The organism is Lacisediminihabitans sp. (genome assembly GCF_036569425.1).
Lineage (GTDB): Bacteria > Actinomycetota > Actinomycetes > Actinomycetales > Microbacteriaceae > Lacisediminihabitans.
Window position 1 is genome coordinate 1 of the sequence record NZ_DATCQQ010000015.1, and the last position, 53,985, is coordinate 53,985.

Below are 53,985 nucleotides of genomic sequence, written 5' to 3' on the forward strand. Positions count from 1 at the left end.
CCCATCAGGGTGTGCGCCTTTTGCGTGAACTGACAGCGATCAAGATGAGCCCTGCGCCAGATAACGGTGCTGAGATATGCAGTGCTCCACCAAACGCCTGCCGCTATTTTCCACCCCATGGGTACACGGCAATTACAAACGCATTTCGGTCATCCGCGTACAGGGTAGCGCCGGCCTTGAGTTGCACAATCGTCACTACGCCATTGATCTGAACTTTGAAAAGCTGACCTTGCCCCGCACAATTCGAGAGGGAACTAAGGTGTCCCGGCGAGGGACGAACAAGTGGCGAGAAGCTTCCGCACGCAGCGTTGGCAGCTTGCGGGGGTGCGACCTGAGTGAGGCCGACTCCCCCAAGTATTGCAAGTCCGGTCGCTACAGCTAAATACACTCGTCGGTGAATCGGTCTAATCTGCGCAACCATAGTCCTAGCTTCCTTTTGTTAATTCCTCGAATTTCTAACGTAGCTGGACCCTATGGCCCACAACGCTGGCCCGCAAGTAGGAATACATGTGAATAGAAATGCTGAACCCTCCGAAGCGAAGCGTGGGCATGTCGGACAAATGTCGACCACGGTCTGAACTAAGTTCGCGGTCGCTCGCGAGTAACACGTTCTTCCCGGGCGGAGGAGATGATAATTGGTTCTTCCAAGGCGAACTCAGCGACCCGGGCGTTCAGTCGTGGTTCAACATGATGGGCGGTCTCTCAGTGTCGAATTGGTCCTGTTGAAGCGTCAGTCGGGCGAATTCGTCCTGTTGAAAATGACCCGCGGCAGAAGCAGGTCAGCCGAATAGAGCGGCCCCCACGTAGCTGCCCTGCGTGGCCCCCGGCGGCACCGCGAAGATACCGGATCCGACGTGGCGGAGGACGAGTGCGTGGAGGTAACGCCCGAGTTCGTGCGCATCCGCAAGGTGGAGCTCGACGCGAGCGCCCGCCAGCGCAAGACCTCGCGCCTCAAGAAGCAGAACGCGTAACCCGGAACCCTGACTGTCGGAGTTCTTCGTGCGGCCCTAAGCTTGGCCGCATGAAGAGCTCCGTCAGGCGTTTAACCGTCCCCCTGGCCATCGGCCTCGCCGTGCTCGCCGGTCCGGCGATGCTGACCGGGTGTTCGATCCAGAACCTCGTTCACAATGCCACGGGGGGCAAGGTTGACCTCGGCGGCAAGGAGATCCCCAAGGACTTCCCGTCCGAGGTGCCGATCGCCAAGGGCGAGGTGCTCTATGGGCTCTCCGTCGGCGACAGCGACGGCAAGGTGTGGAACCTCACCATCACGGTCGCCGGCGCCTCGTCATTCGATGACATCGCCAAGCAGCTTACCGACGCCGGCTTCACATCGGATGGCGCGGTGCAGGGCAGCACGGCCGACGGCGGCACCGGTGTCTTCGCGAGCGACAAGTTCGGGGTGATCGCCGCGGTGACCAAGGACGGCAAGAACGGTTGGGTCGCCAACTACACGGTGTCGACGGTCAAGGGCAAGTAGCTCAGTCCTATCGGTTGAGCGGCGACGCCAGGCGAAGTCTGTCGCATGGAGGCGTGGAGCGCCGTCGCCATCGCCGCCCCGACGGCGTAGCGGAGGCGCCCGCCCGCGGTCCGGTCCGGTGCTGCATCCTGCTGCCGCATCCCGTCCCCGCCCCGAAAACGCAGGAGATTCGGTCCGAAATGGGGCATTTGGTGCCGATTACAGCGATTTTGGGAAGAAACTCCTGCGTTTTCGGGGCGGGCCGGGCGGCGGATGCGGCAGCACGCGAGCCGGAGCGCGTACGTGCTTTTCGCCAGTCTGGTCGCTACGACACGTTCGACACCATGACCGCCAGATGACATCCCGGACGCCAACTACACGGTGTCGACGGTCAAGGGCAAGTAGCTCAGTCTCCGAAGAGGGTCTGCCCGACGTAGCCGCCGCTGCCCGCGCCGGGCGGCACGGCGAAGATGCCGGAGCCCACGTGGCGGATGTACTCGTTCATCTGGTCGTTCTTCGCGAGGCGGAGTTGGATGGGCACGAATTGGGTGCGCGGATCCCGCTGGAAGGCGATGAAGAACAGGCCGGCGTTGAGTCGACCGAGGTCGTCGTTGCCGTCGACGAAGTTGTAGCCGCGGCGAAGCAGAACCGCGCCGTCGTTCTGTTTCGGGTGGGACACGCGCACGTGGGCCCCCGCGTCGATCGCGGCTGCGCCGTCCGCCTTCTTCGCGAAGTCCGGCTCGGTGAACTCCGATCCGCCGCTCAACGGTGCGCCCTCACCCTTTGACCGGCCGATCACGCGCTCCTGCTCGCGCAGGGCCGTGCGGTCCCAGGTCTCGATCGTCATCCGGATCTTGCGGGACACGAGGTACGAGCCGCCGGTCATCCAGGCGGCGGAATCGCCGCTCGGAACCCACACGTGGTCGGTGACCTGGGCGGTGTCCTCCGCCTTGACGTTAGCCGTGCCGTCCTTGAAGCCGAAGAGGTTGCGCGGGGTCACCTGGGCCCGCGTCGTCGACGAGGTGCGCCCGAAGCCGAGCTGCGACCAACGGATGGATGCCCGCCCGAACGCGATCCTCGAGAGGTTGCGGATGGCGTGCACCGCCACCTGCGGATCGTCGCTGCAGGCCTGGATGCAGAGGTCACCACCCACGAGTTCGTCGATCAGGGCGTCGCCAGGGAAGTGCGGGAGGTCGATCAGGGCTGCCGGGCGCCTGTCCGCGAGGCCGAATCGGTGGTCAAAGAGGGTCGGACCGAAACCGAACGTGATCGTGAGACCGGCCGGGGGCAGGTCAAGTGCCTCTCCCGTGTCGTCGGGCGGTGCGTCGTACGGGCCGTCGATCGCCCCGTCGCCAACCGGCTTTCCCGCGGTCATCCGTGCGGCAGCGGCCGACCAGTCCTTCAGGAGCGACACCAGCTCCGCACGGGAGATGTCTGACACGTCGTAGGCGGCGAAGTGCAGGCGGTCCTGAGCGGCCGTCGTAACGCCCGCCTGGTGCTCTCCATAGAAGGGGTAGGTCGTCGCGGGCGCCGACCCGGTCACTCCGGCGGGGATCACGAAGCGGTCGATGGCGAACCCCGCGCCCGCACCGACCACGCCGGCCCCCGCGAGGCCGAGCAGGCCGCGCCGGGACAGTCCGCTGTTCCCTGTCATCCGCCGATCTCCGCCGATCAACCGACGACGACGGAGGTGAGGCGCGAGAGCGGCTCGCTCAGCGCGTTGACGCCGTCGGCCAGGGCCTTCACCTGCGCTTTCGTGAGCTCGTCGTATGGCGTGAAGCCCGTCGAGAGGGAGCCGTAGGCGGCGAGCTGCTTTTCGAGCGAGTCGAACTGCCCGTCGATGCGCTTCGCGAGGGAGGCGTTCTTCGCCACGACGATGTCCCGAACTCCCTCGTATGCCACGCGGGCGCCCTCGAGGTTGGCCTGGAAGTCCGAGAGGTCGGTGTGCGACCAGATCTCCTCCTCGCCGGTGATCTTGCCGTTCGCCACCTCGTCGAGCAGGCCGATGGCTCCGTTGCTGATCGCGTCCGCGGTGAGGGTGTAGCCGGAGGCATTGACGGCGGACCAGAGCTCGGCCGTGTCCGTCTCGAGCTTCCCGGCGAAGGTCGCACGCTCGCCGGCGGTGAGGGCGGTGTACGGCGTGCCGTCGTTGTCTGCGGCCGCCGGCGGCCAGAGGTCCTTCTCGATGCGGTGCCAGCCGGTCCAGGTGTCGCCCTCGGCGACATCGGCCTCGCGGAAGTCGATCTCCGGGTCGAGGTCGCCGAACGACTCGGCGACCGGTTCGATGCGCTCGTAATACGCACGAGTGGAGGCGTAGAGCGAGCGCGCCGTGGCGTCGTCCCCCGCACGGTACGCGTCGAGGAATGCGGTGGTGGCCGGCACGAGTCGAGACACCTGGTCCCGCACGTATGACACGTACTCGGCCGCCGCGGCCTGCGCCCTGGTCTTCTCCTCGCCGGTGCGCTGGACGCTCGCGGAGGAGGAGGTCACGGTGAACTCGGCCTTGCCGACGCCCCCACCGTTCATGCCGGGCTTGCAGCTGGTGAAGTACTTTCCGGGCTCGAGCTTGACGGTGAGCGTGCGCGGAGCGCCCGGTGCCACGTTCTCCACCTCGCCCACGATGCGCTTGCCGTCTGCGGCGAGCAGGTAGAACTCGGTGGCCTTGTCGGCCGAGTTGGTGACCGTGAATTCGACGGTGCCGCTCGGCGCCGTCGACTTCGACACGACGCAGGTCGTCGCGGTGCTCTCGACGGCGATCGACGTCGCGCCGCCGGTGGTCGCGGTGTTCGGGACACAGGCAGAGAGCGCAAGCAGTGCCGCCGCTCCCGTCGCGATGGTGAGGGTCACGCGGCCGAAACGGGGACTGCGGGAAATCATCGAACTCCTTCGGTGGCGAGCTGGGCGCTGCCGGGGGTTGCGGTGGAGCCGGGCCGGACTCGGCGGTTCGACAGGATGAAGACCGCGAGCACCGGCATGATGTAGAGCACCCAGACGATCGCCTCGAGCCAGGTGGTGGCCGGGGAGAAGTTGACGGTGCCCTTGAGGAGCGTGCCGTACCAGCTGCTCGGCGGAATCGCCGCGCTCACGTCGAACGCGAGGGAGTTGAGCCCGGGCAGGATGCCGGCCTCCTGCAGGTCGTGCACCCCGTAGGAGAGCACCCCGGCCGCCACCACGATGAGGAAGAGGCCGGTGTACGTGAAGAACCTGGCGAGGTTGATTCGCACGACGCCGCGGTAGATGAGGTAGCCGAGCACGATGGCCAGCGCGATGCCCAGCGCGGCCCCGACGAGGGGGAGGGTGGTGGCCCCCGTGGCCTGAACGGCGGCCCAGATGAACAGCGCGGTCTCGATCCCCTCGCGTCCCACGGCGAGAAACGCGACGAGCACGAGTCCCCAGCCGGCGCCGGCGAGGTGCCTGTCGACATCTGCCTTGAGATGTCCGCTCAGGCTTCTCGCCGTCTTGAGCATCCAGAAGATCATCCACGTGACGAAACCGGTGGCGATGATGGACAGGACACCGCCGATGGTCTCCTGCGCCTCGAAGCTCAGCCCGTAGGCACCGAAGGTGAGGACGGCGCCGATGACGAGCGAGAACAGCACCGCGAGCCCCACGCCGAGCCAGATTCGGGGCAGCACGTCGTGGCGCCGGATTTTGATGACGTAGGCGATGAGGATGCCGACCACGAGGGCCGCCTCGAGGCCTTCACGCAGGCCGATCAGGAAGTTTGCGAGCACTGGTTCGTTTCTGAGAGTCGGTCGGGGCAAGGTTGGTAAGGCTTACCTTACTCGAATGACTCTAGAGGTTGCGGCCTATCCTGTGCAATGTGCAGCAAAACCTCAGCGAGTCGGTGCAGGAGCGCGTGCTCTTCGTGCACGCGCATCCCGACGACGAAACCATCTCCACCGGCGGCACGATCGCGACCCTCGTGAATCGGGGTGCGGCGGTCACCGTCGTCACCTGCACGCGCGGCGAGCGGGGGGAAGTGATCCCGCCCGACCTGCGCCACCTCGAGGGGGCGCCGGCGGAACTCGCGGCGCACCGTTCGGCGGAGCTCGCCGCCGCCCTCGCCGTGCTCGGTGTCACCGATCACCGCTACCTCGGCGCCGCCGGCGCGCGCTGGGTCGACCTGCCTCCCCGGGTCTATACCGATTCGGGCATGCGCTGGGGCGCCGATGGTGCGGAGGCGGCCGAGACGATCGACGACGACTCGCTCTGCGCCGCGCCGTTCGGCGAGGTCGCGGCGGACCTCGCGACCGTGATCGACGCGGTGCAGCCGACCGCGGTGGTCAGCTACGACGCTCGCGGCGGCTACGGGCATCCCGACCACGTGCGCGCCCACGAGGCGGCCCGTCGGGCCGCCGAGGTGATGGGGGTGCCGTTCTTCGCGATCCAGCCCGATGGGTCGCCGGCGCCCGCGACCGTGCGCGTCGACGTGAGCGACGCGCTCACCCAGAAGGCGGATGCCCTGCGCGCCCACCGCACGCAGGTCACGGTGGAGGGCGACCGGTACTCGCTCTCGAGCGGACCGAGCCGTCCGATCGCCGCCGAGGAGTCCTACGCGATCGTGCGCCCCGACCGGTCGGGCACCGTCGCCTGGAAGGACCAGGGCTTCGGCATCCACCTCTTCGCCTGGATCATCGCCCTCATCGTCGGCGCTGCGGTGGGCGGCATCTCCACGGTCAACCACCAGGCCACGGTCTCGGTGGGCGGCCTCACCATCGGCATCGGCATCATCGCCACCCTGATGATCACCGCCGCCCTTCTCGTGGGGCTGCGGCTCGTGTTCGGCGGTCGCCTCGTCTCCGGAATCGCGGCGTTCGGCCAGCTCGCGGTGATCGGTGCGCTCTCCCTCACCGGCAGTGGCGGCTCCATCCTCGTGCCCGCGAATGCGGCGGGCTACCTGCTCACCTACGGCCCAGCCGTCATCGCCCTCGTGGTGCTCGCCTGGCCGTCGGTCGGCACCTTCCGCCGCGATAAGATTGCAGTCAGGCTCGAACCGAAGGGAACGCCCTCACCGTGACATACGTCATAGCCCTCCCGTGCGTGGATGTGAAAGACCGTGCGTGCATCGACGAGTGTCCGGTCGACTGCATCTACGAGGGCGACCGGATGCTGTACATCCACCCGGACGAGTGCGTCGACTGCGGCGCGTGCGAACCCGTGTGCCCCGTCGAGGCCATCTACTACGAAGACGACGTGCCTGAGCAGTGGGCCGAGTACTACACGGCGAACGTCGAGTTCTTCGACGAGGTCGGCTCGCCGGGCGGCGCGGCCAAGGTCGGCGTGATCCACAAGGACCACCCGATCGTCTCCGCCCTTCCGCCCCAGGCCGTCGGGGTCTGAGTGCCGCTCCGGCTTCCCGACTACCCCTGGGACTCGCTCGAACCGTTCGCCGAGAGGGCGCGCGCGCATCCCGGCGGCATCGTCGACCTCTCGGTGGGGTCGCCAGTAGACCCGACGCCCGCGATCATCCGCGAGTCGCTCGCCGTCGCGACCGACGCACACGCCTACCCGCTCACGGCGGGAACACCGGCGCTGCGCGAGGCGATCGTCGAGTGGTTCGCCCGTCGCCGCGGCGTCGACGACCTCACGGTGGCGAACGTGCTGCCGACCATCGGTTCGAAGGAGTTCATCGCCGGACTGCCGCTCTGGCTCGGGCTCGGCGAGGGCGACGTCGTCGTGCAGCCGAACCTGGCCTACCCGACCTATGCGGTCGGGGCCGCCCTCGCCGGCGCGACGGTCTTGTCGAGCGACTACCCGGCGGAGTGGCCGGAGAACACCAGGCTCATCTGGGTGAACAGCCCGGGCAACCCCAACGGGCGCGTGCTCGGCGTCGAGGAGCTCGCGGCGGCCGTCGCCCGGGCGCGGGAGCTCGGCGCGGTCATCGCGAGCGACGAGTGCTACGCCGAACTCGGCTGGGACGACGAATTCGCCGAGCGCGCGACACCGAGCATCCTCGACCCTGCCGTGATCCACGGCGACCGCAGTTCGGTGCTGTGCGTCTACTCGCTGAGCAAGCAGTCCAACCTGGCCGGCTACCGTGCCGGATTCGTTGCCGGCTGCAGCCGCATCCTCGGCGAGCTCCTCGCGGTGCGCAAGCACCTCGGCACGGTTCCCCCCGCGCCAATCCAGGCGGCCATGATCACGGCCCTCGGGGACGACCGGAATGTGCGCGAACAGAAGGACCGGTACCGGGTGCGTCGGGCGAGGCTCTCCGCCGCGCTCGAGGCCGCCGGGTACCAGATCGACGACAGCCGTGGTGGCCTCTACCTCTGGGCGACCAGGGGCGACGACGCGTGGCAGACGGTGGCCGACCTCGCCGACCTCGGCATCCTCGTGGTGCCGGGTACCTTCTACGGGGAGGCGGATGCCGTGCACGTTCGCGTCGCGCTCACCGCCACCGACGAGGCGATCGGCACGGCCGTCGAACGTTTGGCTGCCCTCTCCAAGTAGCGGTTCCCTCCAAGTAAAAGGCGCATTCCTTGGTGGATGCGACGGTCGACCTCCCGGCCAATTAGGCTGTATGCGTGAACGACGCTGCCAACGACAACGCCGCTAAGGCAACCCTGCACTTTCCGGGGGGAACCGCGGATTTTCCCATACTGAGAAGCGTTGATGGCGCGTCGAGCATCGACATCTCGTCCTTCACCAGGCAGACCGGGTACACGGCCCTCGACCAGGGCTTCGTGAACACCGCCGCCACGAAGAGCGCGATCACGTACATCGACGGCGACCAGGGCATCCTGCGCTATCGCGGCTACGGCATCGAAGACATCGCCGCCAATTCGACCTATCTCGAGGTGGCCTGGCTGCTCATCTACGGCAACCTGCCGTCGCCGTCGGAGCTCGAGGCCTTCGAGGAGCGGGTCAGGCGCCACACCCTCCTGCACGAGGACCTGCGTCGCTTCTTCGACGCGCTTCCGCACAACGCGCATCCGATGTCCGTGCTCTCGAGCGCCGTGTCTGCTCTGTCCATGTACTACGAGGACTCGCTGAGCGTGCACGATCCGGAGCAGGTCGAGCTCTCCACCATCCGGCTGCTCGCCAAGTTGCCGGTGATCGCGGCGTACGCGCACAAGAAGAGCCTCGGCCAGGCCTTCCTCTACCCGGACAACTCGCTGAGCTTCACCGACAACTTCCTCAAGCTCAACTTCGGCAACATGGCCGAGCCGTACGAGGTCAACCCCGTCGTCTCCCGGGCGCTCGAGCGGCTGCTGATCCTGCACGAAGACCACGAGCAGAACGCGTCGACATCTACGGTGCGACTCGTCGGATCCACCGAGGTCAACATGTTCGCCTCCATCTCGGCCGGGATCAATGCGCTGTACGGCCCGCTGCATGGCGGGGCGAACGAGGCGGTTCTCAAGATGCTCGGCGAGATCAAGGCGAGCGGCGAGAGCGTGGAGAAGTTCGTCGAGCGGGTCAAGAACAAGGAAGACGGCGTCCGCCTGATGGGCTTCGGCCATCGCGTGTACAAGAACTTCGACCCGCGCGCCAAGCTCGTGAAGGAGAGCGCGGACGAGGTACTCAAGGCCCTCGGCGTGCAGGATGACCTGCTCGACATCGCGAAGGAACTCGAGGCCGTCGCGCTCGCCGATGACTATTTCATCGAACGCAAGCTCTACCCCAACGTGGACTTCTACACCGGCGTGATCTACAAGGCGATGGGATTCCCGCCGCGTATGTTCACGGTGCTCTTCGCGATCGGGCGGCTGCCCGGGTGGATCGCGCACTGGCGCGAGATGAACGAGGATCCGGCCACCAAGATCGGCCGCCCGCAGCAGCTATACACCGGCGCGCCGGCGCGCAATTGGCCCGCGCGCTAGGACGGCTCTGCGCGCTGCGGCCACCGCGCTGCCGTGCCGCGACCGGGGCCATTGCGCGCAACCGGGGCCGACGTGCTGGCCCCGATTGCCCGAATTGGCCCTGGTTGAGCGGGCGTGGTGCGTGTGCGGCGGCGGAGGGAGGCGTAACCCCCGCCGCGAGGTGCTGCCAAGTGCCGCGAGGTGCTGCCAAGTGCCGCGAGGCGCGACCGGCCGGGCTAGGTGTGCAGCGCCGAGTTGAGCTCGATGCCGTTGCCGGAGCGGGCAAGAACCTCGACCGCCCCGGTGACCGAGTTGCGGCGGAAGAGGAGGCCGGCCACGCCGGAGAGCTCCGCCGCCTTCACGACGCGTGGTTCGGCATCCGCGCCGCCGAGCAGCGCGACCTTCGTGCCGGCGGTCACGTAGAGCCCGGCCTCGACCACCGAGTCGTCGCCGATGGAGATGCCGATGCCCGAGTTGGCGCCGAGAAGCGCCCGTTCGCCGACCTCGACCCGCCGCGTGCCGCCGCCGGACAGGGTGCCCATGATGGATGCGCCGCCGCCGATGTCCGACCCGTCGCCGATCACGACGCCCTGCGACACGCGTCCCTCGATCATGGAGGTGCCGAGCGTGCCGGCGTTGAAGTTGACGAAGCCCTCGTGCATGACGGTCGTGCCGGGGGAGAGGTGCGCTCCGAGCCGCACGCGGGAGGCGTCGGCGATGCGCACGCGGGCGGGGGAGACGTAGTCCAGCAGCCGGGGGAACTTGTCGATGCCCGTCGCGGCGATGCCCTGACGCTGCAGCATCGGCCGCAACCGGTCGAAGTCGTGCGGATGCACCGGCCCGGCATTGGTCCACACGACGATCGGCAGCTGCCCGAAGATGCCGTCGAGGTTGATCGTGTTCGGTCGCACGAGCAGGTGGCTGAGCAGGTGCAGCCGGAGGTACGCATCCGGGGTGGATGCCGGGGCCGCGTCGAGATCGATCTGCACCGTGACGAAGTCCACCCGCACGTTGCGGCGATCGTCGGCCCCGGTGAGAGCCTCGAGGTCGGCGGGGGCGATGTATGGGTCGCGCCCGGCCGGGAGCTCGCCGAGCGTGGGGGAGGGGAACCAGGTGTCGAGCACCGTTCCGTCGCCGGCGATGGTCGCGAGTCCGTAGCCCCAGGCTGCTCGTTGAGTCATGGTCCAAGGTTAGCGATCCGACTGCGGATAAACTGACGCGCATGCCTGATGCCTATCCGACGCCCGCGCTCGACCTCGCCGCACCCTCGATCGACATCACGCGGCAACTGTGCGATATCGAATCCGTGTCCGGAAACGAGGCATCGATCGCCGACGCGATCGTGGCATCCCTCTCCGGGCTTGACCACCTCGAGGTGACCAGGGACGGCGACGCCATCGTCGCCCGCACCACACTGGGGCGGGACAAGCGGGTGGTGATCGCCGGCCACATCGACACGGTTCCCGTGAACCACAACCTGCCGACGCGCTTCGAGACGTTCGATGGGGTCGACTATCTCTGGGGGCGTGGCACCGTCGACATGAAGGCCGGTGTGGCCGTGCAGCTCAAGCTCGCCGTGGAACTCGTTGACCCCACCGTGGACATCACCTGGATCTGGTACGACCACGAGGAGGTCTCCGCCGACCTCAACGGCCTCGGTCGGCTCGCCGACCATCGCCCGGACCTGCTCGCGGGCGACTTCGCGATCCTCGGCGAGCCCACCAACTCCACGGTGGAGGGCGGCTGCAACGGCAACCTCCGCGTCGAGCTGCGCACGTTTGGCACCCGCGCGCACTCCGCCCGGGCGTGGGTCGGCCACAACGCCATCCACGACGCGACGTCGATCCTCGACGTGCTCGCCGCCTACGAGCCGCGTGAGGTCGAGGTGGATGGCCTGGTCTATCGCGAGGGCCTCAACGCCGTCGGCATCTCCGGCGGGGTGGCCGGCAACGTCATCCCGGACGAGTGCATGGTGCACGTGAACTACCGGTTCGCGCCGAGCCGCTCGGGCGCGGAGGCCGTCGACCACCTGCGCGAGCTCTTCCCCGGAATCGACCTCACCGTGGTGGACCTCGCGGAGGGGGCACGCCCCGGGCTCGACGCACCGCTCGCGAAGGACTTCCTCGCCGCGGTCGGCGGCACGGCCACCCCCAAGTACGGCTGGACGGATGTCGCCCGCTTCTCGGCCATCGGCATTCCGGCCGTCAACTACGGGCCGGGCGACCCCATCAAGGCGCACGCGGATGACGAGCGCGTCGCACTCGAGCAGATCACGGAGTGCGAACGGGGACTGCGGGCGTGGCTCACCGCCTGATACCGGCGCTGCCCATCCCGGTCGTCGTGAGATACCGCCTCACGCCGTGGTGGGTGCGTGTGCTCGCGGTCTGGCTCTTCTCCCGCGTGGTCACGACCGTGCTGATGCTGCTCTTCGCGAGCTGGCAGGAGAAGAACCCGTGGACGGGACCCCGCCCGGGCCTCCTCGCCTTCTCGCAGCTCTGGGACAGCGTCTGGTACCACATCGTGGCGGTGAGCGGCTATCCGAGCGTGCTGCCGCGCGGCGCCGATGGCCACGTGACCGAGAACGCGTGGGCCTTCCTTCCGGCCTACCCCGCGGTCTCCCGCCTCGTGATGACCGTCACCGGACTGCCGTGGGAGCCCGTGTCGGTATTCCTGTCCGTCGCGTTCTCCCTCGGCGCAGCGCTGATGGCCTACAAGCTCTTCCGGCTCGTTCTGCCAGCCGAGACCTCGCTCTTCGCGGTGACGCTCTTCTGCTTCGCCCCGCTGTCGCCCATCTTCCAGGTGGCATACGCGGAATCCATGCACGTCTTCCTGCTCGCCCTCGCCCTGTATCTGCTGTTGCGGCGTCACTACGGGCTGCTCTTTCCCGTGGTCGCCGCCATGGCCCTCACCCGGCCGAGCGGGCTCGCCTTCGCCCTTGCGCTCGGCCTGCACATCGTGCACCGCTTCGTCACGCGGGCGCGTGATCCGTTCCCGCTCGCGGACGGCATCATGGCCTCCTCCCTCGCTCTCTTCAGCCTCGTCATGGGAATCGCCTGGCCGCTCGTGGCGTGGGCGGTGACCGGCTCCGCCTCCGCCTACACCGATACCGAGCTGGCCTGGCGGGTGCCGTACATCGGCTACACCGAGCTCATGCCCTTCGCCGCCTGGATCCAGGGCGCGCAATTTTGGGGAGCGCAATGGGGGATCGGCCTCTTTGCCGTGCCGCTGTTGTTCCTCGCGGTGGGTTTCTTCGTGGTCTTCCTGTTCATCCCGCCCGTGCGCCGGCTCGGCGTCGACCTGCGATTCTGGTCGGCGGGCTATGCGGTGTACCTGCTCGCCGTGTTCTTCCCGCAGTCGAGCACCTTCCGGCTGCTGGTGCCACTGTTCCCGCTGCTCGGGGCGGTGGCCCAGCCGCGATCCCCGGTCTATCGCGTGGCGATCGTCGCCCTCTGCGTCGCCGGGCAGGTCGGCTGGTTGTACGCCTGCTGGTGGGTCAACGGCTACGACTGGACCCCGCCGTAAAGTGACACGGGGTGCGGTGAAAATGGCTCGTTTTCGTGGTTAGCGCCGGTGTACGGGATAATGGAAGTCATTCCACGAAAGGGGATCACTCATGGCAGCCATGAAGCCGAGGACCGGAGACGGGCCAATGGAGGCTGTTAAGGAGGGTCGTCTCATCATCGTGCGCGTGCCGCTCGAAGGTGGGGGGCGCCTAGTCGTTTCAGTCAACGACGCCGAGGCCAGGGAACTCCACGACGCTCTCGCGGGAGTCGTCGCCGCGGCCAGTAGTTAGTTCGGTTCCACAGGGGACATCGTCGCCGCAGCCACAGGCTGCGGCGACGTCTGCTGTCCGCGGCGTGCCCTAGGCGAGTTTGGTGACCTGGAGCAGCCCGTCGCCCACCGCGGAGAGCGCGCTGATCACCGCGTCCGACTCGGCGATGATCGCCAGCAGCGACCGGTAGCCGGTGACGGTGTCGTCACGCTGGGCCGGATCGGCGACTCGGCCGCGCCAGAGCGCGTGGGCCACGAGCACGGTGCCGCCGGCACGCACGAGCCGCAGGCCGTGTTCGACGTACTGGATGACGTGCTGCGGGTCGGCGTCGACCAGGACGATGTCGTATGACTGTTCGTTCATCCTGGGCAGCACGTCGAGGGCCCGGCCGGCGATCATGCGGATGCGGTTGGCCGAGACGCCGGCGTCGATGAAGGACTTGCGGGCCGACTGCTGGTAGTCGAGTTCGAAGTCGATCGAGGTGAGGGTGGCCTGCGGAGCGCCGGCGAAGAGCCAGAGCCCGCTCACGCCCACCCCGGTGCCGATCTCGATGATGCGGGTCGCGGCGGTCGCCGCCGCGACGACCGCGATCTGGGCGCCCATCGCCGGGCTGACCGGGTCGATTCCCAGCTCGATCGAGTTGAGGCGTGCCTGCGCGATCGCCGGGCTCTCGACGACGATCTCCTCGGCGAATTTCCAGCTCGACTCTTTGTCTGCCACGTGCACTCCTTATTCCACCCCAGCGTAGGCGAGGCTCGCGCCGCCGAGGGTTAGCCCGCTCAGCGCGTCAGACTTCGCAACACGCAGCCCTCGCCGGGGTTAGGCTGAACGGGTGTTCGGCCTCACCTTCGACAAGCTGCTCGTGATCGGCGTGATCGCCGTCTTCGTGCTGGGTCCTGAGCGCCTGCCGCACTATGCATCGCAGCTCGCCAGACTGGTGCGCAACCTGCGCCAGATGGCCGACGGTGCGAAGGACCGCTTACGGGACGAGATGGGCCCGGAGTTCGACGACGTCGACTGGAAGAAACTCGACCCGCGACAGTACGACCCGCGCCGCATCATCCGCGAGGCCCTCATCGATGACGATCCGAAACCGGTGTCGGTCGTGCGGCCGGCCGGCGAGTCCGCCTACGTCAAGCGCCAACGACTGGCCGCGGAAGGCGAAGCCACCCCCTTCGACAACGAAGCGACCTGAGGCAGGAGATGACCGATCTCGATGGCGCCGTGGTGCTCGTGGTGGGCGCCGGCGGTGGGATCGGGTCTCGCGTCTCGGCCTTCATCGCCTGAGCGGGCGGCCTCACCTGCCGGGATGCTGGGCGAGGACTACCCGGGCCTCGGTGCGCAACGCTTCGACGACGAGCCGCACCGACGGGCGCTCGGCGCGGTCGGGGCGCAGGAGGGCCGAGATCTGGCGCACCGCGCGCACCCCGGAGAGCGGGCGCGTCACGAGTCCGTTTTCGTGGTCCCGCGTGGTGAACCGCGGCAGGATCGCGATGCCGTGGCCGGCCGCGACGATCGCCTCCACGATTCCGTTGTCGAGGAAGCGCTGACCGATGGTCGCCGGCACGCCCGTGACGGCCTCGAGCTGGCGCAGGATGCGGTCGTAAGGGAACCCGAGCGGCGTGCCGATCCAGGTCTCGCCCATGAGGTCCCGCGCGGAGAGGCTCGCCTTCTCGGCGAGCGGGTGTCCCTCGGGGAGGGCGATGTCGAGTGGTTCCTCCATGAGCTTGACCACGGTGAGACCGCGCTCGCGCCAGGCGGGCAGCATGCCGGGCGAGTCGGCGAGCACGATGTCGAAGTCGGGGGTGAGGTCGGCGAAGTCCGGATGCAGCGGGTCCTGGTCGGTCGCGATGAGCACGAGTCCCGGGATCCGGGCCACGGCGGTGAGCAGGCCGGGCAGTAGCATCTGGCCACCGGTGGGAAAGGTGGTGAGGGTCACCTCGCCCCGGGGAGCCTGTTTGAAGTCCTCCCAGAGGGCGTCCGCGCGCTCGAGCGCGATCGCGACGTCCGTGGCCGTCTGGGCCAGCATCCGCCCGGCCCCGGTGAGCACGATGCCGCGCCCGCTGCGCTCGGTGAGCGGGATTCCCGCCTCCCGTTCGAGCACCTTGAGCTGCTGGGACACCGCGGAAACCGTGCGGTTCGTGGCCCGGGCGACGGCCGTGATACTGCCGCGCTCCGCGAGTTCGCGGAGCAGTTCCAGTCGGCGCACATCCATTAAGCCAGACTACACAATCATGCAAGAACTATTTGATTGTGCTACAGCTTCGACGGGTGTGGAATGAGATCAATCACAACTAGCCCATCCGGGGCAGGTTTCAGCACACCGAGGTCATCATGTCCAGCGTCATCGTTCCAGCAGTCATCGCCGTCGCCGCCGTGTGGGGCCTCGCGGCCAGCATCGTGGTGACCGCCCGTGACGGCTACCGCCGGCTCCCCACCCGCCGCTAGGCAGTACCGCTAACGAAGGCTCAGGCCGAGCTTTCGGCCGGCCAGACCGCGGCCACGCGTGGCCAGCCGGTCGGCAACCGAGGCGATGGCCAGAGACGCGGCATCCGTCGGATTCGACCGCACGATCGGCACGCCGGCATCCCCGCCCTCGCGCAGCGCGACGCTGATCGGGATGGAGGCGAGCACCGTGACCGGGTCGTCCTGGCCACGGGAGAGCCTCGCCGCGACCTCGACGCCGCCTCCGCTGCCGAAGAGGTCCAGGATCGAGCCGTCCGGCTGGGCGAGCCCGGCCATATTCTCGATGACGCCGATCACCCGCTGGCCGGTCTGCCGCGCCACGATCGCGCTGCGCTCAGCCACCTCGGCGGCAGCCGGCTGCGGCGTGGTCACGACGATGACCTCCGCCTGCGGCAACAGCTGGCCGAGCGAGATCGCGACGTCCCCCGTGCCGGGTGGCAGGTCGAGCAGCAGCACGTCGAGGTCCCCGAAGTAGACGTCGGTGAGGAATTGCTGCATGGTTCGGTGCAGCATGGGTCCGCGCCAGGAGACGGCCCTGGCCGACTCTGACGGCTCGAGGAACATGCCGATCGAGATGACCTTCACGCCGCAGCCGATCGGGGGCAGGATCATCTCGCCCACCCTGGTCGGCCGGGCGCCCTCGAGGCCGAGAATTCCCGGGATCGAGAAGCCGAACACGTCCGCATCGACGATGCCCACGGTGAGACCGCGGTCGACGAGCGCGACGGCGAGATTCGCGGTGATGGATGACTTGCCCACCCCGCCCTTGCCGCTCGTGATCGCGTAGATGCGGGTGAGCGAGTCCGGCCCGAACTGCGCCACGCGCGTGCGCCCGCCTCGGAGCTTCTCGGTGAGGGCCGTGCGCTGCTCGCGCGACATGACGGAGACCTCGACGGTGACGGAAGCGACGCCGGCAACCGAGGCCGCTGCCTCGCGCACGTCCCGCTCGATCGTGTCGGCGGCCGGGCATCCGACGATCGTCAGCCTGAGGCCGACTGTCGCGTCGCCGTCCGGGGAAACCGACACCGCCCCGATCATGTCCAGTTCGGTGATGGGCTTGCGGATTTCGGGGTCGATCACGCGGCCGAGAGCCGACCGGATACCGGACTGAAGCTGCTCGCTCGTCACGCGGCGCCCTCGGGGTTCCTGTCGCGCTCGAGGCTGCGTTGGTCTTCCAGCTCGGCCAGCAGGGCGCGCAGTTCCGCGCGGATGAAGTCCTTGCTCGCGAGTTCGCGCACGGCGAGCCGCAGGGCGACCACCTCGCGGGCGAGGTACTCGGTGTCGGCCAGGTTACGCTCGGCCCGCTGCCGGTCCTGCTCGAACTGCACCCGGTCGCGGTCGTCCTGCCGGTTCTGCGCGAGCAGGATCAGCGGAGCGGCGTACGAGGCCTGCAGCGACAGGATCAGGGTCAGCAGCGTGTAGTTGAGCGAGCGGGGGTCGAATTGGGCGGCGGGCGGAGCGTAGGTGTTGTAGGCGACCCAGACCACCACGAACACGGTCATGCCGACAAGGAAGCCCGTCGTGCCCATCGCCCGCGCGAAGCCCTCGCTGAACCGTCCGACGCGGTCGCGTCCGCCTAGGCGGGGGACGAACGACGTGCGAAGACCCTTGGGCGAGTCGAGTCCTGAGTCAGTGCGACGTGCCATTGAGGTGCCTCCTTCCGGATGAGACGACTACGGGGATGGTGCTGGTGTCTGAAGACACGGCGGGGGAGGGGTCGTCGTCGTGACTTCGCCAGTCGTCGGGCAGAAGGTAGTCGAGAACATCGTCAATGGTCACCACCCCGACCAGTCGGTGGTTGCCGTCGACAACCGGAAGTGACACGAGGTTGTAGCTCGCGAGCGTGCGCGCGACCTCGGCGGCCGACGCACTCGCCCGCACGGGCTCGAGCTTCTGGTCGAGCAGCGTGCCGAGACGTTCCATGGGCGGGTAGCGCAGCATCCGCTGGAAGTGCACCATTCCGAGGAAGCGTCCGGTGGGTGGCTCGTACGGCGGCAGGGTCACGCAGACCGCAGCGCCGAGGGCAGGCGCGAGCTCGTGGCGGCGGATGAGGGCGAGGCCCTCGGCCACCGTCGTGTCGGCGGAGACGATGATCGGCTCCGTCGTCATGAGGCCGCCGGCGGTGTCAGGGGCGTAGAGCAGCAGCATCCGCACGTCGTCCGCCTCCTCGGGCTGCATGAGGTCGAGGAGGGCCTCTCCGCGCTCGTCGGAGAGCTGCGCGATGAGGTCGGCCGCGTCATCCGGCTGCATCTGGTCGAGCACGTCGGCGGCCCGGTCGTCGTCGAGGTGGCCGAGGATGTCGACCTGTTCGCTCTCCGGCATCTCCTCGAGCACGTCGGCGAGGCGCTCGTCGCTCATCTCCTCGGCGACCTCGAGCATCCGCTGCTCCGGCAGGTCGAGGAGGGCGTTCGCGAGGTCGGCGGGCAGCAGGTCCTCGTAGGTGGCGAGCAACTGGGTGGCGGACTGGGCCTCCCCGGTCGACCGCTCGCGCACCTCCGACCACTTGGCGAAGATCGTGACCCCCTTCGCGAAGGGGGAGGCGCTCGTCTTGGGTCGGCGAAGGAACAGTTCGCTCACCGCCCACTCGCCCTGGCCGCTCTCCTCGATCGCGACGTCTTCGATCGTGGCCGTTCCCGACCGGTCCACGAGCTCCATCTGGCGGCCGAGCACCTCGGCGATCACCCGCACCTCGCCACCGCGCTGCTCGAAGCGGCGCAGGTTGATGAGGCCGGTCGTGATGATCTGGCCGGAACCGATGCTCGTGACGCGACCGATCGAGAGGAAGACGCGACGCTTGCCCGGCACCTCCACGATGAGGCCGACGACGCGCGGCGGCTCCTTCTGGCGGTAGACGACGAGCACGTCCCGTACACGCCCCACCTTGTCTCCCGCGGGGTCGAAAACGGAGCACCCGGCCAAACGGGCGACGAAGACTCTCGCGGCGCTCACAGGTCTAACTTAGACCTTCGCAACTGTGGGAGAGGATAATGAGGCCATGACCAACCAAAGCCCCCTCACCTCTCGCGGCCGCCTCGTACCGACGCTCCCCAAGGGGGACGTGCTCGGAACCTACGACACGTACTTCGAGGCGCAGGCAGCCGTCGACCGTCTGGCCAGGGCCGACTTCGAGGTGAAGAAGGTGGCGATCGTGGGGAGCGACCTCAAGACCGTCGAGCGCGTGACCGGCAAACTCACCTGGGGCAAGGCCGCCGGCGCCGGCGCGGCGAGCGGCGCGTGGTTCGGACTCTTCTTCGGCGTGCTGCTCACCTTCACGGCGACCACCGCCGTGTTCCAGTACGTGTTCGCCGCGGTGATCATCGGGGCGGGATTCGGCGCGTTGTTCGGCATCGTCACCTACGCGATCAACCGTCGGACCAGGGACTTCACGTCCACCCACCAGGTGCTCGCGAGCAAGTACGAAATCATCATCGACCCGTCCCTCACCATCAAGGCGCAGGACGTGCTGTCGCGGCCAGACACGCACTAGTCATGCTTCCCGCGCCCGGGAGTCGGGCGCGCCGGCGGCCGCAGGGTCAGCGCAGCCACGCCTCCACGTCATCCGCGGTGCGGGGGATGCCGATCGACAGGTTCTCGGCGCCGGACGGCGTCACGAGGATGTTGTCCTCGACGCGCACGCCGATGCCCCGGAACTCCTCCGGCACGGTCAGGTCGTCCGGCTGGAAGTACAGGCCGGGTTCGATCGTGAAGACCATTCCGGCCTCGAGGACGCCGTCGAGGTAGAGGTCGCGCCTGGCCTGGGCGCAGTCGTGCACGTCGATCCCGAGGTGGTGGCTCGTGCCGTGCACCATGTAGCGCCGGTGGAACTGGTTCTCCGGCTTCACCGACTCCTCCGCGCTCACCGGAAGCAGGCCCCACTCGGCGGTGCGCCGGGCGATGACCTCCATCGCCGTCGCGTGGATCTCGCGGAACCGGATGCCCGGCCTCACGATCGCGAAGGCCGCATCCGCCGCCTCGAGCACCGCCTCGTACACGCGGCGCTGCGTGGGCCCGAAGACACCGTTGATCGGAAGGGTCCTGGTGATGTCAGCCGTGTAGTAGCTGTCGAGTTCGATTCCGGCGTCCATGAGGATGAGGTCGCCCGGCACGACGGGGCCATCGTTGCGGGTCCAGTGCAGGATGCACGCGTGCGGCCCGCTCGCGGCGATGGTGTCGTAGCCGACGGCATTGCCCTCGGCGCGGGCGCGCCGGTTGAATGTGCCCTCGACGAGGCGCTCGCCCCGCGGGTGGGCGACGATCGCCGGCCGGTCGGCGATCACGTCGTCGAATCCGGCTCGGGTGGCGGCAACGGCTTTGCGCATCTGGTCGATCTCGTAGGCGTCCTTGACGAGCCGCAGCTCAGACAGGTCGCGGGCGAGATCGGCGTCGGCATCCGTTTCGAGCGCCTCGGATTCCGCCACGAGCAGGCGACGACCGTCCACCTGGTCGGTGAGATCACGATCGCCGTCGCGCACGATGACCGTGCTCGCGTCGACGGCGTCGAGCACCCGGTCGAGCTCATCGAGGGATGCCGTGGCAAGGCCGAGGTCGCTCGCGACGTGGGCGAGCGAGGGCCGGGGGCCGGTCCAGAATTCGCCGATGTCCGGGTTGGCGTAGAACTCGTCCGAGTCGCGCCCGGCGGCCTTGCGAAAGTACAGGGTGGCGTCGTGGCCGCTCGCCGTCGGCTCAAGCACGAGCACACTGCCGGGAACGGAGTCCCTGCCCCAGCCGGTGAGGTGCGCGAACGCGGAGTGGGCGCGGTACGCGTAGTCGGTGTCGTTCGACCGCACCTTCGCCGCCCCGGCGGGGATGATGAGGCACTTGCCGGGGTACAGGCCGGAGATCGCGGCCCGGCGTGCAGCGGCGTAAGCCGCCTGTTCGCGGGCGGGCGGCGTCGGTTCGGACCTCTCCGCCCACTTGCTCGAGATGTAGTCCTTGAACGTGCTCGAAACCGGCACGGTCGAGCGGTTTGTCGTTGCGCGGGGAGCCTCGGCCCTGTCGTCAGCCATGACCCCATTCTCTCTCGGGTCAGCCGACGGCGTGCAACTGCACCACGATCGGCCGGTGATCGCTTCCCTTGCCGTCCAGGTCCGTCACCACCCGCATGCCGGTCACCCTCCAGTTCGCCGTGGCCATGACATGGTCGATCGGGGCGCCGGCCAGGGCGGGAATCGAGGTCGGCCAGGTGCCCACCGCGCCGTTGCCGCTCTGCACGCCGGCGTCCGCGCAGCCGCCGAGTGTCTTTCCCCGCTCGTCGACGAAACCGGCGAGGTGATCGATCGTGGCGTTGAAGTCGCCGGCCATGATCACGTTCTTCGAGTCGCACGCACCGCTCAGCCAGCGGAGGTCGCTGCGCCAATTTCGCATCTCGCCCTCTACCGGCGCGATGGGGTGCACAGCGATGATCGTCGGGCCGCGGCCGTCGTTCGGCAGGATCACCACCGTCGGTACCGTCGAGGTCGAGCCGGCGGTCTTGTCGAGGTGGTACTCGCCGAGGTCTTCGCTCACGAGAACGGAGGTGGACCGCGACTCGTAGTTACGGTCGAACGTGATGGTGTGCACCGACATCGGCCGCCCGCCGGCTTTGAGGAGCGCCGCCACGGCATCCGTCGTTGACTTCGTCGTCTCCGGCAGGCTCACGATGTCCGCGTCGGAGTCGAGCGCGAGTTTCGCGATCGTGGCGGCGCCGGGGGAGCCGCCGAGGGTGTTCCACGACACAACGGTGAGGTCGGACTTCGACTTCGCGGCGAATGTCTCATTGCCGAAGCCGCGGGAGCCGAGCACGGCCACGGTGACGAGCACGAACACGCTGAGGAGCAGAACCACGGAGGCGCCGAGCCGCCGAAACGGCCGGTTGAGGGCGGCGGCCACGCCGACCACGACCATCGTGCCGACGGCCGCGACGACCATCGCCCCGCGGAACGAGATCAACTGGGCCAGCCCGGTGGTGCGCTGGAGGCCGAAGAGCTGCGGCCAGGCGGCGATGAGCAGCACGACGGCGAGCACCAGGAGCAGCGCGGCTGCGAGGACTCGACGAAACATGGACTTTCACCCTAACCGCTGGCGCCGGCCGCCCCGGCCGCCCCGGCCGCCTGCCGTGCGCGGCACTGGCCTAGAGTTGCAGAATGTCCGGTCTGATCGACCTGCACACCCACAGCAGCGTCTCCGACGGCACGGAGACCCCAGCCCAGCTGGTGCGGGCGGCGATCGCGGCGGGTCTCGACACCGTGGCGATCACCGACCACGACTCGACGGCGGGCTGGCAGGCGGCGTGCGCGGCCGCCGCGGGCACCGGCCTCACCGTGATCCCCGGCATGGAACTCAGCACGCGGCACGGCTGGCGCAGTGTGCACCTGCTGGCCTACCTCTTCAATCCCCTCGATGGCGGGATCATCGTCGAGACCGGGCGAATCAGGGACGCACGGCTCACGCGCGCCGAGAGCATCGTGCAACGGCTCTCGGCAGACTACGACCTGGAGTGGGAGGACGTGCTCGCTCAGACCACCGAAGGCGCGACCGTCGGCCGCCCGCACATCGCGGACGCTCTGGTGGCGAAGGGCCACGTGCCCAACCGCAGCGCCGCGTTCGAGAGCATCCTGCACCCGCGAAGCGGCTACTTCGAGCCGCACTACGCGCCGGACCCGCTCGACGCGGTGCGCCTCGTGGTCGCGGCCGGCGGCGTGCCGGTGCTCGCGCACCCCGGGACCCGAGGGCGGGAGAACGTGATTCCAGAAGACAAGATCGCCATCCTCGTCGAGGCCGGGCTGTTCGGGCTGGAGATCCACCACCGGGAGAACACCGAGAGTGGCAAGCAGCGGCTCTTCGAACTCGCCGAGGAGTTCGACCTCGCCATCACCGGTTCGAGCGACTATCACGGCGAGGGCAAGCCGAATCGCCTCGGCGAGAACACGACGACGCGAGAGGTGCTCGACCGCATCGTCGCGGCGGGCACCGGAACGACGCCCTATCGGGGCTGAGACCCGAACGAACGACAATAGAGTTGCAGGATGCCCGGACCGATCGACCTGCACACCCACAGCAGCGTCTCCGACGGCACCGAGACCCCCACGGAACTTGTCGACGCGGCCGTTGCCGCCGGCCTCGGAACGGTCGCGATCACCGACCACGATTCGACGGCCGGCTGGCGGGAGGCGTTTGCCGCGGCATCCGGAACCGGCCTGACGGTGATTCCGGGCATGGAGCTGAGCACGAACTACGGCCCGGCGAGCGTGCACATGCTCGCCTACCTGTTCGATCCGGATGACGCGAGCATCCTCCGGGAGACCGCGCGCATCCGCGACGGTCGGGCCCACCGCGCCGAGCGCATCGTCGAGCGCATCGCCGTCGACTATGACATCACCTGGGCCGACGTGCTGGCACAGTCGGTGGACGGCGGCACCCTCGGCAGGCCGCACATCGCCGATGCGCTCGTGGCGAAGGGGCACGTCACCACCCGCAGCGCCGCGTTCGAGAGCATCCTGCACTGGCAGAGCGGCTACTACGAGAAGTACTACGCGCCGTCGCCGCTCGACGGCGTGCGCCTGATCATCGCGGCCGGCGGGGTGCCGGTGCTGGCGCATCCGGCCACCCACGGTCGTTATCGCGTGATCGAGGAGCGGGCGATCGCCGAACTGGTGGACGCCGGCCTGTTCGGTCTCGAGATCCACCATCGGGACAACACCGACGACGGCAAGGAACGCCTGTTCGAGCTCGCCGCGAAATACGACCTCGTCGTCACCGGTTCGAGCGACTACCACGGCGAGGGCAAGCCCAACCGGCTCGCCGAGAACACGACAGAGCCGGAGGCGCTGGCGCGCATCGTGGCGTCGGGAACCGGGTCGGCTCCGTACCTGGGTTAGGCGGCGGGCGGCGGCGTGTTGCCGGTTCCTCCGCGGCGCGACCGGGTGCGCCGGCGACGCGTCGGCGACGTGCCGTCGTGCGTTCCGCCGCCCTCGGCGCTCTCGCGCACGACGTCGGTCGAGCCCTCGGCGCGTTCGCGCGGCGGGCGTCCGCCCGAGCCCGTGGCCGGGCGTGCCCCGCCGGAACGTCCACCGCGGTCGGCACCGCGGCCGCGGTCTCCTCCGCCATCGCGGCCACCGCCGGAACGGCCTCCACGGTCGCCGTCGGTCGGGCGCGGCTCGCGGGGACGCACGGGGCCCGCCGAGGCGAGTCGCCCCTTGGTGCCCTCCGGGATGTCGAGGTCGGTAAAGAGGTGCGGCGACGACGAGTAGGTCTCGACCGGCTCCGGCTGGCCCATGTCGAGCGCCTTGTTGATGGCCGCCCACTTGTGCATGTCGTCCCAGTCCACGAAGGTGACGGCGATGCCGGTCTTGCCCGCGCGGCCGGTGCGGCCGGCGCGGTGCAGGTAGGTGTCGTCGTCGTCCGGGATGGTGTGGTTGATCACGTGGGTCACGTCGTTCACGTCGATGCCGCGGGCCGCGACATCCGTGGCGATGAGGATGTCTTTCTTGCCCGCCTTGAAGGCGGCCATGGCCCGCTCGCGCTGCTCCTGGTTGAGGTCGCCGTGCACGGCGGCGGCGTTGAAGCCGCGGTCGTTGAGCTCCTCGACCAGTTTGGCCGCCGCACGCTTGGTGCGGGTGAAGACGACGGTCTTGCCCCGGCCCTCGGCCTGCAGGATGCGGGCGATGACCTCGTCCTTGTCCATCGAGTGGGCGCGGTAGACGACGTGCTTGATGTTGGCCTGGGTGCGGCCCTCATCCGGATCCGTCGCGCGAATGTGGATGGGCCGGTTCATGAAGCGACGCGCGAGCGCGACGATCGGGCCGGGCATCGTCGCGGAGAACAGCATGGTGTGCCGGGTGGGGGAGGTCTGGGCGAAGAGCTTCTCGATGTCCGAGAGGAAGCCGAGGTCGAGCATCTTGTCTGCCTCGTCGAGCACCATGACCTTGACGTCCTTGAGCGACAGCATGCGCTGGCTCGCGAGGTCGAGGAGGCGACCGGGCGTGCCGACGACCACCTGCGCGCCGGCCTTGAGCTGCTCGACCTGGCCCTCGTATGCCTTGCCGCCGTAGATGGCGGCGACCTGGGTGCCGCGATTGGATGCCGCGAGCACGAGGTCTTCGGCAACCTGCACGCACAGCTCGCGGGTCGGAACGACGACGAGAGCCTTGACGCCGGGCTCGGGGTTGAGGCCGAGGGACTGGAGGAGGGGGAGACCGAAGCCGAGCGTCTTGCCCGTTCCGGTCTTGGCCTGACCGATGATGTCCTGGCCGGCGAGTCCCATCGGGATCGTCTGCACCTGGATCGGGAAGGGTTCGATGATGCCCTTGGTGGCAAGAGCGTCGACCATGTCCTGGTCGATACCGAGCGTTGTGAAAGTAATGGGATCTGAGAAAGTTGTAATGAGTGATGCCCTGTTCTAAAGCGGCTACGCCCGCTTTGACCTGGGGCGTGCGGAGCCTCCACCAGAAATGGGAGGCATTACCACTAGTTTAGCCGCCATTCACCGGTTAGCCGGATTCCCCGGCCCCGGCGGCCTGTCGGGCGCCGCGCCGATAGGCTATGCGCGTGGTCAAACTGTTCGGTCGTCGCTTGAGACGCAACGACGCCGCCCGCCCGGGCACGCGTCGCTCGTCGAGCGACTCCGTCAACCGGGTGGACCTCGAGGAGCTGACTCCCGACCTCATTTCCTACCTCGGCCAGGCCGCGTACCTCCAACTCGTGATCTTCGAAACGCTCAGCCTCGCCGTGGCCACCGCGCCCTCGATCGCCTCGAAGGAGGCGATGAGCCGGGTCGCCGGGCTCTCGCTCGCCAAACACCACGGGCTCACGGCCGAGATCGTGCGCCAGGGCGCCCAGCCCGGCCCGACGATGCAGCCGTACGTGGCGGCCATCGACAACTACGTGCGCGTCACCGCCGGCGCCGACTGGTACGAGACGCTCGTCACGAGTTACATCACCGCCGGGCTGCTCAACGACTTCGCCCGCCAGCTCGCCGGCGGACTGCCCGCCGACGCCTCGGAGCGCATCGCGGCCATACTCGGCGGAGACGACGGCCACGAGATCATCGTCGTCGAGTTGCGTTCGGCGATCGAGGCCAACCCGCGGCTCGCCTCGCGTCTCGCCCTGTGGGGCCGGAGACTCGTGGGCGACACGCTGTTGGTGGCGCGGTCGTCTCTCGCCGCGAACGGTCGTCCTGATGAGGCACGGCTCGAACCGGTGTTCACCGAGCTCATCGCTGCGCACACCCGGCGCATGGACGCCATCGGCCTCACGGCGTAGCGGGCCGGGCTGCGGCCAGTGCACCGGCGTCAGTGCGTCGGCGTCGGTGCGTCGTGGTCAGGCGCGACTGAGCGTCGCGAGCATCTCGGCATCCGCGTTCCGGCGTCGACGAGAGATCGTCACGGCGAGCATCGCGCTGAGCGCGGCGGCGAGCACCAGGCTCACGACCCAGATCCACCCGCCGTCGAACTTCCAGCCGGCCCAGGTGAGCGCCGCCCAGATGGCGGACGCCGACGCCGCGCCGATCGCGGGGATCAGCGCCGCTCCGTGCGCCTCACGGCCCGGGAACGCGTAGCGCAGACCGAGGCCGATGAGGGCTCCGCCCAGGATGACGAAGAGTAGCTCCATGGTCAGGCGACGAAGCCGACGCGCCGGGACTCCTCCGAGCCGATCTCGAGGTAGCCGAACGACTCGAGCGGCACGACGTAGACCGAACCCCGCACATCGGTGAGGGTGAAGTATTTCGCGCCGGAGTCGAGGGCCGACGAGACTACCGCCTGGATCTCCTTCGACGACTGCGACGACTCGAAGTTAATCTCACGAGGGCTGTTGATGATTCCGATTCGAATGTCCACGTGCCCAGATTACGACACAACCGGGTGCGCCCCGCGCGCCGTTCTCTTGGAGCGGAACCGCCCGTGCCGTGCGTGCCGATGTCGGTGCCCGCCGTTAGGTTGTGGGCATGGGGATCAAGGGTTTTCGGCGGGCGGCCGTCGTGGATTCCCGAGCGGATTTCGCATCGAACCGTCTCGTTCCGGATGCCGCCCAGCGTGCGGTGCTGCAGCTCGCCGACGGCGCATCGGCCGCGGTGATCGGGGCGCCGGGCACCGGCAAGACCACGACCCTGGTCGAACTCGTGGCCGATCGGGTGCTCGACCGTGGCTGGAGTGCGGAGCAGGTCGTCGTGCTCACGTCCAGCCGAACGACGGCGACCGCGCTGCGTGACCGGCTCGCGCTGCGGCTCGGCGTGCCCACCAACGGCCCGCTCGCGCGCACCGTCAACTCGCTCGCCTTCGAGATCGTCGGCGCGGCCGCGGCCTCGGCCGGCGTGGCGCCGCCGAGGCTCGTCACCGGCGGCGAGCAGGATGCGGACATCGGCCAGCTGCTGGAGGGCCAGATCGAGGACGGCGCCGCGCCGGCCTGGCCGCCTCCCCTCGATGAGGACGTGCGCCGCCTCCGCGCCTTCCGCACGGAACTCCGCGAGCTCATCATGCGCGCAACGGAATATGGGGTGACGCCCCAGCGCCTCGCGAGTCTCGGCGCGGACACCGGGCACCCGGAGTGGGTGGCCGCTGCCGCCTTCATCTCCGACTACCTCTCCGTGGTGAGCAGCTCACGGCCCGGCCAGCTCGACTCGGCCGAGCTCGTGCAGTTCGCGATCGCCGCCCTCGGCCGGGGCGAGGCCGGCGAGCGCGTCGCCGGTCTTCGCCTCGTGGTGGTCGACGACCTCCAGGAGGCCACCACGTCCACGATCTCCCTGCTCGCCGCGCTCGTGGCGCGTGGCGTCTCGATCGTCGCGTTCGGCGATCCGGATGTCGCGACGAACGCGTTCCGCGGCGGCGAGCCGGATGCCCTGGGCCGGCTCGGCAGCGTGCTCGGCGTGCCTGACCTCATCACCATCACCCTGGGCACGGCGCACCGCCAGGGCGCGACCCTGCGCGAGTTCACCGCGCGGGTCACCGAACGCATCGGCACGGCCGGGGCGGTCGGCCAGCGCGCGGCCGTTGCCGGCGGCGCGGCACAAGGCGGCGCGGCCCGCAGCTCCTCGGCCCGCAGCTCCTCGGCCCGCTGCTCCCCGGTGCTCAGGATCACGGCGACGAGCCAGGCGAGGCAGTGGGCGGCGATCGCCCGGCAGTTGAGGGAGCACCATCTCATCGGCGGCATCCCGCTGTCTGGCATGGCGGTCGTCGTGCGCAGCGGCGCTCTCGTGCCCGTAATCGCGCGTGCCCTCGCGCTCAACGAGGTTCCCACCCGCACCGCGGTCGGCGGGCGCGCCCTGCGCGACGACCACGCCGCGCGCAGCCTGCTGTCCGTCGTAGACGTCGCCATCGGACGTACCCCGCTCACGGCGCCCCTCGCCGCCGAACTTCTCCTCGGGCCGTTCGGGGGACTCGACCATCTCGCGCTGCGCCGCCTGCGGCTCGCGCTGCGGGCCGAGGAACTCGCCGGCGGCGGCAACCGGGCGAGCGACGACCTGCTCGTGGATGGGCTCGGCTCCCCAGGCCGGTTCGCCACCATCGACCACCGGGTGGGCCGCAACGCCGAGCGGCTCTCGGCCACCCTCGGCGCCGTCGGGGCGCTCGCCGCCGACGGCGGCACCGTCGAGGAGCTCCTCTGGCTCGCCTGGCACCGCAGCGGCCTCGCCGACGACTGGTTCGCGCAGGCGACGAGCGCCGGCATCACGGCCGCGGAGGCCAACCGCAACCTCGACGGAATCGTCGCCCTCTTCACCTCGGCGAGGCGATTCACCGAGCGTCGACCTGGCACGAGCCCGAGCGTCTTCCTCGACGACGTGCTCGACGCCGAGGTGCCGGAAGACACCCTGTCTCCCCAGTCCGCCGCGGAGGCGGTGCTCGTGACGACGCCCTCCGGCGCGGTCGGCCTCGAGGTGGACGTGGTCGTGATCGCCGCCCTGCAGGAGGGAGTCTGGCCGAACCTCCGGCTGCGCGGGTCCCTGCTCAACCCGCAGGACCTCGTGCGGGTGATGACGGGGCTCGACGACGTAGTGATCGACGAGCGGCGCCAGGTGCGGGATGACGAGCTGCGGATGTTCGCGCTCGCCGTGTCCCGCGCCCGCCGGCAGGTGATCCTCGCCGCCGTGTCGAACGAGGACGACGCCGCGAGCGTGCTCTTCGCGCTCGCGCCGCCCGGCACGCCGGTGGTCGATGCGGCGACGGTGCGACCGCTCTCGCTGCGGGCGCTCACCGGACGGCTTCGGCGCGAGCTCGTGCAGGAGCGGCGCACCGCGCCCGAGCGGGCGGCCGCGGCCTCCGCGCTCGCGCGGCTCGCCGAGGAGCGGGTGCCCGGCGCGAACCCGGCGGAGTGGCACGGCCTGCTCGAGCCGTCGACCACCGAACCGCTCTTCGACGGGGACGACACCGTGCCGGTCTCCCCGTCGAAACTGGACGCGTTCGAGCAGTCACCGCTCGACTGGTTCATCGACACCGTCTCCGGCACCCAATCGAGCACGGCGATGGGCCTCGGCACGATCGTGCACTGGGCCATGGAGACCGCGACCGACTCGAGCGTCGACACCGTCTGGCGCGCCATCGAGCAGCGCTGGAGCGAACTCTACTTCGAGTCGCCGTGGTTTGCGGAGCAGCAGCGTTCTGCCGCGCGCATCCTCGCCGCCGGTGTCGCGGACTACCTCGCCGACTTCGAGCGCGACGGCAAGTCGCTCGTCGCCGCCGAGGGACGCTTCAGCCTGCGGATCGACCGCGCGACGGTGAACGGGTCCATCGACCGGGTCGAGCGCTCGAGCGACGGATCGGTGGTGATCGTGGACCTCAAGACGGGCACCCCCACCGTGCGGCAGCAGGTCGTCGACGCGCATCCGCAGCTCGGGGCCTACCAGCTCGCCTATTCGCAGGGGGTGCTCGACGAGTTCCTCGACGACCTCGGCGAGCACTCCGGCGGGGGAGCGAAGCTGCTCTTCGTGAAGAAGGGCAAGAAGAAGAAGCTCTACCAGGAGGGTGTGCAGGCCCCGCTCGACGAGGAGGCCCTCGAGGGCTTCCGGGCGCGGATCAGGCAGGCGGCACTCGGGATGGCCGCGGCCGCCTTCGAGGGAGCGGTCGAGCTGAGCGAGTGGGGCGGCTTCGACATCGCGTCGCGCAAGCTGCACCGGGTGCGGGCGGTGTCCAGTGACTGACGGCGCGCGCGTGGCGGTGAGTGCCTTCGACATCGCCGACGCCCTCGGGCGCCCGCAGCCGACCGAGCAGCAGCGGCGGGTGATCGAGTCGCCGCTCGAGCCGGCGATCGTCGTGGCGGGCGCCGGCAGCGGAAAGACCGAGACGATGGCCAATCGGGTGCTCTGGCTGCTCGCCAACGGGCAGGTCGCGGCGAGCGAGCTGCTGGGTCTCACCTTCACCCGCAAGGCGGCGGGCGAACTCTCCAGCCGCATCCGCGAGCGCATCGGCGAACTCCACTCGGTGGGGCTGCTGCCCGGCGAATACGACGAGTTCGACCCGCCAGTCGTCGCAACCTACAACGCGTTCTCTAACACCATCTACCGTGACAACGCCGTGCTGCTCGGCCGGGAGAGCGACGGGGCGGTGCTCGGCGAGGCGTCCGCCTGGCAGCTTGCCCGCTCGATCGTGGTCGCCTCGACCGACGACCGCCTGCCGGGGCTCGGCAAGAGCATCGACTCGGTGACGAAGGCCGTGCTGGCGCTCAGCCACGAGCTGAGCGAGAACGTTGTCGACCCGGGCGACGTCACCGCGATGGCCGCCCGATTCGCGGCGCTCGCCGAGCTTCCCACCGGCGGAACCGGCCTCTACGAGGACGCCGTCACGCTCGCGAAGACCGTCGGGGCGCTTCCGGTGCTCGTGGACCTCGCCGGCGAGTTCGCCGCGGCCAAGGCCAGGCGGGGCTTCGTCGAGTACTCCGACCAGGTGTCGCTCGCCCTCGAGATCGCGCGGGGCATGCCGAAGGTCGCCGCGGAGATCCGCGAGAGGCACCGCGTGATCCTCCTGGACGAGTACCAGGACACGAGCGTCGTGCAGACCTGGCTGCTGGCTGAACTCTTCGCCGGCCGCGCGGTGATGGCCGTCGGCGACCCGAACCAGTCGATCTACGGCTGGCGGGGCGCGAGCGCCGCGAACCTGGAGGGCTTCGCCGGGCAGTTCGGCGACGGCAGCGTGCGGGAGTTCGCGCTCAGCACGAGCTGGCGCAACGGCCAGGACATCCTCTCCGTGGCGAACGCGCTCGTGCAGCCGCTGCTCGAGACGACGACGGTGGGGGTGGAGCGGCTCGACGCCGGCCCGAACGCGAGCGACCTGCCGGTCGAGGTCATCGTGGAGGAGACGCTGCAGGAGGAGGCGGATGCGGCGGCGCGCTGGCTCAAGGCGAGACTCGAGACGCGCCAGGGCGAGACCCCGCCCACCGCGGCGATGCTGTTCCGCGCCCGTAAGACCCAGGGCGTGTTCATCGACGCCCTGCGCGCCCACGGGGTGCCGTTCCACGTGCTCGGCATCGGCGGCATCATGGCCGAACCGGAGATCGCCGACCTCGTCTCCGCGCTCACCGTGGTGAACGATCCGACCGCCGGATCGCAGCTCGTGCGGCTGCTCGCCGGCTCGCGCTGGCGCATCGGGGCGGCCGACCTGCATGCCCTCAGCCGGCTCGCGTCGTGGCTGCGCGACCGGGACTATGCCCAGCGCCCACTGGATGCCGAGCTCAAGGACCGCCTGCGCGCCTCCGTCGCCGAGGGCGAGGGCGGCTCGACCGTCGACGCGATCGACTTCCTGGCGTCCGCCCGTCCCGGTCATTCTGCCCTCTCCCGCTTCAGCGAGGAGGGACGTACGAGGCTGCGGGACGCCGGCCGCACCCTCGCGCGACTCCGCGCCCGGGCGAGCCTCGACCTGCTCGACTTCGTGACCGTGGTCGAGCAGGAGCTGCTGCTCGACATCGAGGTCGCGGCGAACGAGACCCGCTCGCTCGGCTCCGCCAACATGGAGGCGTTCTTCGACGCGCTCGGCGGCTACCTCGCCGTCGACGACTCGGCGAGCCTCGGTGGGTTCCTGGCCTGGCTTCGCGAGGCCGAGTGGCGCGACGGGCTCGCGCCCCGCCCCGAGGATGCGGAGGCCGGCACGGTGCAACTGCTCACCATCCACGGGGCGAAGGGGCTCGAGTGGGACATCGTGGTCATTCCGCGCCTCGTCGAGAGCGAACTTCCCGGCTCGCCGCGCGAGGGCTTCGGCGGCTGGTTGTCGTTCGGCACCCTGCCATACGAGTTCCGGGGCGACGCGGCGGAGCTCCCTCGCTTCGACTGGGAGCCGGCGGCGTCCCGCAAGGAACTCCTGGCCGCGGTCGACGAGTTCAAGGCGGCCGTGCGGCACCGGCATGAGCTCGAGGAGCGGCGGCTCGCGTACGTCGCCGTCACCCGCGCCCGGCACTCCCTCCTGCTCACCGCATCGTTCTGGTCCACGCAGACGACCCCGCGTGCGCCGAGCCCGTTCATCGTCCCGCTCGCGGAGGCCGGAGTGATCGGCCCGCTCCCGCCGGCGAGCGAGCACGCGGAGAATCCGCTGGGTGACGACGTCAACCTCTTCCTCTGGCCGCTCGATCCCCTCGGCGGCCGCCGGGCGGCGATCGAACGAGCGGCCGACCTGGTGCGCGCCTCCGCCCAGGGGCACGCGGGCTCCTGGGATCGCGAACTCGACCTGCTGCTCGAGGAGCGGCGCCGGCGGCTGGACGCGGCCGAATACGTCGACCTGCCCACGCGCGTGTCGGCATCCCGGTTCAAGGACTTCGTGGCCGACCCGTCGGCCGTCGCCTCCGCGCTGCGCCGGCCGATGCCGGAGAGGCCGTTCAGGGCGACGAGCCTCGGCACCGTGTTCCACGACTGGGTGGAGCACCGCTCCGGCGTCCACGGGTCGACCGAGCAGCTCGACGCGCTGTCCACGGAACTCGACGGGACCGAATTCGACGGGACCGAATTTTTCGGGACCGAATTTTTCGGGGATGGCGAACTTGCCGAGCCGGACGGCCTCGAGCGCCTGCGGCAGATCTTCGAGCGGTCGGAGTTCGCGGCCCTCAAGCCGGAGAGCGTCGAGATCGAGATCCACCTGATCCTCGAGGGGGAGATCGTGGTCTGCAAGCTCGACGCGGTCTACCGGGTCGGCGACCGCTACCGCATCGTCGATTGGAAGACCGGCAAGGCGCCTCGGGATGCCGCGGATCTCGAGGCAAAACAGCTGCAGCTCGCCCTCTACCGGCAGGCCTTCGCGGAGTGGAAGGGCATCGAGCCGGAGCTGATCGACGCCGTCTTCTACTACGTGAGCGACGACGCCATCATCCGTCCGGAGCGCATCTATTCGCGGGCCGAGCTCATCGCCCTCTGGCGCGCAGTGGTCTCCTGACCGGCGAGCGAGGCGCTCTCCCGCACGCCGACCAGGCGGGCGATCGACCCGGTCCATCCACAGGGGTGTCGGAGCGCCGGATTACCCGCCGCGGTCAGGCGAGAAGCGGAGCGAGTCGCACCGAGCTTGAGCGCAGGGCGTCCAGAGTCTCGCCGGGTGTCTCGATGAGCGGCTTCGGTGCGGAGAGGCATAGCCCGGCAACCAGCATGCCCGCGCGGTCCCGGATGGGAACGGCGAGGCATCCGTAGCCCCGGGTTATCTCGCCGACTTGCAGCGCGTAGCCGCGGGAGAGGGTCTCTTCGGCGAGTCGAGCCACCTCGGCGCCGGACTGCTCGGTCGCCGAGTCGGCCAGGTTCCCGGCATCCCGCAGCTCGGTCATCAACAGGCGACCCATCGCGGAGACGTCGAGGAAGCGCGTGAGCCTCGCCGGGTTGCTCAAAGGAAAGTCGGGATCGGCGTCGACGACACCGAGGCGGGCGTCGTCGTAGCGCACGAGGTGCACGCCCCCGCGAACGCTTCCGCGCAGCGTGTCGAGCTGGTCGCGCACGGCCTGGGGCGGGCGGGGGAGGGTCGAGAGACCGGCGAGCTGCACCACCTTGTGACCGAGGGCGAACCCGCTGAGGTCGGGCTGGCGAACAAGGTATTCCTCCTGCACCAGGAGGTTCAGGAGCCGATAGGTCGTGGCGCGGGGAAAGCGGAGGTTCTCGCTGACCTCCCGCGCCGTGACTCCCGGCCCGCAGCGGGCCACCTCTTCGAGCACGACGAGCGCGCTGTGGATCGCCTTGGGCTGGCGGGCCCTGACTTCGGCGAGGCCCTCGGGCGCGAAATTCATGACCCCGGGATGCCATGGTCGGGCGACGGGCCGGGGGATCCGCCGAGCAGGTCCTGCAGGGTGGTCTCGTCGTAGACGCCGATGGTGTGACGCAGCCAGGGTCGTCGAGCCCGGAGGGCACGATAGGCGATCATTCCGATCGAGATGATGACGAGGAAGATCCAGACGCCGGCGGCGCTGTCACTCGTGCTGCGATCGAGGAGGTAGACGACGAGGCCGACCCCGAGGAGCACGGCGGCGACGATCGCGCGAACTCCCACCCAGAACGTGAGCTCGCCGATGCGGCGGAGAAAGACGACGACGGCCACGCAGACGAGCACATACGAGGTGATGTATCCCGCCGCCGATGCGACCAGCAGCACCTCCATCGCCGCCCAGACGCCGCGACCGAACCCAATGGCGAGCACCGGCACGATCGCCAGCACGGGGACCGCCACCGCGACGGCCGCGATAGGCGTCTTGAGTCTCGGGTGTGTTCGCCCGAGCGCGGCCGGAACGAGTCCGTCCCGCGACATGGAGAAGATGACCCGCACGAGCGCCGTCGTCGACGCGATGGCGCAGGCGAAGAACGAGGCGGCGATGCTCGCGTCGAGCAACAGGCCTATCCAGGTGAGTCCGTAGGCGTCTGCAAGGGCGTTGACAGGAGACGAACTGCTCGTGATCGAACGCCCGAGCGCCGAGAAGCCGACGAGTTGGCTGTAGGTGGACAGCAGGTAGAGCACGCCAGAGGCCACGACGGTCCAGACGATCGCGCGCGGAATGCTCGCGAACGGCCTGCGTGCCTCCGCACCGAGTGTCGAGGCGCTCTCGAAACCCACGAAGGCCATGAGGGCGAGCACCGCGCCAGTGGCGAATTGCCGGGGGCTCGTGCCGCCGATGCTCAGTACCGGCCAGTGGATCCCGCCGCCCTGCCGGGCAATCATCGCGATGGTCAGCACGAGAATGAGCGCCACCGAGGCGGACTCGACGATGAGCGTCACGCGGGTCGACAGGCGGATACCTCGGGCGAGCACGAGAAAGCAGACGGCGGCGAGCGCCACGATCGACGCGCTCACCAGCATCGCCGAGTCCTGGACCGCGGGAAGGAAGGTGCCGAGGAGCGTCGCGAGGAACAGTCCGCACCCCGTGAGCGAGAACATCGCGACGAAGGCGTACCCGACGAACATCGCGAGTCCGGTGGCGAAGCCGGCGAGGGTGCCGAGGCCCTTCGAGACGAAGGTGTACAGCGACCCCGTGGCGGACATCCGCCGGGTGAACTGGTTGACCGTAGTCGCGACGAGGAGGGAGAGCAGCATCGCGCCGGCGACGGCCCAGAACGTGCCGTCGCCGGCGACCGCGGCGACGATTGACGGAAACGTGATGGCTGCCGCCGACGGCGCCACCGCAGACACCGACTGGGCGAGCACATCGAGAAATCCGATGCTGCGGCGCGCCAGGCCCGACACGGGAGAGCGGTCGAGCACGCCACTCACCGAGGGCGGATCGGCTATTGCGCGCTCGAGTGCGGTCACGAAGGCTCCTGGATCGGGTTTTTTTAGGCTAGCCGCGGGCTGTTGCGAGGGGAGGTCGAGGGTGTTTCGAACGTGTGTTTGCCAAATGAGACAGTCGGTCCGGTGCGTCTCATTTGCCGCGCTCGGATGTTTACGCCGGCGGAACAGGCACGCAACGGACCACCGCGACGATGGGGGGATTCCTGAAGTCTCCCTCCCACCCCACGGAGTCACCATGACAACAACACGTGAACCAACCGGAACCGATGTCGCAAGCCCCGCGTCCAGAGCGGGCCTCTCCGGATCGCTCGGGGTCGGCTCGATCGTCTTCATGGTGGTCGCCGCCGCCGCCCCCCTGACCGTCATCGGCGGATCCGCTCCGCTCGGCTTCCTGCTGGGCAACGGGGTCGGATTCCCCGCCCTCTTCGCGGTGTGCGCGGTCGTCCTGCTGCTCTTCGCGGTGGGACTCGTGGCAATGACGAAGCGCATCCCGAAGCCCGGCGGCTTCTTCACCTTCGTCGGCCATGGCCTCGGAAAGCCGGCCGGGCTGTCCGCCGCCTACCTCGCCCTGCTCACCTATACGACCATCCAGATCGCCGTGCACGGCTATGTGGGGTATCTGATCGGCGCGTCGATCGCGGCGCTTGGCGGTCCGGACATCCCCTGGTGGGTCTACTCGCTCGCGATCATCCTCGTCGTCGGTGCGCTCGGCTACCGACACATCGACCTGAGCTCCAAGGTGCTTGGCGTGCTGCTGGTCTGCGAGGTCGGGATCGTGCTGGCCCTGGTGATCGCCGTCGTCGCCACCGGAGGCCGGGAGGGACTCTCCGTGGCACCGTTCCTGCCGAGCGCGGTGCTCTCCGGATCGCCCGGCATCGGACTCATGTTCGCCTTCGCCGCCTTCATCGGCTTCGAGTCGACCGTGATCTTCCGGGACGAGGCGAAGACCCCCGACCGCACCATCCCGCGCGCGACCTACATCGCGCTGATCGGCGTCGGCGTGTTCTACACGCTCGCCTCGTGGGCGCTCGTGATGGCGTGGGGCCCGACCAACGTCGTCGCCGAGGCGGCGAAGAACCCCGGGACCATGGTGATCACGACCACGCTGCGCTATCTAGGACCGGTGGGCGAGATCATCCTCAACACCCTGCTGATCACGAGCATGTTCGCCTGCGTGCTGTCGTTCCACAACGTGATCTCGCGCTACCAGCACTCCATGTCGAACGCCGGTCTCCTGCCGTCGCGAGTCGGCGATGTGCACTCGCGGCACCTCTCCCCGCACGTGTCGTCGCTCATCCAGACCATCACCGCCCTCGTGTTGATCGCCGTCTTCGCGGTGCTTGGACTCGACCCGATCCTGCAGGTGTTCACCTGGTTCTCCGGTGTGGCGACGCTCGCGATCGCCATCCTCATGGCGCTCACCTCGGCCGCGGTGATCGTGTACTTCCGCACGAGCAACACCGACCGGCGGCTCTGGAACACGCTCGTCGCACCCGCGCTCGGTTTCGTCGGACTCGTCGGTTCCGCCGTCGTGATCGGCGTCAACTTCCCGTTTCTGGTCGGCGACGTCAACGCCGACGGGGCTCCGGTGTTCGGGGCGGTGAGCGCGATCCTGCTCGGGTTGATCGTGGTCTTTCCCGTCGCGGGGCTCATCCAGGCCGCGATCCTCAAGCGGCGCAACTCGGCCGCGTACGAGTCCATCACCGACGCCGTCGCCGGCTGAACCTCCCTCCACCCTAAGGACAGACCCATGACCATGACCGATCCCATCATCACGACCTCTGCGCCGCTTGCGAGTCTGAGCATCACCGAGATCGAGCGTGTACGCGACATCGTCACCGCCAGCGAACTGTTCACCCGCACCACGCGGTTCGCCTACGTCGGGCTCGAGGAGCCCCACAAGCGCGAGGTGCTCGACTATCTCGCCGGAGTCGCTGAGCGCCCCGATCGCCGGGCACGCGTCATGCTCCTCGACATGGCCACCGGACACTCGACCGACAGTGTGCTCTCGATCGACTCCGGCGAGATCATCACGACGAGCGTTCTCGACGGCAGCGCCGGACAACTTCCCGTGCTGCTCGAGGAGTTCGACGCGATCGGCGAGATCGTGGCCGCAGACCCGCGCTGGGTGGCGGCGCTCGAGGCCCGCGGTGCATCCGTCGACACGGTGGTGTGCGTTCCGCTCTCGGCGGGCTATTACGAGTACCCGGAGGAGGAGGGCCGACGCATCCTGCGCGTGCTCGCCTTCCGTCAGGACCACCCGGAAGACCACCCGTGGGCGCACCCCGTCGACGGACTGTGTGCCTACGTGGATGTCTCCTCCCGCACGATCACGCGACTCATCGACGCCGAGGTCATGCCCATTCCGTCCGAGGGCGGCAATTTCGATGACCCGGCCGTGCAGGGTGCGCCTCTCACCGCACTCAAGCCGATCTCGATCACCCAGCCAGACGGGCCGAGTTTCGAGGTCGACGGCGAATCCGTGACCTGGGGCAACTGGAAATTCGATGTGGGGTTCGATCCGCGCGAAGGGCTCATCCTGCGCCAGCTCTCCTTCTTCGACGGGGTCGAGCAGCGCCCGATCATGTATCGCGGCTCGATCGCGGAGATGGTGGTGCCGTACGGCGACCCTTCCCCCGTGCGCTTCTGGCAGAACTACTTCGACACCGGGGAGTACCTGTTCGGGCGCTTCACCAATTCGCTCGCCCTCGGCTGCGACTGCGTGGGTGAGATCAAGTACTTCGACGCCGTGCTGGCCGACGAGGTGGGCAATCCGCAGGTGATCGAGAACGGCATCTGCATGCACGAAGAGGACTTCGGAACCCTGTGGAAGCACAGCGACATGTTCACCGGATCGAACGAGGTGCGCCGTTCCCGTCGCCTCGTGATCAGCTTCTTCACAACGGTGGGCAACTACGACTATGGCTTCTACTGGTACCTCTACCTCGACGGCACGATCGAGTGCGAGGCGAAGCTCACCGGCATCCTCTTCACCTCCTCGTATGTGGAAGGCAGCCCGTACGCGAGCGAGGTCGCGCCGGGGCTCGGGGCGCCGTACCACCAGCACCTCTTCAGCGCGCGTCTGGACATGATGGTCGACGGACTCTCCAACGCGGTCGACGAGGTGGACGCGGTCCGTCTGCCGATCAGCGAATCCAATCCGCACGGTGGCGCGTTCACCAGCAGCACGGTGCGCCTCGCCAGTGAGGCCAATGCCGGACGACTCGCGGATGCGACGGTCGGCCGGGCCTGGCACATCGTCAACACGGAGAAGACCAATCGCCTCGGCCGCTCGACGGGCTACGTGCTGATGCCGCAACAGTCGCCGACGCTCATGGCCGATCCGGCGTCGTCCATCGCCGAGCGCGCCGCGTACACGACCAAGCAGCTCTGGGTGACCCAGTACGACCCGGCCGAGCGCTACCCAGCCGGGGACTTCGTCCACCAGAATCCGGGCGGCGATGGCCTGCCGCGCTACATGGCGGGCGACCGGTCGGTCGACGGCGAAGACATCGTGCTCTGGCACACCTTTGGTCCGACGCACTTTCCCCGCCCGGAGGACTGGCCCGTGATGCCGACCGACTACGCCAAGTTCACCCTCAAGCCGTACGGCTTCTTCGATCGGAATCCCGCCCTCAACGTGCCGCCGAACGAGCCTGCGCATGAGTGCTCTCACGGTGGAGGGGGCCACGCGGACCACGCCGGCCACCAGCACTAGGACGCGACGGATGCTTGAGGCGCTCCAGGTGGGCATGCTCCTGCCCGGCGCGGTGGGCGTCTGCTGCACGGTGGCCGACCGCCGCGCTCGTTCCCTGCCCGGCTGGCTGCCGTCGGTCGTCATGGCGCTCGCGATGGCCGACATGGCACTCGACCCAGGGTCGCCGGTCGTCGCGCCGATCGGCTGGGTGGCGCTGTTGATGTTCGCGGCGGTCGTGCCGGTGCTTCGGCTCCGGCTCGACCTCGCCCCTCGCACGCCCCTGGCCGCCGCCATGGCGCTTCATCGCAGTCTCACGCTGCTGCTGACCGCGGCGACCATCGGTGCGATGGGAGCGGGCCCCGTTCGGTCGGCGGGCACCGTCCCGGCGCCCGGGCACGCGGGGATGACGGTGGCCAATCCGCTGCTCGTGTTGTCGCTCGTCGGGCTCGTCGGCGTCACCGGACTGACTCTCTGGCTCGTCGCGCGCCTCTCGCGCCGGCCGCACCGCGACCGGATCGCGATCGTCGAGATGGTGAGCATGCTCGGTGGAGTGCTCTCGATGGCGGGGGCGGTGATGTAGCCGATCGCCGTGTGGCGGGTGATCACATGAGCCTGGACCGTTCCCGGCCGACGATCTACCGGCGCAGGACACTAGTTCGCGGCGGAGCCCTGCCTGGCCACGATCGCGGCGATGAGCGCGTCAACGGGCTCGCGCGCGGTGCCGGGGTTGTCGAGAAGGCTGAAGTCCACGTCGCCGAGGGTCGGCAGCTCGAGCGCGGGGGACAGTTCGTTCAGGTCGGGCGGGATGAGGCTCTGCGGGAACGCGGCGATGCCGATGCCCGCCCGCGCCGCCGCGAGCACGCCGTTGATCTCGCGCACGTTGCAGGTGATGCGCCAGGTGCGGCCGGCGGATTCGAGCGCGCTGATCGCGACGGTGCGGCTGAGGCTCGGGGCCTGGTAGGCGATGAGGGGAACGTGCTGTCCGGGTTCGAGACTCAGCGTGCGGTGACCCACCCACACCATCCGGTCCCGCCGCACGAGGCGCCCGACCCCGATTCCCGGCTCCTGCTTGATGAACACGAGGTCGAGCTGACCCGCGTGCAGGCGGCGGGCGAGGGCGCCGCTCTGGTTCACGGTGAGTTCGAGGTTGATCTGCGGGTAGAGCTGGCGAAAGTCGCGCAGGATCTGCGGCAACTGGGTGAGCGCGAGGTCGTCGGCCGAGCCGAAACGCAGCCGGCCGCGCATCGCCGATCCGGTGAAGTAGCTCGACGCCTGGTCGTGGGCGGCGAGGATGGAGCGGGCGAAGCCGAGCATCGCGTCGCCGTTGTCGGTGAGGCGCACCTCGCGGGTGTCCCGCGCGACGAGGATTCTCCCCGCGGCCGTTTCGAGCTTGCGGATGTGCTGGCTCACCGTGGGCTGGCTGAGCCCCTGCACCGCCGCCGTCTTGGTGAAACTGAGGGTCTCGGCGACCGAGACGAAGGTCTTGAGGAGCACCGGGTCGAACATGCACGGCCTCTCATTACGAAAGTCAATAGTACTTATAGGGTCGATTCTATAAGGCAATAGATGGCAATGGGCCTAGCGTTGGCGTGACCATACGAAACGCACGAGTATCGCGAGACATCACACTGTGACGACAGAATCGCCGACCATGAGTCCGGCAACCGAGCCCATCCCCGTCCTCCACGAACGACCGCGCTGGCGCGACACCTTCATCTCGCTGCGCATCTACAACTACCGCCTGTACGTGATCTCGCAGCTCATCGCCAACACCTCGGGCTGGATGCAGAAGATCGCCACCGACTGGCTGGTGAACGAGCTCACCCACAACATCACCCTCGTCGGGGTGACCGTCTTCCTGCAGTTCGCCCCGGTGCTCGTGTTCGGCGTGTGGGGCGGCGTCATCGCCGACCGCGTGGACAAGCGCCGGCTCATGATGGCCACCCAGTCGGTGACCGCCGCGCTCTGTGCGACGCTCGGGCTCCTCACCCTTCTCGGCGTCGTCGAGGTCTGGCAGGTCTGGGGCGTCGCGCTCCTGCTCGGCCTCGTCGCCGTCGTGGAAGGCCCCGCCCGCTCCGCCTTCGTCAACGAGATGGTCGGCCACGGCCGGCTGCGGAATGCGATCAGCCTCAACGCGTCGATCTTCCACCTCGGGGGGCTCCTCGGCCCGGCCATCAGCGGAGTGCTCATCGCCCTCGTCGGCTCCGGCTGGTCGATCAGCGTGAACGCGATCGCGGCCGTGCTCGTGGTGGTGGCCCTCGCGAGCATGCGGGTGCGCGAACTGCGTCCGTCGCCGCGCGCCGAACGCGCGCGTGGGCAGATCCGGGAGGGCCTGAGCTATGTGATCTCCAAGCCGACCATCTTCTGGCCGATGGTCATGCTCGCCTTCGTGTCGACCTTCGGGATGACGCTGCCCGTGCTCCTCGTCTCGTTCGCCGACACCGTCTACCAGACGGGAGCGACCGGTTACGGCCTCTACAGTTCGGCCGCCGCGGTGGGGGCGCTCTCCGGCGCCGTGCTCTCCACCCGCCGGATGAATGTTCGGCTGCGCACGATCGTGGTCGCGGCCGGCCTGTTCGGCCTCGCGCTCATCCTCGCCGGCTCCGTCACCTGGGAGCCGCTCTTCATCGTCTTCCTCGTGAGCATCGGCGTCACGCGGCTGCTCTTCGCCACGGGGGCCGAGTCGATCGTGCAGCTGTCGACCAACCGCGTTATCCGCGGTCGCGTGATGTCGCTCTACTCGATCATCATGCTGGGCGGCCAGGCGCTCGGCGGCCCGATCAGCGGCGCGATCGCCGAGCACCTCGGCGTGCACGTGGCGATGACCATCGCCGGCGCCATGCCGGCGCTCGCCGCGATCGTGATCGGGATGGTGCTCGCCAGGACGGCAAGGCTCGCGCTGCGGTTCCAGCTGCGACGCAATCGCGGTCCGTTCGTGATCGTGCGCCGCGCGTCGGGGGCGTGAGGCTGGCTAGGCGCGCTGGTTTCGGTCGAGCATCGCCTCGACCTCGTCCACGGCCATCACGGGCATCGTGTTGTGGGTCAGGGATTGTTCGAGGTCGTTCTGCACCGTGTCGACGAGGCCGTGCAGCATGGCGACGGCGTCATCCACGATCTCGGTGCTGCGCTGCTGGGTGCCGTGCAACAGCCACTTGGCGATCTCGAGTTCCGCGTAGAGCATCGCGCGCTGCTTGACCTGCCGGTCGCTCGACCCGCGGGCGAGGGCGTACGAGTCGAACGCGGCCTCCGCCACGTTCTCGCCATGCGCGCCGAGAAGCCAGTAGAGGTCGCGCGCGGGGTCGCCGACGCTCAGGGTGTGCCAGTCGAGCAGTCCGGTCACGCCGCCGTCGGAGCTCAGGAAGGACTCGGCGCTGAGCGAGCCGTTGACCACGGTCGGGGCGAACTGCCAGAGGGCGGAATCCTCGGTTGCGCGCTCCCAGCGGCCGAGCAGGGCGGCCGGGACGAGGTGGGTCGCCGCGGCCCGGTCCATGACCGTGACGCTCGAGCGCAGGATCTCGACGGGGGTGTAGACGGGAAGGCCGGCGTCGGCGATGAAGCTCGTCGGCAGCGAGTGTACGGCGGCGATCGCGCGGCCGATCGAGTCGGCGAGGCCGTCGTCGGTCTCGATCGAGTCGAGGGGCACCTTCGAGCCGTAGACGAATTCGTAGACGACCGCGCGGGTGCCGCCGATCGGGGTCTGGCCGCCGAAGTTGGTGACGCTGAAGGGGAGTCTGGCCCGCACGCCGGTGCTGAGCGCCCGGAGCGCCACGAGATCCGCCGACTGCTCGGCCTCGGCCCGTTCGGACGTGGGAACCCGGATGATCCAGTGCCTGCCGTCCCGTCCGGTGAGCAACGCTGCCTCGAAGTCGCCGTGCGCCCCCGAGCCGAAATTGGTGGCGGACGCGACGTCGAGGCCGGCTACGGCTGCGGTCGCCAGCGCGGCTAGAGTGAGATGAGATCTGGCCATACCTCACAGGGTAGGTCGTAGGTCGCCGGCCGGCCACGAACGCCACGCTGTTCCCGCCTCCTTCACCGATTGGTCGCCCCATGTCCACTCCGCTCCCAGCCCGGCAGCCGCAGGCCGCGCTCCCGTTCTCGTCGCTTCCCCTCTCCCGTCACGCGCTCGACCGCGACTACCTCGGCCGCAACCGCGAGGGCCTCTTCGACGAGCTCTGGGGGGACCCGGCAACCCGCGTGCTCGTGCTCTGGAAGGGCAACGCCCTGCTCGGCGCGAACGGTCGCCTCGCCCTCCTTCCGGCCGACCGGGTGCCGGATGCCGAGCTGCGGCTCTACCTCGGACGTTCGCTTGCCAGGGACTCGCTCGGTCTGCCCATCGTCGGGGCGCAGATCGGCGACGAGGCAGCGGTAAGACTCAACTCCGACCCGGCGGCGTGGGCAAACCTCCGCGTGGTCGGCAACACCCTCAGCGACCTCGACGCCGGCCTCTTCACGGCGGCGCTCGCGCTCGCGAACTGGCACAAGTCGCACGGCTTCTCGCCGCGCACCGGTGCCCCGACGGTGCCGGAGCTGGGCGGCTGGGTGCGGCGGAACGTGGATGACGGCAGCGAGATCTTCCCCAGGACCGACCCGGCGATCATCGTCGGCATCGTCGACTCGCAGGACCGCATCCTGCTTGGCCACAACGCCATGTGGGACGCCAACCGCTATTCGCTGCTCGCCGGGTTCGTGGAGCCCGGGGAGTCGCTCGAGAGCGCGGTGATCCGCGAGGTGTTCGAGGAGTCGGGCATCCGCGTCGTCGACCCGGTGTATCTGGGCTCGCAACCGTGGCCGTTCCCCGCGTCGCTGATGCTCGGGTTCTCGGCCACGGTCGACCCGGACGAGGAGTCCACCCTCACGCCGGACGGCACCGAGATCCTGGACCTTCGCTGGTTCAGCCGCGCGGAGCTCGCCGATTCGCTCGGCGAGATCTTCCTGCCGGGTTCCACGTCGATCGCCCGGGCGATCCTCGAACAGTGGTACGGCGGCCCGATCGACGACGGGCAGCAGTGAGTTCGGCCGAATCCCTCCTCGACGGCCTCGACGCCGAGCAGCGCGTCGCGGCCGAGAGTCTGCTCGGACCGCTGTGCCTCCTCGCGGGGGCCGGCACCGGCAAGACCCGCGCGATCACCCACCGCATCGCCTACGGCGTGGCCACCGGCGTGTACGCGCCCGGGCGGGTGATGGCGCTCACCTTCACCTCCCGCGCGGCCGCTGAACTGCGCGGGCGTCTCAGGGTGCTGGGCGCGACGGGCGTCGCCGCACGCACCTTCCACGCCTCCGCGCTCTCGCAGCTCGGCTTCTTCTGGCCGCAGGTGATCGGCGGCACCATGCCGCGCATCCTCGACAGCAAGGGCAGGCTCCTCGGCCAGGCCGCCGAGATGCTGCGGCTCAAGCTCGACACCGCGACCCTGCGGGACCTCGCCGCGGAGATCGAGTGGCGCAAGGTCTCCCGGCTCACCCTCGACCAGTACGCGGAGATCGTCGCGCAGCGGCCGCTCCCGGCCCTCCTCACCGCGGAGAAGATGATCGCCATGCACTCGGCATACGAGGCGATCAAGGACGACCGCCGGCAGCTCGACTTCGAGGATGTGCTGCTCGCCACCGCCGGCATGATCGAGACCGAGCCGCGGGTCGCGCAACAGGTGCGCGAGCAGTACCGCTTCTTCGTGGTGGACGAATACCAGGACGTCTCACCGCTTCAGCAGGCGCTGCTCGACCTGTGGCTCGGCGACCGGCAGGACCTCTGCGTGGTGGGCGACGCGAGCCAGACCATCTACTCCTTCGCCGGGGCATCCGCCGACTACCTGCTCGGCTTCCCCACCCGGTACCGCGAGTCCACCGTCGTACGGCTCGAGCAGAACTACCGGTCGACACCCTCGATCGTGCACACCGCGAACCGTCTCATGCGGGGCCGGCCGGGGGCCCTCGCCCTGCGCGCCGCGGTGAAGCCGCCGGTAGCCATCACTCCCTCGGTCACCGCCTACCCGAGCGACATCGCCGAGGCGCGAGCGGTCGCGGCCCAGATCGGTGAGCAGATCGCGGGCGGCGCCAAGCCGCAGGACATCGCCATCCTCTACCGCATCAACGTGCAGTCCGCGGTGCTCGAGGCCGCCCTCACCGACGCCGGCATCACCTTCCAACTGCGCGGCGGCACCAGGTTCTTCGAGCTGCAGGAGGTGAAGCAGGCGCTCATGATGCTCAAGGGCGCCGTCGTCGGTGCCACCCACGAGCCGCTGTTCAAGACGGTGAGCGATGTTCTGCGCTCGCTCGGCTGGACCCAGGATGCCCCGGAGGCGCGCGGTGCTGTGCGGGACCGCTGGGAGTCCCTCAACGCGATCATGGGTCTCGCGGAGTCGTCGCCGAGCGGCACGACCCTTCGGGCGTTCGTGGACGAGCTGTTCGAACGGTCGGCCGCGCAGCACGAACCGACGATGTCGGCCGTGACCCTCGCCACCCTGCACTCCGCGAAGGGCCTCGAGTGGGACACCGTCTACCTGGTCGGGCTGAGCGACGGCTTCGTGCCGATCACCTACGCCAAGACGCCGGAGGCGATCGACGAGGAGCGCCGCCTGCTCTACGTCGGCGTCACGCGGGCGCGTCGCCGACTGCACCTGTCATGGTCGAGCGGTGGAGGCGGCCGAGGCGGGGCTCGCCGACCGTCGCGATTCCTCGCCGAGCTGGACTGACACCCTCCACGGTCCACGAGTCGATGCCGCCGCCGGCAGCCCCGCACAGGCAGTCCGGATGCGGCCACCACACGGTGCTGCGCCTCGCGCCGTCCGCCGTGCCGATGTCGACGGAGCTGGAGGAGCCGCCGCTTCCTCGCGGGCCATTCTCTCGGGCCCCGGGCCGTGCAAGCCGCGCGAGCACGAGCCGGGCGACGCTGACCGCCACCTCCTCGACGAGCAGCGCGCCCTCCGCGCTCGACCGGCGACCCAGCAGCTGGGAGGCGATCGCCGGCCAGGCCGGGTCGGCATCCGTCCTGGCCAGTTCGACGCACCACAGGCACGGTCCGGCTCCTGGCTCCACGAGGGGCCCGATCCGCACCGTCTCGTCGCCGAACACGACCGGCAGGTGGGGGAGGTCTCGGCCCAGCCAGCGGCCGTGCAGGTTCGGCGGGATCACGAATCCGGCGACGATCACGACGAGGGATGTCTCGTCGCCGTCCGGGACGACGGCCACGTTCGAGCGGCGCAACAGGTGGGCGATGCGTTCGGCCGCCGGCCCGTCGCCCACGACCGTCACCCGGCGCTGAGGGGCGGCCACGGACGCGGCGACAAGCGCCGGCTCCAGCCGGTCGAGCAGGAGGCCCACCTCGTCGCGGTTGCCGCCCGCCGACGCGGCGATCATCTCGAGCCCCGATCGACTCACGCCCACGAGCAGGGCGGCGATCATCCGCTCGTCGGCGCCGGACACCGCCTCGAGCACGACGCGCGGCGCGTCAACGCCGAACTGCAGGCTCGACGGCGTTCGCCAGAGCAGGGGAAGCCGGGGGTCGAGTCGCAGAACCATCCGCCCATGATGCGCGGACCACCGCCCGGGCGTCGCCCACAGTCCACAGCCCCGGCCGCCCCCGTCGTCCCACCCTTGCGAAATTCATGCATTTCAGCTAGACACGCCGCTCAGTTGCGCCGCCGAGCGCGTGTCGCTCAGATTTGCATGGATTTCGGAAGAGGAAGGGAAGGAAAGGAAGGGAAGGTAAGGGAAGGATGAGAAAGGGAGGGCTAGAGGGACGGGTCGTCGGCCGAGCCGTCGCGTGCCTCGTGCGGGCGATCGTCCGTCGTGTCGTTGAGCAGGTCTTCGATGGCCTGGTCGATGTCGTCGGGCGCAGGCGTCGGGCCGGTCAGTCGAGCGACGAGGGCGGCCGGGTCGTCGATGTCCTCCGACGTCGGCACGAGGTCTGGATGCGACCAGAGCTCATCGCGAGCCTCCGGGCCGACCTCGTCGGTAAGTTTCTGCCACATCGCGGCGGCCTCGCGCAAGCGTCGCGGCCGAAGTTCCAGCCCGACGAGGGTGGAAAACGCCGACTCGGCCGGGCCGCCGGCAGCGCGCCGACGCCGAACCGTCTCGGCGATCGCCCCGGACTTCGGCAGTCGAGTGGTCGCCTGGGCGGTCACGACATCCACCCAGCCCTCGATGAGGGCGAGCATGGTCTCGAGGCGCCCGAGGGCGGCGAGCTGCGACTCGGACTTCGGCGGGATCAGTGCGCCGCTCACCATCGCCTCGCGCAGTTCCTCCGGATTCGACGGGTCGAAGTCGGTCGCGAGCTGTTCGAGCCGCTCGGTGTCGATCCGGATGCCCTGGGCGAACTCCGAGATGGAGGTCATGAGCTGCAGCCGCATCCACTTCGCGTGCCGGAACAGTCTCGCGTGGGCGAGCTCGCGCACCGCGAGGTAGAGCTGCACCTGGTCCTGCTCGATGTCGAGCCCCGCGCCGAAGGCCGCGACGTTCTGGGGGAGTACCGCTGCCTGCTGGTCGGCCTCGGTGCCCGCGCTGAGCAGCGGGATGCCGACGTCGCCGCCGGAGACGACCTCGCTCGCGAGCTGGCCGACGACCTGGCCGAGCTGCATGGCGAAGAGGGTGCCGCCGACGTTGCGCATGAGCCGCGACGCGCCGTCGATCATGCCGGACATCTCCTCCGGCGCCTGGTCGCGCAGCACGTCGGTGAGCGAGTTCGCGATGCTGAGGGCGACTGGCTCGGCGAGCTGGGTCCAGATCGGCATGGTGGCGGTGATCCACTCGGTGCGGCTGAGGAGTCGCGGATGCACGGTCAGTTCCGAGATGTAGGTCGCCTCGTCGAGCCACAGGGCGGCGATATGGAACGCCTGCTCGAGGGCCGCACGCTCGGCCGGGGTGGTGGCGACGACGTCCTTGGCCGCGATCGCCTTCGCCTGCTCGAGGGCCAGGCCCCAGTTGATGCCGTCGCCGCTCGACTGGAGGGCGCTCTGCAACTGAACGATCAGGTTCTTGATCATTTCGGGGTCGTTCGGCAGGCCGGCCGCGCTCGCGAGACGCTCAGGATCAATCTCGCCGTCACCGGAGAGAAACTTGTTGAGCATGTCGCGGAATTCGTCTTCCGGGTTGTGCGCCGAATCTTCAGACATAGCAACTACGCTAGCCGCTGCGCGCTCGACGCGGCTTGTTTTGACCTGTGCCTTGGCCCCGAAGATGTGCGCCTGTGGCGAACATCACGCGAAAGGACAGCGGTGGCGATCTTCACCGACGATTCTCCGGTCGGCGCGCCCGCACGGCACCGATCCCGCTGGGTCGGCTGGACCCTTCTCGTCGGAGCCCTCCTCGGGTCGTTCGGCTTCGCCATGGTCCCGGCGCCCTACGTCATCGAGCAGCCGGGGCCGGTCTTCAACACCCTTGGCACGGTGGACTTCGACCACAAGCAGGTTCCCCTTATCGAGATCCCCGGCCAGAAGACCTACCCCACCACGGGTGCGCTCGACATGCTCACGGTGAACGTGGTCGGCGACCGCCAACAGTCGCCGAGCTGGTTCGAGGTGGCGCAGGCCTGGCTCGATCGAAGCAAGGCGGTGCTCCCGCTCGACGCGATCTACCCGGTCGGCGAGACCGTGAAGCAGTCGAACGAGCAGGCCGCCGTCGACATGCAGAACTCGCAGAAGGATGCGATCGCCGCGGCGCTCACCCGGCTTGGCTACACCCTCCCGAGCACCCTGTCCGTCGCCGGGTTCTCACCGGACTCGCCATCGAAGGGACGCCTCCAGAGCGGTGACACCATCCTCAGTGTCAACGGCACGAAGACCGACAGCGTTCTCGGGCTGAGGGCCATCATCGCCAGGTCGGGCGCCGGCGTGCCGGTGACCATCGCCATCGCGAGGGGCGGCCAGGCGAAGAGCGTGGAGGTGACGCCGCAGCTGAGCACCGGACCCAAGCCGGCGCCGATCATCGGCATCTTCCCGGCCGTCTCGTACACCTACCCGTTCACGGTGAAGATCCAGCTGCAGGATGTCGGCGGCCCGAGCGCCGGACAGATGTTCGCGCTCGGCATCATCGACAAGCTGACTCCAGGATCGATCACGGGAGGCGCCAAGGTGGCGGGCACCGGCACGATCGACGCCGACGGAAACGTCGGGGCGATCGGCGGGATCCGGCAGAAGCTCTACGGCGCGAGGAACGCCGGAGCGACCTGGTTTCTCGCCCCGTACAGCAACTGCAACGAGGTGACCGGGCACATCCCGAGCGGTCTCACGGTGCTCGCGGTGAAGACACTCGACGACTCCCTGGCCGCCCTGAAGGCGATCTCCACCGGAGCGAGCACGAAGTCGCTGCTCAGCTGCCCAGCCGGCTGACCGGCACGGGGACCTCGCAGAACCACCCCTTAAGATGAGGGACACAGCATCCGCTACAAACCAGGAGCAGTCTCGTGACGTCCAGCCGCACAGAAGAGCGTCAACCTGCGTCGCGATCGAGAGTCACTGTTCTCGTGACGATCGCGGTTCTCGCCGTTCTGGTCATCCTCTTTTTCCTCTTCTCCAGCCTGTACACCGACTGGCTGTGGTTCGACCAACTGGGCTTCCTCAACGTGCTGACCACGCAGTGGGTGGCGAGCGCGGTGATGTTCTTCATCGGCTTCATCGGCATGGCGGTGCCCGTGTTCGTGAGCATCGAGGTCGCGTTCCGTTTCCGGCCCGTCTACGCGAAGCTCAACCCGCAGCTCGACCGCTACCAGCAGGTGATCGAGCCACTCCGCCGCCTCGCGATGTACGGCATCCCGGCGGTGCTCGGCCTCTTCGCCGGGGTGGCGACATCGTCGCGCTGGCAGCTCGCCCTCGAATGGATCAACGGCGTGCCGTCGGGCAAGGTCGACCCGCAGTTCGGGCTCGACATCTCGTTCTACCTCTTCGCCCTGCCGTTCTACCAGGCCGCGGCGGCGTTCGCCTCCGCCGTCGTGCTGATCTCCGGCATCGCCGCCCTCGCCACGAGCTACCTCTACGGGGCGCTGCGCTTCAACGGTCGTGAGGTGCGCATCTCGCGCTCCGCGCGCATCCAGCTCGCGACGACCGGTGCCGTCTACCTCGCCCTGCAGGCCGTGAGCATCTGGCTCGACCAGTATTCGACCCTTAGCAGCCAGACCAGCAGCACCCTTTTCGAGGGCGCGTCATACGCAGATGCGAACGCCGTGATCCCCGGCCGGCAGATCCTCGCCGGCATCGCGGCGGTCGTGGCGATCCTCTTCGTGATCACCGCGATCGTCGGCCGCTGGCGGCTGCCCATCATCGGCACTGCGCTCCTGCTCGTGAGCGGACTGCTCATCGGATCGGTGTACCCCTGGATCGTGCAGAAGTTCCAGGTGGAGCCGAACGTGCGCACGCTCGAGGCGCCGTATATCGACAGGAACATCGCGGCGACCCGCGAGGCCTACGGTGTCGCCGGCGTCAAGGAAGAACCGTATTCCGCCACGACGACGGCCGCCCAGGGCGCGCTGCGCAACGACGCGGAGACCACAGCCAACATCCGCATCATCGACCCGGCGCTCGTCTCGGATTCCTTCGCCCAGCTCGAGCAGATCAAGCAGTACTACCAGTTCGCCCCGCACCTTGACGTCGACCGCTACAAGATCGACGGCAAGTCGCAGGACACGGTCGTCGCGGTGCGCGAGCTCAACCAGGCCAACACGGGTGCCCAGCAGAGCTGGTACAACAACACCCTCGTCTACACGCACGGCTACGGCGTCGTCGCCGCGTACGGAAACCAGCGTTCGAGCGACGGCCTGCCCGTCTTCCTCGAGTCTGGCATCCCGAGCACCGGCGCCCTCGGCAAGTTCCAGCCGCGCATCTACTTCGGCGAGGACTCCCCGACCTACGCGATCGTTGGCGCCCCCCAGGGTGGAAGCAAGATCGAGCTCGACTATCCGGCCGGCGACCAGGGCAACAACCAGAACGCCACGACGACGTTCTCCGGCAACGGCGGGCCCAAGCTCGACAGCGTCTTCAAGAAGCTCATCTACGCGATCAAGTTCCAGTCGGAGCAGATCTTCCTCTCCAACGGCGTCAACAATGACTCGCAGATCCTCTACAACCGCAAGCCGGTCGAGAGAATCCAGAAGGTCGCCCCGTATCTGACGCTCGACAGCGATCCATATCCGGCCGTCGTGGACGGCAAGGTCGTCTGGATCGTCGACGGCTACACCACGAGCGCGAACTACCCGTACTCGGCCATCCAGCAGCTCAGCAACGCCATCTCCGACACCTACACGCCGGCCCCCGACTTCGCGCTCGACAACATCAACTACATCCGCAACTCGGTGAAGGCCACAGTCGACGCGTACAGCGGAAAGGTGACCCTCTACGCCTGGGACGACAAGGACCCGATCCTCAAGACCTGGCAGAAGATCTTCCCCTCCACGGTCAAGCCGGTGAGCACGATGAGCGCGCAGCTCATCAGCCACGTGCGCTACCCGGCCGACCTCTTCAAGGTGCAGCGCGAGATCCTGGGCACCTACCACGTCAGGGACTCGAACACCTTCTATTCGTCGACGGATGCCTGGACCACTCCGAACGACCCGGTGTCCGACGCGGCGACGGCGAAGCTCCAGCCGCCGTACTACCTCACGATGAAGCTCCCGGGGGCGAAGCAGCCCGCGTTCTCCCTCTACTCCACCTACATCCCGAACTCGAAGGGCGTCGGCACGAGGAACATCCTCACCGGCTACCTCGCGGCGAACGCGGATGCCGGCAGCACGGCCGGAAAGATCGACTCCGGCTACGGAAAGCTCACCCTTCTCGCGCTGCCGAAGCAGGACACGGTGCCTGGGCCGGGCCAGGTGCAGAACAACTTCAACACCGACACGGCGGTCGCCAACCAGCTGGCACTGCTCCAGCGCGGTGACACGAAGGTGAAGCGAGGCAACCTGCTGACGGTGCCCGTCGGTGGAGGACTGCTCTACGTGCAGCCGATCTACGTCGAGTCGACGGCCGAGACGAGCTACCCGGTGCTGCGCAAGATCCTCGTGTCGTTCGGGGACAAGATCGCCTTCGAAGACACCCTCAATGCGGCGCTGGACTCGCTCTTCGGCGGGGACTCGGGGGCGAGTGCGGGAGACGGCGGCGTCGTGACGACGCCGCCGACCACCGGAACGCCTGCGCCGCCGACCACCCCGTCGACGGGCGCGGACGCCACTCTCAAGGCGGCACTGGCCGACGTGCAGTCAGCGCTGACGGCTCGCGCCGCGGCACTCAAGTCGGGTGACCTGAGCGCGTACGCGACGGCCGATCAGGCCCTCGTGACGGCCCTCAACAAGGTATTCGCCCTGGAGAAGTAGACAGGTGAACGACGGGATCGCGCTCGACTCCGGCGATTGGCTCGACGCCAATCGCGCGAACTGGGACGAGCGCGTTCCCGTACACGTCGCGAGTGAGTTCTATGACCAGTCCGGGCTGCGCGCCGGCCGTGGCGCGCTGTACCCGATCGAGGAGGCCGAGCTGCCCGTCGTCTTCCCGGAGGGGGTCGACGGGCTGCGCATCCTGCACCTGCAGTGCCACTTCGGCGCGGATTCCCTCGTGCTCGCGCAGCGCGGGGCCACAGTCGTCGGCATGGATTTCTCGAGGCCGGCCGTGCGCCAGGCGCGGGAGCTCGCGGCGGAGGTGGGGCTCGCCGACCGCTCGAGGTTCATCGAGGCGAACGTCTACGACGCGCGGCACGCGCTGCCGGAGCCGGAGTCGTTCGACGCCGTCTACACGACCTGGGGCACCATCGGCTGGCTCCCGGATGTCGCGGAGTGGGCCAGGATCGTGGCCTGGTTTCTCAAGCCCGGGGGCCGCCTGTACTTCGCGGACGGGCATCCGACCGCCTTCGTCTTCGCCGACGGGGCCGACCCCGCGGCGCTCCCGGCGTTCACCTACCCGTATTCCACCGACGGCGCGGTCGACATCGTCGACGAGAACTACGACTATGCAGAGCGGCACGTGCTGCTCGAGAACACGGTCACCTTTCAGTGGCAGCATCCGCTCTCCGAGACGGTGACGGCACTGCTCGACGCCGGGCTACGCATCGACTTCTTCCACGAGCACTACGAGCTGCCTTGGCGCATGTTCGAGGTGCTCGAGCCCACCGGAACGGGCCTCTGGCGCTGGCCGGAGAAGAAGTGGCTGCCCCTGGGGATGAGCATCGCGGCCACGCGACTCTGACCGCCCGCGCGGGGCGCTGGCAGGCTGTGGTAGTGTTACTTCTTGTGCCGCGGGGTGGAGCAGTTCGGTAGCTCGCTGGGCTCATAACCCAGAGGTCGCAGGTTCAAATCCTGTCCCCGCAACAAATAAAGGCCCTCTGACCAGGTATTACCTCGGTCGGAGGGCCTTTTGTTTTGCTCGGACCTCAGGTGCCTCCGTTCTAGACTCCGGTCTAGGTGTGGATTTCCTGCACCTGTCCGTTTGGCAGCGCGCGACATGGCACGGATCTGGTTTCCTGTGCCCATTCGTTGAAACCCAATGCACGCTGTTGTTGCGTTAGAGGTACCTGAGCGCGAAATCTCAACGGACAGGGCTTACGGGAATCTCCAGGTCGGCCACTTCATTGAGGCCAGTGAGCGCGGGGGAGTGTCCGTAGGAGGTCCGGCTTGCGGGCACCAGCAACCATGAAACTGGGCGGCTAGGAGAGCATGATCAGCGCACGATGCAGGCCGCGCCGCGGAGAGACAGACAGATCGGCGTTCAACTCGGGCTAGCGAGCGCGAACGCTCGCCACATCTGTTCAGGCCGTGCAATCAAACATTGCATTCCTAAGACTGCACCGCCGACGTCGTCGTGCGCTGAGTCGCCGATCATCAGGCAATCTCTCGGGTCGGTGTCGAGCAAATCTGCCGCGAGTTGGAAGATTCGTGGATCGGGCTTCACGTATCCGACCTCGTACGACAAGACCACTGCGTCCAGCGCAGAGGAGATACCCCATCGTTCCAGTGCGGGGCGAATGTCTAGTGCGATGTTGGAGACAATTGCCAAGCGCATCCCCGCTCTAGATGCTCGGACAATAAGGTCCGACGCACCATCGTTCAGCACCCATTGATTCGGCATCGTCTCGTAGAGAGCCTCGGCGAAGTCGACTCCTATGGCGCCATCGTGGCTCAGAGTCGAGACGAAAGCGTGCCTATGAGCTGCGGGATCGAGATCCCAATCCAGGGTTGGGAA

45 protein-coding genes and 1 tRNA gene are annotated in these 53,985 nt (G+C 68.7%); 25 read left to right on the top strand and 21 right to left on the bottom strand.

Going from position 1 to position 53,985, the window contains the following annotated elements:
- The first annotated feature begins 1,021 nt into the window (after window positions 1-1,021).
- Window positions 1,022-1,477 carry a hypothetical protein gene (locus tag VIM54_RS01845; protein WP_331898682.1) on the top strand — a complete coding sequence of 152 codons (456 nt, stop codon included), beginning with the start codon at window positions 1,022-1,024 and terminating at the stop codon, window positions 1,475-1,477.
- Window positions 1,478-1,862: 385 nt separating this feature from the next.
- Here the strand turns inward: VIM54_RS01845 and efeB are convergent, their stop codons facing one another.
- From efeB to efeU, 3 genes are read right to left on the bottom strand one after another with little or no spacing between them, the layout of a single operon-like run.
- Complete coding sequence (efeB, locus tag VIM54_RS01850) at window positions 1,863-3,110, bottom strand: iron uptake transporter deferrochelatase/peroxidase subunit (protein WP_331898684.1); 1,248 nt, start codon at window positions 3,108-3,110, stop codon at window positions 1,863-1,865.
- A 17-nt stretch (window positions 3,111-3,127) separates the two neighbouring features.
- A complete protein-coding gene (gene efeO / locus VIM54_RS01855; protein ID WP_331898685.1) occupies window positions 3,128-4,333 on the bottom strand; it encodes an iron uptake system protein EfeO in 1,206 nt (401 codons plus the stop codon).
- On the bottom strand, window positions 4,330-5,190 hold the full coding sequence (gene efeU, locus VIM54_RS01860) for an iron uptake transporter permease EfeU (RefSeq protein ID WP_331898687.1): 861 nt from the start codon (window positions 5,188-5,190) through the stop codon (window positions 4,330-4,332). The genes efeO and efeU overlap by 4 nt, the downstream gene beginning before the upstream one ends.
- Window positions 5,191-5,279: 89 nt before the next feature.
- On the opposite strand from efeU, the gene VIM54_RS01865 reads away from it, so the two are divergent.
- From VIM54_RS01865 to VIM54_RS01880, 4 genes are all read left to right on the top strand, one after another.
- A complete protein-coding gene (locus VIM54_RS01865) occupies window positions 5,280-6,476 on the top strand; it encodes a PIG-L family deacetylase (protein ID WP_331898689.1) in 1,197 nt (398 codons plus the stop codon).
- Window positions 6,473-6,799 (top strand): ferredoxin, encoded by a 327-nt coding sequence (gene fdxA / locus VIM54_RS01870; protein ID WP_331898691.1) that lies wholly within the window; start codon window positions 6,473-6,475, stop codon window positions 6,797-6,799. Before VIM54_RS01865 ends, fdxA begins: the two co-directional genes overlap by 4 nt.
- A complete protein-coding gene (dapC, locus tag VIM54_RS01875) occupies window positions 6,800-7,909 on the top strand; it encodes a succinyldiaminopimelate transaminase (protein ID WP_331898693.1) in 1,110 nt (369 codons plus the stop codon). It begins immediately after the preceding gene.
- 74 nt (window positions 7,910-7,983) lie between these two features.
- Entirely contained in the window at window positions 7,984-9,282 is a 1,299-nt protein-coding gene (locus VIM54_RS01880) for a citrate synthase (RefSeq protein ID WP_331898695.1), read from the top strand.
- Window positions 9,283-9,497: 215 nt separating this feature from the next.
- Here the strand turns inward: VIM54_RS01880 and dapD are convergent, their stop codons facing one another.
- Window positions 9,498-10,442: a 2,3,4,5-tetrahydropyridine-2,6-dicarboxylate N-succinyltransferase gene (dapD, locus tag VIM54_RS01885; RefSeq protein ID WP_331898697.1), complete on the bottom strand. Its 945-nt coding sequence runs from the start codon at window positions 10,440-10,442 to the stop codon at window positions 9,498-9,500.
- Between the two features lie 41 nt (window positions 10,443-10,483).
- Here dapD and dapE point away from each other — a divergent pair, with 41 nt between their 5' ends.
- The 3 genes from dapE (at window position 10,484) to VIM54_RS01900 (ending at window position 13,054) form a co-directional block, all read left to right on the top strand.
- Window positions 10,484-11,575 (top strand): succinyl-diaminopimelate desuccinylase, encoded by a 1,092-nt coding sequence (gene dapE / locus VIM54_RS01890; RefSeq protein ID WP_331898698.1) that lies wholly within the window; start codon window positions 10,484-10,486, stop codon window positions 11,573-11,575.
- Window positions 11,576-11,601: 26 nt separating this feature from the next.
- Window positions 11,602-12,783, top strand: a complete 1,182-nt coding sequence (locus VIM54_RS01895) for a hypothetical protein (RefSeq protein WP_331898700.1) — start codon at window positions 11,602-11,604, stop codon at window positions 12,781-12,783.
- 91 nt (window positions 12,784-12,874) lie between these two features.
- Entirely contained in the window at window positions 12,875-13,054 is a 180-nt protein-coding gene (locus tag VIM54_RS01900; protein WP_331898702.1) for a DUF3117 domain-containing protein, read from the top strand.
- Between the two features lie 69 nt (window positions 13,055-13,123).
- Here the strand turns inward: VIM54_RS01900 and VIM54_RS01905 are convergent, their stop codons facing one another.
- Entirely contained in the window at window positions 13,124-13,753 is a 630-nt protein-coding gene (locus tag VIM54_RS01905) for an O-methyltransferase (RefSeq protein ID WP_331898704.1), read from the bottom strand.
- A 112-nt stretch (window positions 13,754-13,865) separates the two neighbouring features.
- On the opposite strand from VIM54_RS01905, the gene VIM54_RS01910 reads away from it, so the two are divergent.
- Window positions 13,866-14,228: a sec-independent translocase gene (locus tag VIM54_RS01910; RefSeq protein WP_331898705.1), complete on the top strand. Its 363-nt coding sequence runs from the start codon at window positions 13,866-13,868 to the stop codon at window positions 14,226-14,228.
- A 102-nt stretch (window positions 14,229-14,330) separates the two neighbouring features.
- On the opposite strand, the gene VIM54_RS01915 is transcribed toward VIM54_RS01910, so the two are convergent.
- The 4 genes from VIM54_RS01915 to VIM54_RS01930 form a co-directional block, all read right to left on the bottom strand.
- Window positions 14,331-15,248, bottom strand: coding sequence for a LysR family transcriptional regulator (locus VIM54_RS01915; protein WP_331898706.1), 918 nt, complete (start codon window positions 15,246-15,248; stop codon window positions 14,331-14,333).
- Window positions 15,249-15,490: 242 nt separating this feature from the next.
- Entirely contained in the window at window positions 15,491-16,627 is a 1,137-nt protein-coding gene (locus VIM54_RS01920) for a P-loop NTPase (RefSeq protein ID WP_331898708.1), read from the bottom strand.
- Complete coding sequence (locus VIM54_RS01925) at window positions 16,624-17,145, bottom strand: DUF1003 domain-containing protein (RefSeq protein ID WP_331898710.1); 522 nt, start codon at window positions 17,143-17,145, stop codon at window positions 16,624-16,626. Before VIM54_RS01925 ends, VIM54_RS01920 begins: the two co-directional genes overlap by 4 nt.
- A complete protein-coding gene (locus VIM54_RS01930) occupies window positions 17,129-18,448 on the bottom strand; it encodes a magnesium transporter MgtE N-terminal domain-containing protein (protein ID WP_331898711.1) in 1,320 nt (439 codons plus the stop codon). The genes VIM54_RS01925 and VIM54_RS01930 overlap by 17 nt, the downstream gene beginning before the upstream one ends.
- Before the next feature lie 46 nt (window positions 18,449-18,494).
- Here VIM54_RS01930 and VIM54_RS01935 point away from each other — a divergent pair, with 46 nt between their 5' ends.
- Complete coding sequence (locus VIM54_RS01935) at window positions 18,495-18,986, top strand: general stress protein (protein ID WP_331898712.1); 492 nt, start codon at window positions 18,495-18,497, stop codon at window positions 18,984-18,986.
- A gap of 46 nt (window positions 18,987-19,032) precedes the next feature.
- Here VIM54_RS01935 and VIM54_RS01940 read toward each other — a convergent pair whose 3' ends face one another.
- Together VIM54_RS01940 and VIM54_RS01945 are read right to left on the bottom strand one after the other, a co-directional pair.
- Entirely contained in the window at window positions 19,033-20,505 is a 1,473-nt protein-coding gene (locus VIM54_RS01940) for an aminopeptidase P family protein (protein WP_331898713.1), read from the bottom strand.
- Window positions 20,506-20,524: 19 nt separating this feature from the next.
- A complete protein-coding gene (locus VIM54_RS01945; RefSeq protein ID WP_331898714.1) occupies window positions 20,525-21,538 on the bottom strand; it encodes an endonuclease/exonuclease/phosphatase family protein in 1,014 nt (337 codons plus the stop codon).
- 83 nt (window positions 21,539-21,621) lie between these two features.
- Here VIM54_RS01945 and VIM54_RS01950 point away from each other — a divergent pair, with 83 nt between their 5' ends.
- Together VIM54_RS01950 and VIM54_RS01955 are read left to right on the top strand one after the other, a co-directional pair.
- Window positions 21,622-22,473, top strand: a complete 852-nt coding sequence (locus VIM54_RS01950; protein ID WP_331898715.1) for a PHP domain-containing protein — start codon at window positions 21,622-21,624, stop codon at window positions 22,471-22,473.
- A gap of 30 nt (window positions 22,474-22,503) precedes the next feature.
- On the top strand, window positions 22,504-23,355 hold the full coding sequence (locus VIM54_RS01955) for a PHP domain-containing protein (protein WP_331898717.1): 852 nt from the start codon (window positions 22,504-22,506) through the stop codon (window positions 23,353-23,355).
- Here VIM54_RS01955 and VIM54_RS01960 read toward each other — a convergent pair.
- Window positions 23,352-24,839 (bottom strand): DEAD/DEAH box helicase, encoded by a 1,488-nt coding sequence (locus tag VIM54_RS01960; RefSeq protein WP_331898747.1) that lies wholly within the window; start codon window positions 24,837-24,839, stop codon window positions 23,352-23,354. The two genes, VIM54_RS01955 and VIM54_RS01960, sit on opposite strands and share 4 nt — an antisense overlap.
- Window positions 24,840-25,018: 179 nt before the next feature.
- Between VIM54_RS01960 and VIM54_RS01965 the strand changes: the two genes are divergently transcribed.
- The gene (locus VIM54_RS01965) at window positions 25,019-25,738 is read left to right on the top strand and encodes a ferritin-like fold-containing protein (RefSeq protein WP_414673154.1); all 720 of its coding nucleotides are present in this window, start codon (window positions 25,019-25,021) and stop codon (window positions 25,736-25,738) included.
- Between the two features lie 57 nt (window positions 25,739-25,795).
- Here the strand turns inward: VIM54_RS01965 and VIM54_RS01970 are convergent, their stop codons facing one another.
- Together VIM54_RS01970 and VIM54_RS01975 are read right to left on the bottom strand one after the other, a co-directional pair.
- Complete coding sequence (locus tag VIM54_RS01970; RefSeq protein ID WP_331898720.1) at window positions 25,796-26,086, bottom strand: hypothetical protein; 291 nt, start codon at window positions 26,084-26,086, stop codon at window positions 25,796-25,798.
- 2 nt (window positions 26,087-26,088) lie between these two features.
- Window positions 26,089-26,313: a DUF3107 domain-containing protein gene (locus tag VIM54_RS01975; protein WP_331898722.1), complete on the bottom strand. Its 225-nt coding sequence runs from the start codon at window positions 26,311-26,313 to the stop codon at window positions 26,089-26,091.
- A gap of 107 nt (window positions 26,314-26,420) precedes the next feature.
- Here VIM54_RS01975 and VIM54_RS01980 point away from each other — a divergent pair, with 107 nt between their 5' ends.
- Both VIM54_RS01980 and VIM54_RS01985 read left to right on the top strand, forming a co-directional pair.
- Window positions 26,421-29,606 (top strand): PD-(D/E)XK nuclease family protein, encoded by a 3,186-nt coding sequence (locus VIM54_RS01980; RefSeq protein ID WP_331898724.1) that lies wholly within the window; start codon window positions 26,421-26,423, stop codon window positions 29,604-29,606.
- The gene (locus VIM54_RS01985) at window positions 29,599-32,817 is read left to right on the top strand and encodes an ATP-dependent DNA helicase (protein ID WP_331898726.1); all 3,219 of its coding nucleotides are present in this window, start codon (window positions 29,599-29,601) and stop codon (window positions 32,815-32,817) included. Before VIM54_RS01980 ends, VIM54_RS01985 begins: the two co-directional genes overlap by 8 nt.
- A gap of 94 nt (window positions 32,818-32,911) precedes the next feature.
- Here the strand turns inward: VIM54_RS01985 and VIM54_RS01990 are convergent, their stop codons facing one another.
- Together VIM54_RS01990 and VIM54_RS01995 are read right to left on the bottom strand one after the other, a co-directional pair.
- On the bottom strand, window positions 32,912-33,649 hold the full coding sequence (locus tag VIM54_RS01990) for an IclR family transcriptional regulator (RefSeq protein ID WP_331898728.1): 738 nt from the start codon (window positions 33,647-33,649) through the stop codon (window positions 32,912-32,914).
- On the bottom strand, window positions 33,646-35,160 hold the full coding sequence (locus VIM54_RS01995) for an APC family permease (protein ID WP_331898729.1): 1,515 nt from the start codon (window positions 35,158-35,160) through the stop codon (window positions 33,646-33,648). The genes VIM54_RS01990 and VIM54_RS01995 overlap by 4 nt, the downstream gene beginning before the upstream one ends.
- A 214-nt stretch (window positions 35,161-35,374) precedes the next feature.
- On the opposite strand from VIM54_RS01995, the gene VIM54_RS02000 reads away from it, so the two are divergent.
- Genes VIM54_RS02000 through VIM54_RS02010 form a run of 3 tightly spaced genes read left to right on the top strand, consistent with a single transcriptional unit; the run spans window position 35,375 to window position 39,416 of the window.
- On the top strand, window positions 35,375-36,862 hold the full coding sequence (locus VIM54_RS02000; RefSeq protein ID WP_331898731.1) for an APC family permease: 1,488 nt from the start codon (window positions 35,375-35,377) through the stop codon (window positions 36,860-36,862).
- A 27-nt stretch (window positions 36,863-36,889) separates the two neighbouring features.
- A complete protein-coding gene (locus VIM54_RS02005) occupies window positions 36,890-38,857 on the top strand; it encodes a primary-amine oxidase (RefSeq protein WP_331898733.1) in 1,968 nt (655 codons plus the stop codon).
- Window positions 38,858-38,867: 10 nt separating this feature from the next.
- Window positions 38,868-39,416, top strand: coding sequence for a hypothetical protein (locus VIM54_RS02010; RefSeq protein ID WP_331898735.1), 549 nt, complete (start codon window positions 38,868-38,870; stop codon window positions 39,414-39,416).
- Between the two features lie 71 nt (window positions 39,417-39,487).
- Here the strand turns inward: VIM54_RS02010 and VIM54_RS02015 are convergent, their stop codons facing one another.
- Window positions 39,488-40,342: a LysR substrate-binding domain-containing protein gene (locus VIM54_RS02015; protein WP_331898736.1), complete on the bottom strand. Its 855-nt coding sequence runs from the start codon at window positions 40,340-40,342 to the stop codon at window positions 39,488-39,490.
- A gap of 145 nt (window positions 40,343-40,487) precedes the next feature.
- Between VIM54_RS02015 and VIM54_RS02020 the strand changes: the two genes are divergently transcribed.
- The gene (locus VIM54_RS02020) at window positions 40,488-41,801 is read left to right on the top strand and encodes an MFS transporter (RefSeq protein WP_331898737.1); all 1,314 of its coding nucleotides are present in this window, start codon (window positions 40,488-40,490) and stop codon (window positions 41,799-41,801) included.
- 6 nt (window positions 41,802-41,807) lie between these two features.
- Here VIM54_RS02020 and VIM54_RS02025 read toward each other — a convergent pair whose 3' ends face one another.
- Window positions 41,808-42,803, bottom strand: a complete 996-nt coding sequence (locus tag VIM54_RS02025) for a phosphotransferase (protein ID WP_331898738.1) — start codon at window positions 42,801-42,803, stop codon at window positions 41,808-41,810.
- A gap of 80 nt (window positions 42,804-42,883) precedes the next feature.
- On the opposite strand from VIM54_RS02025, the gene nudC reads away from it, so the two are divergent.
- Window positions 42,884-43,846: an NAD(+) diphosphatase gene (gene nudC / locus VIM54_RS02030; RefSeq protein ID WP_331898739.1), complete on the top strand. Its 963-nt coding sequence runs from the start codon at window positions 42,884-42,886 to the stop codon at window positions 43,844-43,846.
- Window positions 43,843-45,522, top strand: a complete 1,680-nt coding sequence (locus VIM54_RS02035; protein ID WP_331898740.1) for an ATP-dependent helicase — start codon at window positions 43,843-43,845, stop codon at window positions 45,520-45,522. Before nudC ends, VIM54_RS02035 begins: the two co-directional genes overlap by 4 nt.
- Here VIM54_RS02035 and VIM54_RS02040 read toward each other — a convergent pair.
- Entirely contained in the window at window positions 45,422-46,348 is a 927-nt protein-coding gene (locus tag VIM54_RS02040) for a hypothetical protein (protein WP_331898741.1), read from the bottom strand. The two genes, VIM54_RS02035 and VIM54_RS02040, sit on opposite strands and share 101 nt — an antisense overlap.
- A gap of 212 nt (window positions 46,349-46,560) precedes the next feature.
- On the bottom strand, window positions 46,561-47,940 hold the full coding sequence (locus VIM54_RS02045; protein ID WP_331898742.1) for a zinc-dependent metalloprotease: 1,380 nt from the start codon (window positions 47,938-47,940) through the stop codon (window positions 46,561-46,563).
- A gap of 102 nt (window positions 47,941-48,042) precedes the next feature.
- On the opposite strand from VIM54_RS02045, the gene VIM54_RS02050 reads away from it, so the two are divergent.
- From VIM54_RS02050 to VIM54_RS02065, 4 genes are all read left to right on the top strand, one after another.
- On the top strand, window positions 48,043-49,155 hold the full coding sequence (locus VIM54_RS02050) for a YlbL family protein (RefSeq protein ID WP_331898743.1): 1,113 nt from the start codon (window positions 48,043-48,045) through the stop codon (window positions 49,153-49,155).
- Window positions 49,156-49,289: 134 nt separating this feature from the next.
- On the top strand, window positions 49,290-52,127 hold the full coding sequence (locus VIM54_RS02055; protein WP_331898744.1) for a UPF0182 family protein: 2,838 nt from the start codon (window positions 49,290-49,292) through the stop codon (window positions 52,125-52,127).
- Window positions 52,128-52,131: 4 nt separating this feature from the next.
- Window positions 52,132-52,992: a class I SAM-dependent methyltransferase gene (locus VIM54_RS02060; RefSeq protein WP_331898745.1), complete on the top strand. Its 861-nt coding sequence runs from the start codon at window positions 52,132-52,134 to the stop codon at window positions 52,990-52,992.
- 48 nt (window positions 52,993-53,040) lie between these two features.
- A tRNA-Met gene (locus VIM54_RS02065) sits at window positions 53,041-53,114 on the top strand.
- A gap of 397 nt (window positions 53,115-53,511) precedes the next feature.
- Here the strand turns inward: VIM54_RS02065 and VIM54_RS02070 are convergent.
- A partial coding sequence (locus VIM54_RS02070) for an HAD-IA family hydrolase (RefSeq protein WP_331898746.1) occupies window positions 53,512-53,985 on the bottom strand: 474 nt, incomplete at its 5' end.

What these genes read in the sequence shown, in the direction of transcription:
- VIM54_RS01900 (WP_331898702.1), top strand. Translation starts at nt 12,875, where the DNA reads ATGGCAGCCATGAAGCCGAGGACCGGAGACGGGCCAATGGAGGCTGTT.
- VIM54_RS02000 (WP_331898731.1), top strand. Translation starts at nt 35,375, where the DNA reads ATGACAACAACACGTGAACCAACCGGAACCGATGTCGCAAGCCCCGCG.
- nudC (WP_331898739.1), top strand. Translation starts at nt 42,884, where the DNA reads ATGTCCACTCCGCTCCCAGCCCGGCAGCCGCAGGCCGCGCTCCCGTTC.
- dapD (WP_331898697.1), bottom strand. Translation starts at nt 10,442, where the DNA reads ATGACTCAACGAGCAGCCTGGGGCTACGGACTCGCGACCATCGCCGGC.
- VIM54_RS02045 (WP_331898742.1), bottom strand. Translation starts at nt 47,940, where the DNA reads ATGTCTGAAGATTCGGCGCACAACCCGGAAGACGAATTCCGCGACATG.
- VIM54_RS01955 (WP_331898717.1), top strand. Translation starts at nt 22,504, where the DNA reads ATGCCCGGACCGATCGACCTGCACACCCACAGCAGCGTCTCCGACGGC.
- VIM54_RS01940 (WP_331898713.1), bottom strand. Translation starts at nt 20,505, where the DNA reads ATGGCTGACGACAGGGCCGAGGCTCCCCGCGCAACGACAAACCGCTCG.
- VIM54_RS01935 (WP_331898712.1), top strand. Translation starts at nt 18,495, where the DNA reads ATGACCAACCAAAGCCCCCTCACCTCTCGCGGCCGCCTCGTACCGACG.
- efeB (WP_331898684.1), bottom strand. Translation starts at nt 3,110, where the DNA reads ATGACAGGGAACAGCGGACTGTCCCGGCGCGGCCTGCTCGGCCTCGCG.
- VIM54_RS02010 (WP_331898735.1), top strand. Translation starts at nt 38,868, where the DNA reads ATGCTTGAGGCGCTCCAGGTGGGCATGCTCCTGCCCGGCGCGGTGGGC.
- VIM54_RS01965 (WP_414673154.1), top strand. Translation starts at nt 25,019, where the DNA reads ATGCGCGTGGTCAAACTGTTCGGTCGTCGCTTGAGACGCAACGACGCC.
- VIM54_RS01925 (WP_331898710.1), bottom strand. Translation starts at nt 17,145, where the DNA reads ATGGCACGTCGCACTGACTCAGGACTCGACTCGCCCAAGGGTCTTCGC.
- VIM54_RS02020 (WP_331898737.1), top strand. Translation starts at nt 40,488, where the DNA reads ATGAGTCCGGCAACCGAGCCCATCCCCGTCCTCCACGAACGACCGCGC.
- dapE (WP_331898698.1), top strand. Translation starts at nt 10,484, where the DNA reads ATGCCTGATGCCTATCCGACGCCCGCGCTCGACCTCGCCGCACCCTCG.
- efeO (WP_331898685.1), bottom strand. Translation starts at nt 4,333, where the DNA reads ATGATTTCCCGCAGTCCCCGTTTCGGCCGCGTGACCCTCACCATCGCG.
- VIM54_RS02040 (WP_331898741.1), bottom strand. Translation starts at nt 46,348, where the DNA reads ATGGTTCTGCGACTCGACCCCCGGCTTCCCCTGCTCTGGCGAACGCCG.
- VIM54_RS02025 (WP_331898738.1), bottom strand. Translation starts at nt 42,803, where the DNA reads ATGGCCAGATCTCATCTCACTCTAGCCGCGCTGGCGACCGCAGCCGTA.
- VIM54_RS01845 (WP_331898682.1), top strand. Translation starts at nt 1,022, where the DNA reads ATGAAGAGCTCCGTCAGGCGTTTAACCGTCCCCCTGGCCATCGGCCTC.
- VIM54_RS02005 (WP_331898733.1), top strand. Translation starts at nt 36,890, where the DNA reads ATGACCATGACCGATCCCATCATCACGACCTCTGCGCCGCTTGCGAGT.
- VIM54_RS01915 (WP_331898706.1), bottom strand. Translation starts at nt 15,248, where the DNA reads ATGGATGTGCGCCGACTGGAACTGCTCCGCGAACTCGCGGAGCGCGGC.
- VIM54_RS01945 (WP_331898714.1), bottom strand. Translation starts at nt 21,538, where the DNA reads ATGTTTCGTCGAGTCCTCGCAGCCGCGCTGCTCCTGGTGCTCGCCGTC.
- VIM54_RS01950 (WP_331898715.1), top strand. Translation starts at nt 21,622, where the DNA reads ATGTCCGGTCTGATCGACCTGCACACCCACAGCAGCGTCTCCGACGGC.
- VIM54_RS01990 (WP_331898728.1), bottom strand. Translation starts at nt 33,649, where the DNA reads ATGAATTTCGCGCCCGAGGGCCTCGCCGAAGTCAGGGCCCGCCAGCCC.
- VIM54_RS02015 (WP_331898736.1), bottom strand. Translation starts at nt 40,342, where the DNA reads ATGTTCGACCCGGTGCTCCTCAAGACCTTCGTCTCGGTCGCCGAGACC.
- VIM54_RS01980 (WP_331898724.1), top strand. Translation starts at nt 26,421, where the DNA reads ATGGGGATCAAGGGTTTTCGGCGGGCGGCCGTCGTGGATTCCCGAGCG.
- VIM54_RS01970 (WP_331898720.1), bottom strand. Translation starts at nt 26,086, where the DNA reads ATGGAGCTACTCTTCGTCATCCTGGGCGGAGCCCTCATCGGCCTCGGT.